This is a genomic window from Bibersteinia trehalosi (assembly GCF_004346205.1).
GTDB classification, from domain to species: domain Bacteria; phylum Pseudomonadota; class Gammaproteobacteria; order Enterobacterales; family Pasteurellaceae; genus Bibersteinia; species Bibersteinia trehalosi.
The window spans coordinates 56884-114554 of sequence record NZ_SMAM01000004.1 but is presented as its reverse complement, the minus strand read 5'-3'; the positions used below and the strand labels follow the sequence as shown (position 1 = coordinate 114554).

At 40.7% G+C, this 57671-nt stretch carries 60 protein-coding genes and 2 tRNA genes (2 of these 62 only partly in view); 27 read left to right on the top strand and 35 right to left on the bottom strand.

What is annotated here, in order from left to right:
• From rplJ to hslV, 14 genes are all read right to left on the bottom strand, one after another.
• A protein-coding gene (gene rplJ / locus EDC51_RS05300) for a 50S ribosomal protein L10 (protein ID WP_015433609.1) crosses the window boundary here: on the bottom strand, positions 1–86 show its beginning. Its footprint begins 406 nt before the window's first position; only the first 86 of its 492 coding nucleotides appear in the window; it begins with the start codon at positions 84–86; its stop codon lies off the left edge, out of view.
• A 271-nt stretch (positions 87–357) separates the two neighbouring features.
• A complete protein-coding gene (gene rplA / locus EDC51_RS05295; RefSeq protein ID WP_131928371.1) occupies positions 358–1047 on the bottom strand; it encodes a 50S ribosomal protein L1 in 690 nt (229 codons plus the stop codon).
• Between the two features lie 4 nt (positions 1048–1051).
• Positions 1052–1480, bottom strand: a complete 429-nt coding sequence (rplK, locus tag EDC51_RS05290; RefSeq protein WP_015433611.1) for a 50S ribosomal protein L11 — start codon at positions 1478–1480, stop codon at positions 1052–1054.
• A 208-nt stretch (positions 1481–1688) separates the two neighbouring features.
• Positions 1689–2258, bottom strand: a complete 570-nt coding sequence (gene nusG, locus EDC51_RS05285; protein WP_015433612.1) for a transcription termination/antitermination protein NusG — start codon at positions 2256–2258, stop codon at positions 1689–1691.
• A 2-nt stretch (positions 2259–2260) separates the two neighbouring features.
• On the bottom strand, positions 2261–2671 hold the full coding sequence (secE, locus tag EDC51_RS05280) for a preprotein translocase subunit SecE (protein WP_015433613.1): 411 nt from the start codon (positions 2669–2671) through the stop codon (positions 2261–2263).
• Between the two features lie 120 nt (positions 2672–2791).
• Positions 2792–4042: a diaminopimelate decarboxylase gene (lysA, locus tag EDC51_RS05275; protein WP_131928370.1), complete on the bottom strand. Its 1251-nt coding sequence runs from the start codon at positions 4040–4042 to the stop codon at positions 2792–2794.
• A gap of 93 nt (positions 4043–4135) precedes the next feature.
• On the bottom strand, positions 4136–4246 hold the full coding sequence (gene lptM, locus EDC51_RS05270; protein ID WP_081601349.1) for an LPS translocon maturation chaperone LptM: 111 nt from the start codon (positions 4244–4246) through the stop codon (positions 4136–4138).
• A gap of 116 nt (positions 4247–4362) precedes the next feature.
• Positions 4363–4566, bottom strand: a complete 204-nt coding sequence (locus tag EDC51_RS05265; protein ID WP_025266661.1) for a glycine zipper 2TM domain-containing protein — start codon at positions 4564–4566, stop codon at positions 4363–4365.
• A gap of 146 nt (positions 4567–4712) precedes the next feature.
• Positions 4713–6785: a UDP-glucose:protein N-beta-glucosyltransferase gene (locus EDC51_RS05260; protein ID WP_131928369.1), complete on the bottom strand. Its 2073-nt coding sequence runs from the start codon at positions 6783–6785 to the stop codon at positions 4713–4715.
• 23 nt (positions 6786–6808) lie between these two features.
• Complete coding sequence (rimO, locus tag EDC51_RS05255; RefSeq protein WP_015433618.1) at positions 6809–8140, bottom strand: 30S ribosomal protein S12 methylthiotransferase RimO; 1332 nt, start codon at positions 8138–8140, stop codon at positions 6809–6811.
• Between the two features lie 257 nt (positions 8141–8397).
• Entirely contained in the window at positions 8398–9090 is a 693-nt protein-coding gene (gene mtnN / locus EDC51_RS05250) for a 5'-methylthioadenosine/S-adenosylhomocysteine nucleosidase (RefSeq protein WP_125134427.1), read from the bottom strand.
• A complete protein-coding gene (locus EDC51_RS05245; protein ID WP_025290064.1) occupies positions 9087–9788 on the bottom strand; it encodes a thioredoxin domain-containing protein in 702 nt (233 codons plus the stop codon). Before EDC51_RS05245 ends, mtnN begins: the two co-directional genes overlap by 4 nt.
• Positions 9789–9854: 66 nt before the next feature.
• Positions 9855–11180: an HslU--HslV peptidase ATPase subunit gene (gene hslU / locus EDC51_RS05240; RefSeq protein WP_185735036.1), complete on the bottom strand. Its 1326-nt coding sequence runs from the start codon at positions 11178–11180 to the stop codon at positions 9855–9857.
• A 69-nt stretch (positions 11181–11249) separates the two neighbouring features.
• Positions 11250–11771: an ATP-dependent protease subunit HslV gene (gene hslV / locus EDC51_RS05235; RefSeq protein ID WP_015433623.1), complete on the bottom strand. Its 522-nt coding sequence runs from the start codon at positions 11769–11771 to the stop codon at positions 11250–11252.
• A gap of 224 nt (positions 11772–11995) precedes the next feature.
• Here hslV and EDC51_RS05230 point away from each other — a divergent pair, with 224 nt between their 5' ends.
• Complete coding sequence (locus EDC51_RS05230; RefSeq protein ID WP_025266658.1) at positions 11996–12583, top strand: YagU family protein; 588 nt, start codon at positions 11996–11998, stop codon at positions 12581–12583.
• Positions 12584–12629: 46 nt separating this feature from the next.
• Here the strand turns inward: EDC51_RS05230 and sfsA are convergent, their stop codons facing one another.
• Positions 12630–13343, bottom strand: a complete 714-nt coding sequence (sfsA, locus tag EDC51_RS05225; RefSeq protein WP_131928368.1) for a DNA/RNA nuclease SfsA — start codon at positions 13341–13343, stop codon at positions 12630–12632.
• A complete protein-coding gene (gloA2, locus tag EDC51_RS05220) occupies positions 13330–13722 on the bottom strand; it encodes an SMU1112c/YaeR family gloxylase I-like metalloprotein (protein WP_015433627.1) in 393 nt (130 codons plus the stop codon). The genes sfsA and gloA2 overlap by 14 nt, the downstream gene beginning before the upstream one ends.
• A gap of 143 nt (positions 13723–13865) precedes the next feature.
• Here gloA2 and mutY point away from each other — a divergent pair, with 143 nt between their 5' ends.
• The 5 genes from mutY (at position 13866) to EDC51_RS05195 (ending at position 16632) form a co-directional block, all read left to right on the top strand.
• On the top strand, positions 13866–14969 hold the full coding sequence (gene mutY, locus EDC51_RS05215; protein ID WP_131928367.1) for an A/G-specific adenine glycosylase: 1104 nt from the start codon (positions 13866–13868) through the stop codon (positions 14967–14969).
• Between the two features lie 3 nt (positions 14970–14972).
• The gene (locus tag EDC51_RS05210) at positions 14973–15245 is read left to right on the top strand and encodes an oxidative damage protection protein (RefSeq protein WP_015433629.1); all 273 of its coding nucleotides are present in this window, start codon (positions 14973–14975) and stop codon (positions 15243–15245) included.
• Position 15246: 1 nt separating this feature from the next.
• Positions 15247–16350: a membrane-bound lytic murein transglycosylase MltC gene (gene mltC / locus EDC51_RS05205; protein WP_025266657.1), complete on the top strand. Its 1104-nt coding sequence runs from the start codon at positions 15247–15249 to the stop codon at positions 16348–16350.
• Between the two features lie 125 nt (positions 16351–16475).
• Positions 16476–16551: transfer RNA gene (locus EDC51_RS05200), tRNA-Phe, on the top strand.
• Positions 16552–16556: 5 nt separating this feature from the next.
• A tRNA-Asn gene (locus EDC51_RS05195) sits at positions 16557–16632 on the top strand.
• A gap of 243 nt (positions 16633–16875) precedes the next feature.
• Here the strand turns inward: EDC51_RS05195 and EDC51_RS05190 are convergent.
• On the bottom strand, positions 16876–17658 hold the full coding sequence (locus EDC51_RS05190) for an IclR family transcriptional regulator (RefSeq protein ID WP_025266656.1): 783 nt from the start codon (positions 17656–17658) through the stop codon (positions 16876–16878).
• 240 nt (positions 17659–17898) lie between these two features.
• On the opposite strand from EDC51_RS05190, the gene yiaK reads away from it, so the two are divergent.
• From yiaK to EDC51_RS05165, 5 genes are all read left to right on the top strand, one after another.
• Entirely contained in the window at positions 17899–18897 is a 999-nt protein-coding gene (yiaK, locus tag EDC51_RS05185; protein ID WP_131928366.1) for a 3-dehydro-L-gulonate 2-dehydrogenase, read from the top strand.
• 66 nt (positions 18898–18963) lie between these two features.
• Positions 18964–19446: a TRAP transporter small permease gene (locus EDC51_RS05180; RefSeq protein WP_131928365.1), complete on the top strand. Its 483-nt coding sequence runs from the start codon at positions 18964–18966 to the stop codon at positions 19444–19446.
• Positions 19443–20723: a TRAP transporter large permease subunit gene (locus EDC51_RS05175; RefSeq protein WP_131928364.1), complete on the top strand. Its 1281-nt coding sequence runs from the start codon at positions 19443–19445 to the stop codon at positions 20721–20723. The genes EDC51_RS05180 and EDC51_RS05175 overlap by 4 nt, the downstream gene beginning before the upstream one ends.
• A 13-nt stretch (positions 20724–20736) precedes the next feature.
• On the top strand, positions 20737–21723 hold the full coding sequence (locus EDC51_RS05170) for a TRAP transporter substrate-binding protein (RefSeq protein ID WP_131928363.1): 987 nt from the start codon (positions 20737–20739) through the stop codon (positions 21721–21723).
• An 11-nt stretch (positions 21724–21734) separates the two neighbouring features.
• Entirely contained in the window at positions 21735–23183 is a 1449-nt protein-coding gene (locus tag EDC51_RS05165) for an FGGY-family carbohydrate kinase (protein WP_131928362.1), read from the top strand.
• Between the two features lie 39 nt (positions 23184–23222).
• On the opposite strand, the gene iolB is transcribed toward EDC51_RS05165, so the two are convergent.
• The gene (iolB, locus tag EDC51_RS05160; protein ID WP_025266653.1) at positions 23223–24038 is read right to left on the bottom strand and encodes a 5-deoxy-glucuronate isomerase; all 816 of its coding nucleotides are present in this window, start codon (positions 24036–24038) and stop codon (positions 23223–23225) included.
• A gap of 217 nt (positions 24039–24255) precedes the next feature.
• On the opposite strand from iolB, the gene EDC51_RS05155 reads away from it, so the two are divergent.
• The 7 genes from EDC51_RS05155 to EDC51_RS10955 all read left to right on the top strand — a co-directional run bounded on the left by EDC51_RS05155 (position 24256) and on the right by EDC51_RS10955 (position 31719).
• Entirely contained in the window at positions 24256–25770 is a 1515-nt protein-coding gene (locus tag EDC51_RS05155; RefSeq protein ID WP_131928361.1) for a CoA-acylating methylmalonate-semialdehyde dehydrogenase, read from the top strand.
• A 239-nt stretch (positions 25771–26009) separates the two neighbouring features.
• Positions 26010–26954: a sugar ABC transporter substrate-binding protein gene (locus EDC51_RS05150; RefSeq protein WP_015433640.1), complete on the top strand. Its 945-nt coding sequence runs from the start codon at positions 26010–26012 to the stop codon at positions 26952–26954.
• A 51-nt stretch (positions 26955–27005) separates the two neighbouring features.
• Positions 27006–28556, top strand: coding sequence for a sugar ABC transporter ATP-binding protein (locus tag EDC51_RS05145; protein WP_125134420.1), 1551 nt, complete (start codon positions 27006–27008; stop codon positions 28554–28556).
• 11 nt (positions 28557–28567) lie between these two features.
• Complete coding sequence (locus tag EDC51_RS05140; protein WP_015433642.1) at positions 28568–29596, top strand: ABC transporter permease; 1029 nt, start codon at positions 28568–28570, stop codon at positions 29594–29596.
• A 241-nt stretch (positions 29597–29837) separates the two neighbouring features.
• Positions 29838–30971 carry a Gfo/Idh/MocA family protein gene (locus tag EDC51_RS05135; protein WP_131928360.1) on the top strand — a complete coding sequence of 378 codons (1134 nt, stop codon included), beginning with the start codon at positions 29838–29840 and terminating at the stop codon, positions 30969–30971.
• 68 nt (positions 30972–31039) lie between these two features.
• Complete coding sequence (locus EDC51_RS05130; protein ID WP_249038475.1) at positions 31040–31327, top strand: hypothetical protein; 288 nt, start codon at positions 31040–31042, stop codon at positions 31325–31327.
• Positions 31315–31719, top strand: coding sequence for a hypothetical protein (locus tag EDC51_RS10955; protein ID WP_249038474.1), 405 nt, complete (start codon positions 31315–31317; stop codon positions 31717–31719). The genes EDC51_RS05130 and EDC51_RS10955 overlap by 13 nt, the downstream gene beginning before the upstream one ends.
• 62 nt (positions 31720–31781) lie before the next feature.
• Here EDC51_RS10955 and iolG read toward each other — a convergent pair whose 3' ends face one another.
• The 3 genes from iolG to iolD form a co-directional block, all read right to left on the bottom strand.
• Positions 31782–32792, bottom strand: coding sequence for an inositol 2-dehydrogenase (iolG, locus tag EDC51_RS05125; protein ID WP_006250055.1), 1011 nt, complete (start codon positions 32790–32792; stop codon positions 31782–31784).
• 1 nt (position 32793) lies between these two features.
• Positions 32794–33690 (bottom strand): myo-inosose-2 dehydratase, encoded by an 897-nt coding sequence (iolE, locus tag EDC51_RS05120; protein ID WP_006251495.1) that lies wholly within the window; start codon positions 33688–33690, stop codon positions 32794–32796.
• Between the two features lie 331 nt (positions 33691–34021).
• Positions 34022–35956, bottom strand: coding sequence for a 3D-(3,5/4)-trihydroxycyclohexane-1,2-dione acylhydrolase (decyclizing) (iolD, locus tag EDC51_RS05115; protein ID WP_131928359.1), 1935 nt, complete (start codon positions 35954–35956; stop codon positions 34022–34024).
• A gap of 256 nt (positions 35957–36212) precedes the next feature.
• Here iolD and EDC51_RS05110 point away from each other — a divergent pair, with 256 nt between their 5' ends.
• Both EDC51_RS05110 and EDC51_RS05105 read left to right on the top strand, forming a co-directional pair.
• A complete protein-coding gene (locus EDC51_RS05110; RefSeq protein ID WP_131928358.1) occupies positions 36213–38129 on the top strand; it encodes a bifunctional 5-dehydro-2-deoxygluconokinase/5-dehydro-2-deoxyphosphogluconate aldolase in 1917 nt (638 codons plus the stop codon).
• Positions 38130–38287: 158 nt separating this feature from the next.
• Positions 38288–39115, top strand: coding sequence for a MurR/RpiR family transcriptional regulator (locus tag EDC51_RS05105; protein ID WP_025266650.1), 828 nt, complete (start codon positions 38288–38290; stop codon positions 39113–39115).
• A 26-nt stretch (positions 39116–39141) separates the two neighbouring features.
• On the opposite strand, the gene EDC51_RS05100 is transcribed toward EDC51_RS05105, so the two are convergent.
• From EDC51_RS05100 to rsfS, 11 genes are all read right to left on the bottom strand, one after another.
• Entirely contained in the window at positions 39142–39381 is a 240-nt protein-coding gene (locus EDC51_RS05100; protein ID WP_015433650.1) for a PTS sugar transporter subunit IIB, read from the bottom strand.
• Positions 39382–39417: 36 nt separating this feature from the next.
• Positions 39418–40797 carry a signal recognition particle protein gene (gene ffh, locus EDC51_RS05095; RefSeq protein WP_131928357.1) on the bottom strand — a complete coding sequence of 460 codons (1380 nt, stop codon included), beginning with the start codon at positions 40795–40797 and terminating at the stop codon, positions 39418–39420.
• A gap of 116 nt (positions 40798–40913) precedes the next feature.
• On the bottom strand, positions 40914–41876 hold the full coding sequence (gene lipA / locus EDC51_RS05090) for a lipoyl synthase (protein ID WP_025266648.1): 963 nt from the start codon (positions 41874–41876) through the stop codon (positions 40914–40916).
• 8 nt (positions 41877–41884) lie between these two features.
• Positions 41885–42541, bottom strand: coding sequence for a lipoyl(octanoyl) transferase LipB (gene lipB, locus EDC51_RS05085; protein ID WP_015433653.1), 657 nt, complete (start codon positions 42539–42541; stop codon positions 41885–41887).
• Between the two features lie 62 nt (positions 42542–42603).
• Positions 42604–42906, bottom strand: coding sequence for a DUF493 family protein YbeD (gene ybeD, locus EDC51_RS05080; RefSeq protein ID WP_025290084.1), 303 nt, complete (start codon positions 42904–42906; stop codon positions 42604–42606).
• A 108-nt stretch (positions 42907–43014) separates the two neighbouring features.
• Positions 43015–44196, bottom strand: coding sequence for a serine hydrolase (locus EDC51_RS05075; protein WP_025266647.1), 1182 nt, complete (start codon positions 44194–44196; stop codon positions 43015–43017).
• An 18-nt stretch (positions 44197–44214) separates the two neighbouring features.
• Entirely contained in the window at positions 44215–45180 is a 966-nt protein-coding gene (locus EDC51_RS05070; protein WP_131928356.1) for a septal ring lytic transglycosylase RlpA family protein, read from the bottom strand.
• 28 nt (positions 45181–45208) lie between these two features.
• Positions 45209–46336: a rod shape-determining protein RodA gene (rodA, locus tag EDC51_RS05065; protein WP_015433657.1), complete on the bottom strand. Its 1128-nt coding sequence runs from the start codon at positions 46334–46336 to the stop codon at positions 45209–45211.
• The gene (gene mrdA, locus EDC51_RS05060) at positions 46329–48272 is read right to left on the bottom strand and encodes a penicillin-binding protein 2 (RefSeq protein ID WP_125134407.1); all 1944 of its coding nucleotides are present in this window, start codon (positions 48270–48272) and stop codon (positions 46329–46331) included. Before mrdA ends, rodA begins: the two co-directional genes overlap by 8 nt.
• Before the next feature lie 9 nt (positions 48273–48281).
• A complete protein-coding gene (rlmH, locus tag EDC51_RS05055; protein WP_131928355.1) occupies positions 48282–48749 on the bottom strand; it encodes a 23S rRNA (pseudouridine(1915)-N(3))-methyltransferase RlmH in 468 nt (155 codons plus the stop codon).
• A gap of 6 nt (positions 48750–48755) precedes the next feature.
• A complete protein-coding gene (gene rsfS / locus EDC51_RS05050) occupies positions 48756–49070 on the bottom strand; it encodes a ribosome silencing factor (RefSeq protein WP_025266645.1) in 315 nt (104 codons plus the stop codon).
• Positions 49071–49192: 122 nt separating this feature from the next.
• On the opposite strand from rsfS, the gene tldD reads away from it, so the two are divergent.
• From tldD to mnmG, 3 genes are all read left to right on the top strand, one after another.
• Positions 49193–50638, top strand: coding sequence for a metalloprotease TldD (gene tldD / locus EDC51_RS05045; RefSeq protein ID WP_131928354.1), 1446 nt, complete (start codon positions 49193–49195; stop codon positions 50636–50638).
• Between the two features lie 46 nt (positions 50639–50684).
• Positions 50685–51569: a 50S ribosomal protein L11 methyltransferase gene (gene prmA, locus EDC51_RS05040; RefSeq protein ID WP_131928353.1), complete on the top strand. Its 885-nt coding sequence runs from the start codon at positions 50685–50687 to the stop codon at positions 51567–51569.
• 460 nt (positions 51570–52029) lie between these two features.
• Positions 52030–53922 (top strand): tRNA uridine-5-carboxymethylaminomethyl(34) synthesis enzyme MnmG, encoded by a 1893-nt coding sequence (mnmG, locus tag EDC51_RS05035; RefSeq protein ID WP_131928352.1) that lies wholly within the window; start codon positions 52030–52032, stop codon positions 53920–53922.
• A gap of 139 nt (positions 53923–54061) precedes the next feature.
• Here mnmG and EDC51_RS05030 read toward each other — a convergent pair whose 3' ends face one another.
• Positions 54062–54349, bottom strand: coding sequence for a hypothetical protein (locus EDC51_RS05030; RefSeq protein WP_131928351.1), 288 nt, complete (start codon positions 54347–54349; stop codon positions 54062–54064).
• A gap of 314 nt (positions 54350–54663) precedes the next feature.
• Here EDC51_RS05030 and EDC51_RS05025 point away from each other — a divergent pair, with 314 nt between their 5' ends.
• The 3 genes from EDC51_RS05025 to EDC51_RS05015 are packed head-to-tail and all read left to right on the top strand — an operon-like array spanning position 54664 to position 56290.
• Positions 54664–54972 carry a helix-turn-helix domain-containing protein gene (locus EDC51_RS05025; protein ID WP_131928350.1) on the top strand — a complete coding sequence of 103 codons (309 nt, stop codon included), beginning with the start codon at positions 54664–54666 and terminating at the stop codon, positions 54970–54972.
• Positions 54960–55277 (top strand): HipA N-terminal domain-containing protein, encoded by a 318-nt coding sequence (locus EDC51_RS05020; RefSeq protein ID WP_131928349.1) that lies wholly within the window; start codon positions 54960–54962, stop codon positions 55275–55277. The genes EDC51_RS05025 and EDC51_RS05020 overlap by 13 nt, the downstream gene beginning before the upstream one ends.
• Positions 55274–56290: a type II toxin-antitoxin system HipA family toxin gene (locus EDC51_RS05015; protein WP_131928348.1), complete on the top strand. Its 1017-nt coding sequence runs from the start codon at positions 55274–55276 to the stop codon at positions 56288–56290. The genes EDC51_RS05020 and EDC51_RS05015 overlap by 4 nt, the downstream gene beginning before the upstream one ends.
• Before the next feature lie 49 nt (positions 56291–56339).
• Here the strand turns inward: EDC51_RS05015 and EDC51_RS05010 are convergent, their stop codons facing one another.
• Together EDC51_RS05010 and EDC51_RS10805 are read right to left on the bottom strand one after the other, a co-directional pair.
• Positions 56340–57275: a tetratricopeptide repeat protein gene (locus EDC51_RS05010; RefSeq protein ID WP_170169270.1), complete on the bottom strand. Its 936-nt coding sequence runs from the start codon at positions 57273–57275 to the stop codon at positions 56340–56342.
• A complete protein-coding gene (locus EDC51_RS10805; RefSeq protein ID WP_156055349.1) occupies positions 57259–57429 on the bottom strand; it encodes a hypothetical protein in 171 nt (56 codons plus the stop codon). Before EDC51_RS10805 ends, EDC51_RS05010 begins: the two co-directional genes overlap by 17 nt.
• 102 nt (positions 57430–57531) lie before the next feature.
• Here EDC51_RS10805 and rsmG point away from each other — a divergent pair, with 102 nt between their 5' ends.
• Positions 57532–57671: the 5' end (the start) of a 16S rRNA (guanine(527)-N(7))-methyltransferase RsmG gene (gene rsmG / locus EDC51_RS05005; protein WP_131928346.1), read on the top strand. It continues 475 nt past the right edge of the window; the window shows 140 of its 615 coding nt (coding positions 1–140); the start codon lies at positions 57532–57534; the stop codon falls past the right edge of the window.

Sequence of the window (57671 nt, the reverse complement as noted above, 5' to 3'; positions counted from 1 at the left end):
TCCGCAACTACCGCAGAAAGTGCACCTTTGGCAGCTTCATTTACTTCAGCAACAATCGCTTGTTTGTCTTGAAGATTTAATGCCATTGGTTTAGCTCCTGATACACTCCACTTGCGTGGAATTTACAAAAAACCCCAAAAATAGAACCGCTTACACGATAATTTTTGAGCCTAAGGTGTCCAGAAGCAGAAAATTCTGTCTGTTCACCATCTACGTAGGTTTAATTAAGAAATCTAGATATGATTTCGCCTACGGTCTTGGACGGGGCTTGAGAGGCAAGCACCATCATTGGCTTTTCAGCCAAAAAGAACTGCGGATTATATAGACAACCCACAGTCTTGTAAAGTTTTACATCAATTATAGTGTTGATTGATCAACCGCAACACCTGCACCCATAGTGGTAGAGATGCTTACTTTCTTGATGAAGATACCTTTTGCAGTAGTTGGTTTAGCTTTGTTTAATGCCGCTAATAACGCAACGAGGTTCTCTTTTAATTGCTCTGGTGCAAAGTCTGCTTTACCGATAGTGGTATGAATAATACCGTTTTTATCATTGCGGTAACGGATCTGACCAGATTTTGCATTTTTAACTGCTTCAGCAACATTTGGAGTAACGGTGCCTACTTTCGGGTTTGGCATTAAGCCACGTGGGCCTAATACTTGACCTAACTGACCAACCACACGCATTGCATCTGGAGAAGCGATAACAACGTCAAAGTTCATTTCGCCTTTTTTCACTAATTCAGCTAAGTCTTCCATACCAACTAAATCTGCACCCGCTGCTTTTGCTGCTTCTACGTTAGCACCTTGAGTGAAAACAGCAACACGAGCAGTACGACCAGTACCGTGTGGTAATACAGTTGCACCACGTACGTTTTGGTCAGATTTACGAGGGTCAATACCTAAGTTTACTGCTACATCTACGCTTTCAACGAATTTAGCGGTTGCAAATTGTTTTAATACTGCGATTGCTTCGTTGATCTCATAAGCTTTAGTAGAATCTACGCCAGCTTTAATTGCTTTCATTTTTTTAGTCAATTTAGCCATTGTATTATTCCTCTACGATTAAGCCCATTGAACGAGCAGTACCAGCGATTGATTTCATTTTGGTTTCAATAGTTGCACCAGTCATATCCGCTGCTTTAGTTTCAGCGATTTGACGGATTTGATCTAAAGTTACTTTACCAACTTTATCTTTGTTTGGCTTACCAGAACCTGATTTGATACCTGCAGCTTTTTTCAATAATACTGCTGCTGGTGGAGTTTTGGTCACGAAAGTGAAAGAACGGTCTGCGTAAACAGTGATAACAACAGGAATTGGTAAACCTTTTTCTAAGCTCTCAGTACGAGCGTTGAATGCTTTACAGAATTCCATAATGTTCACACCTTGTTGACCTAATGCAGGACCAACTGGTGGTGATGGGTTAGCCATACCCGCTGCTACTTGCAGTTTAACGTAGGCTTGTACTTTTTTTGCCATTTTAAAGTTTCCTTTGTTGTGGGTGATAACGCTAATTACTTAGCTCCCCTGTGGTTTTTACATAAAAATACGAGCCAATAGGCTCGTAAGGAACGCGATTATAGAGAGATTATGATCGTTTTTCAAGCACATTTTCGTTTTTGTAAGAAATTCCCCAAAACTTACCGCTTACTTAAAACAAAAGGCGGAAATACCCGCCTTTGAAATATTAAGACTGTTTTTCAACCTGATTAAATTCAAGCTCAACAGGGGTTGCACGGCCGAAAATAGAAACCGAGACTTTGAGTCTGCCTTTTTCGTAATCCACTTCCTCAACCGTACCAGTAAAGTCAGCAAACGGTCCCTCAGTAACACGTACAATTTCACCCGCTTGGAATTCTTTACGGTGACGTGGTTTATCTGCGGTTTCTTGCACGCGGTTTAAGATACGATCAGCCTCTTTCTGTGTAATTGGTGCAGGCTTATCTGCAGTACCACCGATAAAGCCCATTACACGTGGCACGCTTTTCACCAAATGCCAAGTTTCATCATTCATTTCCATTTGAACTAATACGTAACCAGGAAAGAATTTACGCTCAGTTTTACGGCGGCGACCAGCCACATTTTCTACCACTTCTTCCGTAGGAACAAGCACTTCACCAAATTGGTCTTCCATTTTATGCAATTTGATGTATTCACGCAGTGTCATCGCAACACGGGCTTCAAAGCCAGAAAACGCTTGTAACACATACCAACGCATTCTTGTTGGCTCTTTTACTTCTAGTTCTGTTTCGCTCATCTTTAGAATCTCAAATTAGTTAGGAAGTTGATTACTGCAACGATAATAGAATCGATACCCCAAAGTGCTAACGCCACAACAAGGCACATTGCACCAACAATCAATGTCGTTTGTGTCGCCTCTTGACGTTTCGGCCAAATGATTTTACGCAACTCTTGGCGTGAATCTTTCATAAAACCAATCGCTTTTTGCCCCTGATTGGTCAATGCTGCAAACACAACTGCACCAACAAGCAACACGACTAATAAGAGTACACGAACAATTAACGAAAAGTGTGTTGCAAAATATGCATTACCGATAGCTGCAACGGAAAATAGTACGATCGCAATCGCCCATAATACGCCATTTAGCCCTTTACTTTTTACGCCTTTCTCAACTGTTTCGGCGTTTTTATTTTGAATTTCTTTTGCCATAGCTAACCTAAAAAATATAAAAAATGAACGTTCGAATTTTTTAAAGCGTGGAATTCTAGCATTTGTAGGGATTTCTTTCTATGCTTTTCGAAAGTTTTTCAAGAATTTCCCATTTAGCATTTATGGCAATAATCTCTCTAAACGCCATAAATCGGCAAACTCTGCCCGCTGTTTAATTAAATGGGCATCTGCACCATCCACCATAACCTCCACGGCCTGTGGACGGCTGTTGTAAGTTGAAGACATTGTTGCGCCATAAGCACCAGCAGAACGCACGGCAATTAAATCGCCTTCAGCGATCATCAGTTCACGCTGTTTACCTAAGAAATCCGAGGTTTCACAGATTGGCCCAACGACATCGTACACCGCTTTTTCTCGGTTAAGTGATAAATCAACTTCAATAATTTGCATATAAGCTTCGTATAAAGCAGGGCGAATCATATCATTCATACCAGTATCGACAATGGCAAAATTACGATCTTCATTCTCTTTTAGGTATTCGACTTTAGTCACCAAAATCCCAGCATTTGCTGTAATCGCTCGCCCTGGTTCTAAAATGATTTCTAAATTTGGATAATCCTTTAATTTTGCCAGCAATGCTGTTGCATATTCGCTTGGATGCGGAGGAGTTTCATTGGTATAAGGCACACCTAATCCCCCTCCCAAGTCTAGGTGATGTAGCTCAATACCGTCCTCTTTTAATTGTTCCATTAATATGATTAAACGATCTGTCGCATCTAAAAACGGTTGTAACTCGGTTAATTGTGAACCAATATGGCAATCCATTCCTACGATTTGCACATTCGGCAAGGTTTTAGCTAAACGATAGACATCACGCGCAACATCAACACTTACGCCAAATTTATTCTCTTTTAAACCAGTGGAAATATAGGGGTGAGTATGCGCATCAACATCAGGATTCACACGCAAAGAGATTGGGGCTGTTTTTCCTATTTCACCGGCAACTTGGTTAATACGATGTAATTCAGCAATACTTTCCACATTAAAACAACGAATACCAACTTCTAACGCACGTTGTATTTCGCTATGCGATTTTGCTACGCCAGAAAACACTACTTTGCCGGCATCTCCACCTGCAGCAAGTACCCTTTCTAATTCACCTTGTGAAACAATATCAAAGCCTGAACCAAGCCTAGCCATCACATTTAATAACGCAATATTAGAGTTTGATTTCACCGCAAAGCAGATTAAGTGAGGATGATTGCCTAACGCGTTGTTAAAGGCATGCCAATGGCGCTCAAGGGTTGCACGAGAGTAAATATAGGCTGGCGAACCATATTGTTCAATAATGTCTGCCACAGCAACTTCTTCTGCAAAAAGTTGTTGGTTTTTGTAGTTAAAATAATCCATAAATGTTCCACGTTGTGTTTGTTAGCAAAAACAAGCGGTCGATTTTGCAAAAAATTTTGCAAAACTTTCCAAAAAATAAACCGCTTGTTAGGGTTAATGAATATGAGTTTGTTCACTTTCTGCAGGGAAATAGAGGGGCCCTTTTACGCCACATGCTGTTAATCCCAAGAGAGAAATGAGAGCTATCAGGAGAATTTTTTTCATTTTGTAGTCCTTGAACAAATAAGCGTAAATTCTACCGAAGAACAGCTCAGAATGCACGAGCAGAAAACAAAAAGCCGCTTGAATTTAGATTCAAGCGGCTAGACATTACATTGGATTTATTTACCAATTTGGCTACCAATTACGCCACCTAACGCGGCGCCACCTAAGGTTGCTCCCGTGGATTCACCAATCACATGCCCTGCTGCTGCACCAACGGCAACACCAATTGCGGTATTTTTTTGCGTCTCACTCATACCAGAACAAGCTGCTAGGGTGGCAGCTACAGATAATACAGCGATTGTTTTTACAAATTTTTGCATAAAAATTTCCTCAATATTTTTTTGTGAGTGCGTCAAAATGGATAACGCAGCAACTAAGAGCTAAAAAAACACAATAAGTTCGCCTCCAAAAACAGAGTGATTTATTTTTAAGCAAAAAGAGCCGCGTTATACGGCTCTTTCACGCCTTATGCTTTTTTCTTTGACGTCTTTGCTGCGTCTTTCGCTGAGCTTGTTTTTTTCTTCTCCGTTTTACTTTTAGTTTTTGTACTTTCTTTTGGCTGTGCTGATTTCTTTACTGTCACTTTTACTGTTTTCTTCGCAGCCGTTTTTGCACTTTTCGTTACTTTTTTACCCGATGACTGTGCAAAAGCAAAATCACTAACATCAATGTTATGCAATCCTGCCCACTCATTAAGTTTTTGTACAAAAACTTGTCCCATTGGTTTTGGATCCCCCGTAAACAGGGTTTGCAACCCATTATTTTCAATAATATGACGACGTAAAGCCAAACGCTCAGCATGATTTTCTGCTAAACGTACAGCTCGTTCAACATACTCATCAACCGTATTCGCAATCAACCACTCAGGCAAACCTAAACGCTTAAATAAACCTTCATCAATATGTTCATGCACTTCTGGCCCTGTTTTGCAGATACCGACTAAACCTAGAGTGACCATATCAATAATGCCGTTTGTATTCCCAAATGGGAATGGATTAACCAACATATCGCAGTTATGTAAAATCTGCATATATTGGTGATAAGGTGAGTGCGGATGTGCTGTTGCTGAATCGCCTAAATGACTCTTAATAAAGCGTTCAACGTAAGGATGAGTAATCCCACTAGACTGTCCCAAAGCAAAATGGAAATGTACTTTTACTTTAGCGCGATCTCGGATAGCTTTCAGCGCATCTAAGAAATATGGGTTTAATTTCATTGTCGTTGAGGCAATACCAATGTTCACAACCTCCGGATTCTCTCGTAAGCGATACTCAACAGAAGCAGGGGCTAAAGCAGATGGTACGTAAGGTAAAGCATCTTTTGGTAGGCGTAATAATTTCTCACTAAAACATGCTTCTGACCCCACATAATCATCTTCTACCACAACATATTCAATAAATTCTGAATGTGTTGTACCTGGGTGCCCTAATGCAATTGCTTGGATTGGCGCAAGGCGGGTATTGCTAGCAAAGATTGTAGTGAGATCCATACCAATACTTGGCATATAGAAAATAGCCGCACCATATTCTTCACATAAACGTTTAACAAAACTTAATTTTTCAAAGATTGTATTCCCTTCCACCAATCTAAAGTCGTCAAACACTTCTTGCCCCGCTTTATCTACAGCCGAACCACCAATACCAATTAAGTGGAAATGTTCACGTGCCGCTCGCATAGAAGTTGAGTGTGTACGGTAAATTGAATGCGCTGAATGGAAATGTTCTAACAGCACCACCATAACAGGTTTGCTGTTTGTTTTACCAATTTTGCTGATATCACGATCAACCCAGCCGCTTGTTACCAAATGACGACGCATTACTTGGTTCAAAGCGCGTTTAACATCATGTTTATTCGCAGCAACATCATAACTACAATGCATGTACACATCATGTGAAATGCTAGATGGTAAATTATCTAAATTTGGCAATTGTGCTAATTTTTCTGGGAACCACTGCAAAATCGCTCCCCGCTTACCAAACGCTTCTTTTGTCCCAATAAAGCGCGGAGACTGCAATGCAAAACACATTGAAGCACATAGGGTCGGATTTAATTGCCAAATCGCATCTAAATTTAATGAGATATTTGATTCTGGCAGATACATAATGCAGAATTTCACTAAGTCATTTGGATTAGCCGACAAATGTACGCTATTTGGATTACTCTTATCTGGGTTACGATTATATACCTGTAAGATATGATCGGAATTTATATATGGAGAGCAGGCAAACAATAACGCAATCCAACGTTGGTATGAAAAGAAGCGAACAGCTCCCCCTACAGTTAATGATAAGCTCTCATCACTAAATAACTCAGTGATTAAATCTGCCATTCTCGTTGAGAAATAGATTGTTTTTTCCTTTGATAAATTTGGATTATTTAATTGCTCTGGACAATTGAATTCAATACCATTGATACCACCAAAATTACTGTCAATTTGGGACAAGATATCTAATAACTCATTACATGCAGACTCATACTGCTTTGCTTTAACCGCTTGTTCAAAACGGATTACGCTTGGTGTTTTTTGCTCTTGCGACATATTTTTCCCCTTTACGTTAAAAATTAACAGGTTCCCCACAGATCATATTCATCTGCATTGGTAATTTTGACCGAAATAATCTGACCGACCGCAACATCTGTTCCTGAGAGATTATCTACATATACGACACCATCAATTTCTGGTGCATCAGCTTGTGAGCGCCCAATAATGCCTTCTTCATCAATTTCATCCACAATGACTTGCAAGGTTTTTCCCACTTTGGCTTGCAGGCGAGCAGCTGAAATCTCTTGTTGCAACGCCATAAAACGATGGAAACGAGCTTCCTTCACCTCTTCTGGCACTTGATCCGGCATATCCGTTGCCACTGCACCATCTACTGGACTAAATTTAAAACAGCCCACACGATCAAGCTGCGCTTCTTTTAAGAAATCCAACAACATTTGGAAATCTTCCTCTGTTTCCCCAGGAAAACCAACAATGAAAGTAGAACGCAACGTCAATTCAGGACAAATCTCACGCCACTTTTTAATACGTTCTAATGTACGCTCTATACTCCCTGGGCGTTTCATTGCTTTAAGAATTTTTGGACTAGCGTGTTGCAATGGAATATCTAAATACGGCAGAATTTTCCCTTCTGCCATAAGAGGAATTAAATCATCTACATGCGGATAAGGATAAACATAATGCAAACGTACCCAAACGCCAAGAGAGCCGAGCTTTTCACATAACGTCCCCAAATCGTTTTTAATTGGCATACCGTTCCAAAATACGGTTTTGGCAGAATTTTCTTTCTTCTTATCCAAGGCATAAGCTGATGTGTCTTGTGAAACCACCAAAATTTCTTTTACGCCTGCATCAACAAGGCGTTTCGCCTCATCTAACACTTGCACGATAGAACGACTATCTAAGTCGCCACGCATTGATGGGATAATACAGAAGGTACAACGATGATCACAGCCCTCTGAAATTTTCAGATAAGCATAGTGTTTCGGTGTGAGTTTAATGCCTTGTTTCGGCACAAGACTAGTGTAAGGGTTATATTCTGGTTTTGGCACATATTTATGTACGTGCTGCATGACAGCTTCGTAGCTGTGCGGGCCTGTGATTTCCAACACCTGTGGATGAACCTCACGAATTTGGTTCTCTTTTGCTCCCAAACAACCTGTTACAATAACTTTGCCGTTATTTTCTAAGGCTTCACCTATACTTTCCAGTGATTCTTGTACTGCGCTATCAATAAAACCACAAGTATTTACAATGACTAAATCCGCGCCTTCATAGGTGGGGATAATGTTATAACCATCCGAGCGCAATTCCGTTAAAATTCGTTCGGAGTCCACTAAATTTTTCGGGCAACCAAGGCTCACAAAGCCGATATTCGGTGCTGAACTCATAAAAATCCTAAAAAATAAAAATAGGTAATGACATAAAACACCCCATTCATAACAATGGGAAAAATAGAGGGGAATTGTACAGAATTTAAAGACAAAAAACGACCGACAAGCGGTTTATTTCAGCAAGAATTTTGCAAATTTTGTAAAGAAATAGACCGCTTGTCGTGAAAAGCGAGGGAATGAATGTAAAGAAACCTTTAACGATACCAATAAGGGACGTTTTTAATTTGTGATAAATCTCTCTCTTGCTCGCAAACTTATTGCAAATTTTTTAGCATAGAAAGCACAATTTGAGACGATTTCTCAGCCGCTAATGGTAAAAACTCATCAAAAGAAAGATGAGATTCTTTGTCGGCAACATCCGAAATTGCGCGTACTACCACAAATGGTAAATCAAAAGCGTGGCAAACTTGTGCAATAGCAGCTGCCTCCATTTCTACTGCAGCAACTTGCGGGAAATGTTGGCGAATTTGGGCGATACTTTCCGCACCATTAATAAATTGATCACCACTGCAAATTAAACCTAATACTGCATTTAAGCCTGCTTTCTCTGTCTCTGAAGCGGCCAAGTCAATAAGTTCACGATCAGCAATGAATGCCGCAGGGTTAGCAGGCAATTGTCCTTTTTCATAACCAAATGCCGTTACATCAACATCGTGATGGCGAACTTCACTTGAAATAACAATATCACCTACATTTAAGCGGCTATCCAAGCCACCTGCAGAACCCGTGTTGATCACCATTTCAGGCTTGGCAATTTGCAACAAAAGTGTGGTGCCTACCGCTGCCGCTACCTTACCAATTCCGGATTGCAATAGTGCCACATTAGCCCCATTGATTTTGCCTTCATAAATTTTACAACCTGCAATCTCAATTGTGCGAGGATCATCCATCTTACTTAATAAAATTTCAACTTCTTGTGCCATCGCACCGATAATGCCTATCTTCATTTATTGTCCTTTTGAGTCATTTGTTTATCTTGCTTAGGTGCCACATAGCCTAGCACCGCAGGGTTATTTTGGTTATCAAATAGATGATCAAGTACGGCATAAGTATAATCATCATTAAATAGTGTGCTATTTACTAGTACATATTTACCATTGATACTAACAAAAGGTGCTGTGATTGGTCTATACTTTCGATAATATTCTGTATATTCATCAAGTTTGGCTTTTACCTGTTCAGACCGAAGCAACTGCTTAAAACTAGCAATATCCACTTGATGTCGCTCAAGCCATTTTTCAATCGCTTTTTCACTTTCAACTAGGCTAGCTTCCCCTTTTTTACCTTCACTTTCAAAAAGATAAAGATCACTTAACTCCGGTCTTCCTAATACTTCAAAAGCCGCATGCAATCGAGCCACAAAAATTTTGCCATTTTTGAAATAAGGATAACGTACTAACTCGATCTTTTCAGGATGATACTTAGCATATTGCTTGAGATAATCATCTGCTATCACACAGCTGGCACAGTCATAATCAAAGAAAGAAACGACTTTAAGCTTGCCATTAGGCAATATTTCCTCATCAACAGCTTGGCGATAAGTAAAAAAACCTTTGCCATCGTAAAATAATGGTGCAGTTTCATTCGCCCAAAGCTTGCTATTTAAAGCGACAACAAGCAATAAAAAAAGTTGTTTAAATTTCATAAGCTACTAGACAAACAGTGCATCTTGCAAAATTTTCAGCAAAATGCACCGCTTGTTTAATTTAAATTACAAGATAAAACGGCTTAAATCTTCGTTTTCAACCACTTCACCTAAGGCTTCGTCCACATATTTTTCATCAATCGTGATTTTCTCGCCTTTACGTTCGCTAGCATCAAAGGAAATGCCGTCCATTAAGCGTTCAAGCACGGTGTGTAAACGTCTTGCCCCGATATTTTCGGTTTTTTCGTTCACACGGAATGCACTTTCAGCAATGCGGCTAATACCATCTTGGGTAAACTCAATCTCAACCCCTTCGGTTTTCATTAGCTCACGATATTGTAAGGTTAAAGAGGCATTAGGCTCGGTTAAAATACGCTCAAAGTCCTCTTTGGTGAGTGATTTGAGTTCCACACGAATCGGCAAACGCCCTTGTAATTCAGGCAGTAAATCCGATGGACGAGCCACTTGGAATGCCCCCGAGCAGATAAAGAGAATATGATCGGTTTTGACCATACCGTGCTTCGTGCTTACCGTAGAACCTTCAATAATTGGCAGTAAATCACGTTGCACCCCTTCACGAGACACATCGCCACCACTGTGTTCACCTTTTTTACAGATTTTATCAATCTCATCAATAAAGACGATACCATGTTGTTCTACGGCTTCAATCGCTTCTTGTTTGAGATCATCAGGATTAACCAATTTTGCTGCTTCTTCATCAATCAACACTTTCAACGCATCTTTGATTTTCATTTTGCGTTTTTTGGTTTTATTTGGCGACATTCCCTCAAAAATAGATTGCAACTGTGAAGTCATCTCTTCCATTCCTGGTGGGGTCATAATTTCTACCGAAACCTGCTGTGCCACATCAATTTCCACTTCTTTATCATCAAGCTGACCTTCACGCAATTTTTTGCGGAAAATTTGACGAGTAGAAGCGTTATCGCTTTCTTGCACATTGCCCCACTGATCTTTGGCAGGCGGCAATAAAATATCTAAAATGCGATCTTCGGCGGCTTCTTCGGCACGGAAACGATTTTTTTCAACCGCTTGGGCTTTAACTAATTTCACCGCTACATCGGTTAAATCACGGATAATCGAATCTACTTCTTTACCCACATAGCCCACTTCGGTAAATTTAGTGGCTTCTACTTTGATAAATGGCGCATTCGCCAATTTTGCCAAACGGCGAGCGATTTCGGTTTTACCCACACCTGTCGGGCCAATCATTAAAATGTTTTTTGGCGTAACTTCTTGACGTAGATCTTCGGGTAACTGCATTCTTCTCCAACGATTACGCAGGGCAATTGCCACTGCACGTTTTGCATCTTTTTGTCCAATAATATGGGCGTCTAATTCTGAGACGATTTCACGAGGGGTCATTGACATAATTATTCCTAAAATTCTTTTATTTTTAATTCATTGTTACCCCTTCCCCATCGGAGAGAAGGGAAAATATCACTACACTTCTTCAATCACATGATTATGATTGCTGTAAATATCAATATCGCCCGCAATTTTTAACGCTTCAGCGACGATTTCTTTGGCGGATAAATTATTTTCGGTGCGAAGCAGGGCAAGTGCTGCCGCTTTGGCATAATTACCGCCCGAGCCAATGGCTAATACATCTTGCTCAGGCTCAATCACATCGCCCGAACCTGACACGAGCAAAAATTCACTCTCATTTGCCACAATCATCATTGCCTCAAGTCGTCTAAGCGAGCGTTCGGTACGCCACTCTTTGGCAAGCTCTACGGCAGCACGCACTAAGTGCCCTTGATGCAGTTCTAATTTTTTCTCAAATAGATCACGTAAAATAAACGCATCGGCGGTTGAGCCCGCAAAACCTGTTACCACTTTGTCTTTATATAAACGGCGAACTTTACGCACGGTGCCTTTCTCAATGCAATTACCAAGCGTTGCCTGACCATCACCACCGATAGCGACTTTACCATCTTTACGCACACAAACTATCGTTGTCATTTTTAATCCTTAATTTTGTGAAAAATTGAGGCATTATTTGGGGGCAAAAATCCACAATTCAAGCGAAACAATAGAAATTAAGAGCCTTTTGTTTTTTGATTTAAATCAAATTAAACGACTTTATACATATCCTATCAGGCAGATATTTTGCTAAGATTTCATCAATTTTGATAATTATTTCAAAATAAAAAATAATTCTTTTCACTTTTACTTGGAGTATTTATATGGGACTTTTTGAGCAAACCAATCCAGCACGTCGTCGCTATGGCGTAGCTATTTTTGTCGGTATCATTGCAGGGATTATTTCTGCATTCGTAAAATGGGGGGCAGAACATCCCTTCCCACCACGTAGTCCAATCGATCTTTTCACTAGCGCCTGTAAAGATCCATCACAGGCATTAGAAGTCTGTTCTCGAGCGTTCTTAAACCCACCACACGTTTTCTTGCGTGATTATATCGGCATTGATCCAACTGAAGCCGTATTCACCTTTGCCGATCATGCGTTTAATTGGATTGGTGTTACCCATATGCTATTTTCATTAGTCTTTGCTATTGGTTACTGCGTTGTCGCAGAGCGTTTTCCGAAAATCAAATTTTGGCAAGGAATTGGAGCGGGTATCATCGCAAATATCTGTGTTCACTACATCACGTTCCCATTATTAGGCTTAACCCCGCCTGTTGCAGAATGGCCGTTCTATGAGCATGTTTCAGAAATGGTTGGACACATTTTCTGGTTTTGGACAATTGAAGTAATCCGCCGTGATTTACGTAACCGCATTACAAATGAGCCAGATCCTGAAGTTGCTCAATAAACCTATTCTTTATTGATTACCCCACAAAATCCGCTCTTGCAATTTCTTACGCTTGGGCGGATTTTTTTAATGCTATTCCTACAGGTTTACCATTTTCCATGTCTACTTGAGCGTAATAGCACAGCGCTTCTACCCCACAAGCGGTCGCTTTTTCTAATAAATCTGCATAATTTGGGTCAATCTGGCGAGCTACTTCAAAGCGTTCAATTCCCGTATGCAAAATAGCAAAAAAGATTACAGCTCGCTTACCTTGTTCTCTTACTACGATTAATTCTCGCAAATGTTTTTGTCCCCGCTCGGTTTTAGCATCAGGGAACATTCCAACACCATTTTCAGTTAAAAGTGTGGTCGATTTCACTTCCACAAAGCAGTCAGGTAATCTCTTATTTTTTAAGAGAAAATCAATGCGGCTATTCTCTTCACCATATTTTTGTTCAGGCAAAATTTCAACATAATCAGCAAGCTCAATAATCGCCTTATTTTGCAAGGCTTCTTGCACTAGCTGATTCGCTCTATTGGTATTCACACAGATAAAATGCCCTGCTTGTGTTTGGGTTAGCTCCCAAGTATGGGCATATTTGCGTTTAGGGTTATTCGATGTGGAAAACCACACTGTATCACCGACATTGGCACAGCCCGTCATCGCACCAGTATTCGGGCAATGAATGGTAATTTGAGTACCATCAGCAAGCTGAATGTCAGCAAGAAAACGTTTATAACGGCGTAGCAAAATGCCACTGTGTAGTTCAGGAAATTTCATACAACTCCAACGGTAAATCATCAGGATCACGGAAAAACGTAAATTTTTTGCCAGTCAGTTCATCAATGCGGATTGGTTCGCAGGGAATGGCAAATTTTTGCAGATATGCTACCGCTTGTTCTACGCTTTTTACTCGAAAAGCTAAATGGCGTAAGCCACAGGTTTCTGGCGTAGTAAAGCGTGGTGGAGTAATTGGAAAACTAAATAGTTCAATCTGAGAACCATCTTGAAAACGTAAATCAAGCTTATAACTTTGACGCGCTTGGCGATAAGTCTCCGCAATAATCTCTGCGCCTAAAATTTCTGTATAAAAGTGTTTCGATTTTGCATAATCGGAGCAAATAATTGCAATATGATGAAAACCTTGAATGGGAGACACTGTTATTTCCTACGATAGATAAATTTTTTCCATCTTATCAAACCATTTTTCAAACGGTACTTTTTTTGAAAAATTTTGCAAAAAATTCCCCAAAATTAATCGCTTGCGGTAGTATGCCTGTTTTTGTATTTGATTAAATTTATATGAAGAAATCCGAATTTCCTCTTGCTCAATCTCGTCCAGATGCTCCCTTTGCTCACTCTGTATTAGCATGGTTTGAACAATATGGACGAAAACATCTCCCTTGGCAGCAAGACAAGACTCTATATAAGGTTTGGCTGTCAGAAGTGATGCTACAACAAACACAGGTTGCGACGGTTATTCCCTATTTTGAACGATTTGTCGCACGTTTCCCGACCATTATTGATTTGGCAAATGCCGAGATTGATGAGGTTTTACATCTTTGGACAGGGTTAGGTTATTACGCTCGAGCAAGAAATTTGCACAAAGCCGCAATGCAAGTACGAGATCAGTTTAATGGAGAATTTCCCACACATTTTGATGATGTTTTAGCACTATCTGGTGTGGGGCGTAGTACAGCTGGTGCAGTGCTATCTTCAGTATTAAATGCTCCACATCCCATTTTAGATGGCAATGTGAAGCGAGTACTTTCTCGCTATTTTGCTGTTGAGGGCTGGGCTGGCGAGAAAGCAGTAGAAAATCGACTGTGGACATTATCAGAAAGTGTTACACCAACCGAACAAGTAGCGGATTTTAATCAAGCAATGATGGATTTAGGTGCGATGATTTGCACTCGCACTAAGCCTAAATGTTCACTTTGCCCATTAGAAAATAGTTGTAAAGCAAATCAACTGAAAGCGTGGGCAGATTACCCTGCCCAAAAACCGAAAAAGACATTGCCTGAAAAAGTAGGCTATTTTGCAGTATTAAAACAGGGAAATAACGTTCTATTACAAAAACGCCCCTCTGCAGGCATCTGGGGCGGATTATTTTCATTCCCACAATTTGAAAGTTTTGCTGAATGCAAGCGCTTTATTTCGGCAAAAAATTTGCAAATTTCGCAACAATTAACCGCTTTTCGCCATACTTTCTCACATTTTCATCTGGATATTGTGCCAATTCTGGTGGAAATCCCAACAAATTCTGTGCAAGAAAAATCAGGAAATTATCAGGCGAACGTATCATCAACGGGCGATTATTGGTATGATCTACATCAGTTAAACCAAGTCGGGTTACCAACACCGATTAAACGAATTTTAGACGAACTCTCACACCACAAGGGGTAAATTATGGCAAGAACCGTATTTTGTGAATATTTAAAGCAGGATGCTGAAGGTTTGGATTTTCAACTCTATCCTGGCGAACTTGGTAAACGAATTTTTGATTCCATCAGCAAACAAGCATGGGCAGAATGGATGAAAAAGCAGACAATGCTGATGAATGAGAAAAAACTAAATACGATGAATCCAGAACACCGTAAATTATTAGAAACCGAGATGGTAAATTTCTTATTTGAAGGCAAAGACGTTCATATTGAAGGCTATGTTCCAGTTGAGAAATAAAATGAAAAATTTTAAAAAATTCGGCAAATTTATGCCTCTTCTACTCATTGTGCCATTTTTGGCATCATGTTCTAGTTCGCCTAAAAAGAAAAGCAAAGGGACTAAAGTCCGTCCTGATTATACGAAAGACACTCGTGGTTTAGATATTCTAACCGGACAATTTTCGCATAGCATTGATGAAATTTGGGGAGTAAACGAACTACTCAAAGCCAGCGAAAAAGACTACGTAAAATACACCGATAAATACTACACCCGTAGCCATATCAGTTTTGATGATGGTCAGATCATTATCGAAACACTTGGTGATCAAAACCGTCTACGTAATTCTATTATTCATACCTTGTTGATGGGTTCAGATGCTTCAGGCATTGATTTATTTGCCTCAGGCGATGTGCCAATCAGCAATAACCCATTCTTAGCGGGGCAGGTCGTTGATCATTTCGGACGCTCTGTAACCAACATTGCCATTGCAAATGATTTTGCAACCTATCTGATTCAGCACAAATTACAAACTCGCAAACTCAAAAATGGCCATCGAGTGAGCTATGTCACCATTCCAATGATTGCAAACCACGTTGAAGTGCGTGCAAGACGCTATCTCCCAATGGTTCGTCAAGCCTCTCGTCAATATGGTATCGATATCAGCTTAATTTTAGGTATTATGGAAGTGGAATCTTCCTTCAACCCTTATGCGGTAAGTTATGCCAATGCGATTGGTTTAATGCAAGTTGTGCCAAAAACAGCTGGGCGAGATATTTTCGTCCGTAAAGGCTATAGTGGTCAGCCTGATCGTGCCTATCTCTATGATCCAAAGAAAAATATTGATGCAGGAACCATGTATCTCACCATTTTGCGTGACGAATATTTGGAAGGAATCACTAATCCAACCTCAAAACGTTATGCAATGATTTCAGCGTATAACAGTGGTGCCGGTGCAGTATTAAGAGTGTTTGATCGCGATAAATGGGATGCGATTGAACGTATTAATAATCTAACACCTGATGCGGTTTATCGAATTTTAACCACAGCTCACCCTTCTTCTCAGGCAAGAAATTATCTTGTTAAGGTAAATAAAGCACAGCAGAAATATTTAAAAGTTCGTTAATTTGTTGCTTTTTAATCCGATACGTATAAAAAGCGATCTATTGAACGCATTTTTTTAAATTTCTGAAAAAAAGATTTGACGAGCACGACTGAAATCAGCATAATGCACCCCGTCAGCAAGACGCTGCCTCGATAGCTCAGTCGGTAGAGCAGGGGATTGAAAATCCCCGTGTCGGTGGTTCGATTCCGCCTCGAGGCACCATCAATTCCTCCTTAGTTCAGTCGGTAGAACGGTGGACTGTTAATCCATATGTCGCAGGTTCGAGTCCCGCAGGAGGAGCCATATTCAGAAGCCCTGATGAGAAATCATCAGGGTTTTCGCTTTTCTGTCCTATCAAAAATAAAAATTTCAAAAATGTGATCTTGCTCCAATTTTTTAAATTTTGTTGAAATTTTCCTTCGACTATTTGTAACAAACAGCGTATTATATTTTGCAACATAATAACAACAAAAATGATTCCTCAATATCGTCAAATTTTGCGACATTACCCCAACCCGTAATGTCGCATTTTTTATTTGCTTAACCTTAGCAGTTATATCCCAACTCTTTTGAAATTCCTTGTGCCGCAATTTGTAGCTCTTTCAAAAAGTTTTCCTGCGTGTCTTTATTCAGACGATGAGTAGATGCGGAAACTGACAGGGCATATTCAATCTGCCCTAAATGGTTAAAAACAGGTACAGCAATACAACATACACCTAATTCATTCTCTTCACGATCCATCGCAAAGCCAAGTTGCCGAATTTCTTCAAGTTCTATCGCCATCTTAGACTTCTCAGTAATAGTATAACAAGTCAGCTGCTGAATATTTGCCTCATTGATATGCCAATAATGTTGTAAAGCGGTTTCATCAGCATCATACGCCAAATAAAGTTTCCCCATCGCTGAACAATAAAGTTGCTGATGTTGCCCAATATAAGCTCGCGTACGCATCATACCAACTGTTGGTTCAAGCTTATAAATCAAAATAGAATGCCAACCTTCTCGCTTAGAGAAATTCACCGTTTCACCTAAATTTAAATTTACCTGTTCCAAATAAGGCGCAGCAATATTAATAATATTCATTGAAGCCAGTGTTTTTTGTCCTAAGCTTAAGCATTTAGTACTCAATCGATAACTTCCTGCTGTTGCTGCCGGTCGTACAAATCCTTCGCTTTGTAACCCCTGTAATAAGCGATGTACCGTACTTTTATTTAACTCCGATAATTCAGCCAATTTTGCCAGCGGGCAACCATTCGGGAAATTTCCTAATAAAGTTAGCAACTTCAACCCCCGAATAAGACTCTGATTACCACTCTGTTTTTCTTCCATTCTTGCTCCTATTTTGTAAATTTTGTGAATTTTTATACCGCTTGTATTTTTCACGTTATGTTTCAGATAGTGAAATTATATTCCTAAAAATGAGACATTGATCACAAATCCAGAAATAAAAAAATAACCATTTGATTTATAAAGACTTTTATTTTAAGCAACGCATTGACATTTTTTCGCCATAACATTAATTTATGAAACATAATTTTACTATATGAAATACAAATAAAAAGGAATCAAATGAAAGTCTCTTATGCGGAATTGAAAGCGGAATTTAAACGCGTACTTTTAGCTCGCCATGTTCGCGAAGAACTTGCCGAAGAGTGTGCCACAATGTTTGCCGACACCACGGAAAGCGGGGTCTATTCTCATGGCGTAAACCGTTTCCCACGTTTTATTCAACAATTGGAAAAAGGCGATATTGTGCCTGACGCAATACCAAGCAAAGTGCTTTCTTTAGGTGCTATTGAACAATGGGATGCTCACCAAGCCATCGGTAATCTCACCGCAAAAAAAATGATGGATAGAGCAATGCAAATTGCCGATCAATTTGGTATTGGTGTTGTAGCGCTTAAGAATGCTAATCACTGGATGCGAGGCGGTGGCTACGGTTGGCAAGCGGCAGAGAAAGGCTATATTGGAATCTGCTGGACAAATTCCATTGCAGTAATGCCACCTTGGGGGGCCAAAGAGTGCCGCATTGGAACTAATCCACTTATTATTGCCATTCCTTCAAGCCCAATCACGATGGTAGACATGTCCTGCTCAATGTATTCCTACGGAATGCTTGAGGTCAATCGTCTTGCGGGTCGCCAAACTGCGGTAGATGCAGGTTTTGATGATGACGGCAATCCAACTCGAGATCCTGCAATTGTAGAGAAAAATCGCCGCCTAATGCCAATGGGGTTCTGGAAAGGTTCTGGCTTATCCATTGTACTGGATATGATTGCCACCTTACTTTCCAATGGGTTATCTGTGGCTGAAGTGACAGAAGAAAAAGATGATGAGTATTGCGTTTCTCAGGTTTTTATTGCCATTGAGGTAGAGAGATTAATTGACGGCAAAAGCAAAGACGAAAAACTCAATCGTATTATGGAATATGTGAAAACCGCAGAACGAGCCGATCCAAATATTGCAGTAAGACTCCCAGGACACGAATTCGAACGAATTCGTGCCGAAAACCGAACCAATGGCATTCCCGTAGACGATACCGTTTGGGCGAAATTAAAAGCACTTTAGTTATCTTTCGTTCAACAAATACAAGCGGTAAAAATTTAGCAAAATTTTACAAAACGGAAAATCAAAATGGACAAAGTTATTCACTACACTAGCAAGACACTCGAGTTTTTCGTGGTTGCTATTCTTGCCACAATGTCTTGTTTAGTTTTCCTTAATGTTGTTCTACGTTATGGTTTTAATAGCAGCATCAACATCACCGAAGAAGTCTCGCGCTATCTGTTTGTATGGCTCACATTCCTTGGTGCAGTGCTTGCTTTTAATGCTAATCAGCATGTTAAAGTGACCATTCTGACCGCGCGCCTTTCTCCTAAAAAACAACGTGTGCTACAACTGCTCACAGACACCTTAATGCTATTTTGTTGCTATTTAATGGTACAAGGTAGCTTTGTGCAATTTCAGTTAAATTTAGACAATATTGCACCTATTTCTGGTATCCCTACCGGTATTACCTATCTTGCAGGCTTGATCGCTGGTGCTTTTATCGCGTTGCTGTTAATAATACGCTTGGGCTCAACGATGCGCCAAATCATGCAAGGAGAAATATTATGACTGTGATTATTTTCCTTTTTGCACTATTAGGCGCAATTATTCTTGGAGTTCCGGTTGCCTTTTCTCTCTTACTCTGTGGCGTAGCACTGATGCTTCACCTAGATTTGTTTGATGCTCAAATCCTTGCCCAACAGCTAATTAGCGGAGCGGATAGTTTTTCGCTAATGGCTATCCCATTTTTTATTCTAGCTGGCGAAATTATGAATGAGGGTGGATTATCCAAACGAATTATTGATTTACCGATGAAATTAGTCGGACACAAACGGGGTGGACTAGGTTTTGTGGCAATTATTGCCGCGATGATCATGGCAAGTCTTTCCGGCTCTGCCGTTGCTGATACTGCAGCCGTTGCCGCAATGCTATTACCAATGATGAAAACAACCGGTTATCCGCTTGATCGCTCCGCTGGATTAATTGGCACAGCTGGCATTATTGCTCCAATTATTCCACCTAGTATTCCGTTTATTGTATTTGGCGTAGCAAGTGGCGTATCGATCACAAAATTATTCCTTGCTGGTATCGCCCCAGGAATTTTAATGGGGATGTGTTTAGGGCTACTTTGGTGGTGGCAAGCGAAACGCCTCAATTTGATGACATTCTCGAAAGCAACCAAACAAGAACTCTGCATCTCGTTTAAAAACAGTATCTGGGCGTTATTACTGCCTGTAATCATTATCGGCGGTTTCCGCTCTGGTATGTTTACCCCAACAGAAGCAGGAGCCGTTGCCGCATTCTATGCATTAATTATTTCGCTTTTTGTTTATCGTGAACTGAAATTCCGTGATTTATATAAAGTTATCTTAAATGCAGGAAAAACCACAGCGGTAGTGATGTTGCTGGTAGCCGCAGCGAATGTGACAGGTTGGTTAATTACCATTGCGGAACTGCCACAAATGATGACAGAGCTATTAGAGCCACTAATTGATAGTCCAACCGTTCTGCTTATCATGATCATGCTTGCTGTCTTTATCATTGGTATGGTGATGGATTTAACCCCGACCGTGCTGATTTTAACCCCTGTGCTCATGCCATTAATTGAAGAGGCAGGAATTGATCCTGTTTACTTTGGCGTACTATTTATTCTGAATACTTCCATCGGCTTAATTACTCCACCTGTAGGCAATGTGCTGAATGTTATTACTGGTGTATCTAAGCTGCCTTTTGACCAAGCTGCAAAAGGTATTCTGCCCTATCTATTTATGATGATCGCTCTGCTTTTTGCGTTCGTCTTTTTCCCACAACTTATTCTCACACCACTTGCGTGGATGCAACCTTAACCAAGGAGAAACTATGAAATTATTCAATTTAAAAACCTTAGCCGCATTAATCGCTGGTAGCGCTATTTTTGCGACATCCGTACAGGCGGCAACAACATTGCGCTTTGGCTATGAGGCTCCTCGTTCAGATACGCAGCATATCGCAGCCAAAAAGTTCAACGACCTGTTAAAAGAAAAAACCAAAGGTGAAATCAAACTTAGCCTTTTCCCAGACAGTACTCTGGGTAATGCCCAAACAATGATCAGCGCAGTCCGTGGTGGAACAATTGATTTAGAAATGTCTGGTTCACCAAATTTCTCTGGACTTGAGCAAAAACTCAACGTGATTGATATTCCGTTCATTTTTAAAAATCGTGAACATGTTTATAAAGTGCTGGACGGTGAAATTGGACAAAGCCTACTCTCTGCATTAGAGGATAAGGGCTTAAAGGGCTTAGCATTTTGGGATGTGGGGTTCCGTGCATTTTCTAACTCGAAAAATCCAGTGAACAGCCCTGATGATATTAAAGGATTAAAAGTCCGTACCAATCAAAACCCAATGTATATTCAGGCATTTAGCCTATTGGATAGCAATCCTGTGCCAATGCCATTGGCTGAACTTTATACTGCTTTGGAAACCCGTGCGGTGGATGCCCAAGAGCACCCGATAGGCATTTTTTGGTCATCAAAACTCTATGAAGTGCAAAAATATCTGAGCTTAACGAATCATGGCTATACCCCATTAATAGTGGTGATGAATAAAGCAAAATTTGATGCTCTTGCTCCTGAATTACAAACCGCATTGATAAGTGCTGCACAAGAAGCTGGAAAATATCAACGCGAATTAAATGTACAAAACGAACAAGAGATTATTGCTAATCTACGCAAAGCTGGGATTGAAGTTATCGAAGAGGTTGATAACACACCGTTTAAAGCAAAAATTGAAGCAGATGTCCGTAAAGCGTTTATTGATCAAAATGGCGATGAATTGATTAAAGCAATTGATGCCTTAGCTGAATAGGAAAATTAAGTATGAACTACACTCTCGGCATAGACTGCGGTGGCACTTTTATCAAAGCAGCTCTTTTTGATAATCAAGGTAATTTACACAGCTTACACCGTGAAAATCTGGCAGTAATCAGTGAACAAGCGGGCTATGCCGAGCGTGATATGGCTCAACTTTGGCAGACTTGCGCCAAGGTAATCAAACAAGCGGTCGAAAAAAGCGGAATTTCTGCAAAAAATATCAAAGCTGTTGGCATTTCAGCACAGGGCAAAGGCGCATTTTTACTAGATAAAAATAATCAGCCTCTGGGGCGGGCAATTTTATCCTCTGATCAACGTTCGCTAGATATTGTAAAAAAATGGCAAACGGAGGGTATTCCCGAAAAACTCTATCCTATTACCCGCCAAACGCTCTGGACTGGCCACCCTGTCTCTATTCTACGTTGGATTAAAGAACATGAACCCGAACGTTATGCTCAAATTGGCTCAGTGCTAATGTCCCACGACTATTTGCGTTTTTGCTTAACGGGTCAGCGACATTGCGAAGAGACCAACATATCGGAAAGCAATCTCTATAATATGGAAACGGGGCAATATGATCCTCAACTTGCAGAACTACTGGGTTTGCAAGAAATTATTGAAAAACTCCCGCTTGTCATTAAACCAAATGAAATTGCAGGCTATGTGAGTGAACAAGCCGCTGCTGCATGTGGCTTAGCAGTGGGAACACCTGTAGTTGGAGGCTTATTTGATGTGGTTTCTACCGCTCTCTGTGCTAATTTAGAAGATGAAACAACCTTAAATGTTGTACTCGGTACTTGGTCGGTCGTCAGCGGTATTACGCCACAAATAGTGCAAAATTCAGCTATTCCTTTTGTGTATGGAAAATATGCTGAAACGGATAAATTTATTGTCCACGAAGCTAGCCCTACTTCAGCAGGTAATTTAGAATGGTTTGTGAAACAGTGGAAATTGAATTATGCTGAAATTAATCAAGCAATATCCCTTCTAGCACCTGCATCAAGTTCCGTACTATTCGTGCCGTTTTTATATGGTTCAAACGCGGGCTTAGGAATGCAAGCGGGGTTCTACGGCATTCAAGCCCACCATACCCAAGCACATTTATTGCAAGCGATTTATGAGGGGGTGCTGTTTAGCCTGATGCACCACCTCAACCGTATGCGAAAACGATTTCCTCACGTAAATACACTAAGAGTAACGGGAGGCCCTGTAAAATCTTCTGTTTGGATGCAAATGCTTGCCGATCTAACCGGCATGAGGCTCGAAATCCCACAAATTGAAGAAACGGGTTGCTTTGGTGCAGCAATGATGGCGTGGCAAGGCATTGGCGAGCCAATGGTACGGCAACATATAAATATAAACGTTATCCAACCCATCGCTGAAAATTTTGCCCTTTATCAAGCCAAATACCAGCAATACACCCATCTTATTCGCGCCTTTCAAACCTTAATTTAGAGATAAAATGCCACCGAAACAGTATCGGTGGCATCATTGTTATTTATGACCATATTTTTCCGTGTTTACCCATTGATGATCTTTTTCCCAAGTAAATTGCCATTTACGCACAGGTCCTGCCATCACATTTAAATAATAGTTATCATAGCCTGCGATTGTTGCAACAGGGTGATAACCACGAGGTACTTTAACCACATTTTTATCATATACAGCCATACATTCATCAAGGCTACGATCATCTGTATATACTCGCTGCATTGCAAATCCTTGAGGAGGATTAAAGCGATGATAGTAGGTTTCTTCTAGATAAGTTTCATGTTCTGAATGTTTATCATCGTGTTTATGACTTGGGTAAGAACTTGTATTTCCTTCATCAGTAAATACCTCAACGACAAGTAAACTATCCGCTGGCTCAGTCTCTGGCAAAATATTATGAACAAGCCGTTTATTATTACCGAATCCTCGTTTTTCTACACCAACATTCTCTGGTGAAATGAGTCTCACTGGGTAATTCCCTTTCCCTGGAGCGCTACATACTGCTAATTCTAGCGATTCTGTCGTTTTCACTTTAAGTGTTTTATGAGGAGGAATATACACAGAATAAGGTGGGACTTTTTCAAAAGGCGACATCCTATTACCAAGATTCTCAAATGCGATTTGATCCACATAGACAGAACCTTTTCCTGCAACAAATACTAAACAAAGCTCATTTTCACCACTTTGTAATTCAAGCTCTTGGTTATCTAATAAATAAACCTCAAATCCAACATATTCCCACTTCGCATTCTCTGGCGTAATCTGCTGGATTTGCCCATTTTCATTAGACACATTAGGTTGGGATAACAATGGACTCATATGGAACTCCTATCTGCATGCAACTAACTGTTTTAATGTACTATACAAAATATAACCAATATTTTGTATCTCCAAAAATAAAACTTTCTAAGTAGATCACAAAAATGAAATAAAATTTCTATTTTTACATTTATTGCATTGCAGTTTTTCATTTTTAGGCGTAGCTTATCACAAGATTATTGTTTTTCTATACCTAGTCTGAATAAGGAGCCTCTCAATGAGTCAATTTATCAAAAACTTCATTAATGGTGTGGCCGTTGAAAGCCAAAGCCAACGGATAACTTCTGTCTTCAATCCGGCAACAGGTGAGGAGATCAAAAAAGTGAAATTAAGCACAGCAAACGAAGTCGAGGCGGCCATCACCGCAGCAGATGAAGCTTTTAAAAGTTGGTCACAGCAATCTCCGCTACGCCGTGCTCGTATCTTATTCAAATTTAAAGAATTACTCGAAACCCATTTTGATGAGCTCGCTCGTTTAATCAGCACAGAACACGGGAAGATTTACTCTGATGCGATTGGTGAATTGACTCGCGGTTTAGAAGTAGTTGAGTTTGCAACCGGTATCCCACACTTACAAAAAGGCGAATTTTCAGCAAATGTAGGCCGTGGGATTGACAGTTATTCCGTACAACAACCATTAGGTGTTGTTGCCGGTATAACACCATTTAATTTCCCTGCAATGGTGCCAATGTGGATGTTCCCAGTCGCTCTGGCTTGCGGTAATACCTTTGTGTTAAAACCATCAGAAAAAGACCCATCGGCATCTATTCGTATTGCCGAATTGTTGAAAGAAGCCGGCTTACCTGATGGTGTATTCAATGTAGTTCAAGGAGATAAAGAAGCGGTTGATATTCTATTAAAAGACCCTCGCATTCAAGCAGTTAGCTTTGTAGGTTCAACACCTATTGCACAATATATTTATGAAATAGGCTGTGCACACGGCAAACGAATTCAAGCCTTAGGTGGTGCCAAAAACCATGCACTGATTATGCCAGATGCAGATATTCCTAGCACAGTAAATGCTCTTTTAGGGGCGGCATTTGGCGCTGCTGGTGAGCGTTGCATGGCATTATCAGTTGCAGTTGTTGTGGGCGATGAGCTTGCCGATAAAATCGTTGAAGAACTCACACCAAAAGTGAAAGCATTGAAAATTGGTGCAGGTATATTACCGGAAGGACAACCTGAAAACGATATGGGACCTGTAATATCCAAAGAACATAAAGCGAAAATTGAAGGCTATATCGATCAGGGTGTAGCACAAGGTGCAAAACTGGTAGTTGATGGTCGCGGATATAAAGTAGCAGGTAATGAAAACGGCTATTTCGTAGGTGGTACGCTATTCGATAATGTGACTCCTGAAATGACTATTTGGCAAGATGAAATTTTCGGACCAGTGCTTTCTGTCGTGCGAGTAAACAGCTATGAGGAAGGCTTAGCGCTAATCAACCGCCACCAATATGGTAACGGTAGTGCCATCTTTACTCGTGATGGTGATGCAGCACGTCAATTCACGCAAGAAGTGAAAGCGGGTATGGTAGGTGTGAACATTCCAATCCCAATCCCAATGGCATTCCACTGTTTCGGTGGTTGGAAAGCCTCTATTTTTGGACCCCTAAATGTTCACGGACCAGATGGTGTGCGTTTCTATACTCGAATGAAAACAATCACTACTCGTTGGCCAGATAATTCTGTTCGCTGTAGCCAAGTAGCGTTTAATTTTCCAACAATGTAATCTGTTAATTTCCTTTTTTGAGTATTTTGCGGTGATAAATTCACCGCTTTTTTATGCCCTAAAATGTGATCTGTATAACAAATTTGAAACAAACAAGTTGAGCAAAAATCTCATAATGCTATATTCATAATTGAAAAATTTATTTCATAATTAAATATAATGAAATAAATAATATTCTTCGCTGTTTGAAGGTTCATCGGCAATCTTGCCATATTTCCATCTAACCCGAGGATTCTACGATGAAGATGAAAAAGCATATCAAATTTGTATTAAGTACTTTAGCACTAGGTTTAATGGCTAATAGTTTTGCAAAAGATGAATTAGTGGTTTTCAGCTTGCCAAATTTATCTAGCCCATTTGAAGTTCAACTTCAAAAAGTTGCTGTAGAAACAGGTAAAAAATTAGAAGTTAAATTGCAGGTACTTGATGGACAAAGTTCATCAACGAAACAAGCATCAGATTTGGAAAATGCAATTACACGTGGGGCTAAAGGAATAATTATTTCTCCAAATGATGTAAATGCAATTTCAGCAGCCGTTGAAGAAATCATCCACGAAAAAATTCCTGCGGCCACTCTCGATCGTAAAGTCGAGAGTAGTAAGCCTGTGCCGCATTTTGGTGCAAATAACTATACAGGTGGTCAAGAAGTAGCAAAAGCTGTAAAAAATAAATATCCAAATGGCGCAAAAATCATTTTATTAACAGGTCAGCCTGGCTCTACCTCAAATATTGAAAGAACTAAAGGTATCCGTGACGAACTAGCTGTTGGCGGCGATACATACAAAATCGTAATCGATCAAACAGGTAACTGGCTGCGCTCTGAAGGTCTACGTATTATTGAAAGCATACTACCTACATTAAAAGAAAAACCTGATGTTATTATTTCGGCCAATGATGACATGGCACTTGGTGCAATCGAGGCTTTACGTAGCCAAGGCTTAAAAGCAGGAGATATTCTTGTAACAGGTTTTGATGCCACACCTGAAGCATTGGCGCGCGTAAAAGATGGCTGGTTATTTTTAACCGCAGATCAACGCCCAGGTTTTGCAGTTAGCACAGCTTTAGAACAAATTGTTGGGAACATTCGCAATAATCAAGAAGTGAGAGGTGCCGACTACCCACCAAAAATTATTTTACAAGAGAATTTATCGGAAGCTGAACGTTTTGCTGAAGTTAGCGAATAATCTTGTATGCCTTCTGGCTAAAGCTGGAAGGCTTTTTATTACGGAGGTTGTATGTCCACTACTCCCTTACTTGAAGTAAAAGCATTAACCAAAAGTTTCTCTGGAGTGTTAGCTCTCAATAACGTAAAACTCACCGTAAATAAAGGTGAAGTTCATGCATTATTGGGAGAAAATGGCGCCGGAAAATCGACTTTATTAAAGGCTCTTTCTGGTGCACAACCACAAACCAGTGGTGAAATTATTTTTAATGGTGAAAGCTTAAATCCAAATGATTCACCATTTGACCGCCAATTAAAAGGCATAGTGACCATTTATCAAGAATTTAATCTGTTACCTAATATGACCGTGGCAGAAAACTTCTTTTTAGGTAGAGAGCCCACGAAAGGCTTATTTGTCAATGAAAAAGCCGTCAACGATGAAGCACAACTAGTGTTGGATAATCTCGGCTTAAATATCAAACCCGATACCCAAGTTTCCCGCCTGAGCGTTGCCCAGCAACAGATGGTCGAAATTGCCCGAGCAATGACATTAAACGCTAAGCTGATCGTTATGGACGAACCGTCCGCTGCATTGAGCGATAAAGAGGTGGAAACACTGCACCAAATCGTTCGAGATTTAAAAAGCCGTGGTATCAGCGTGATTTATGTGACCCACCGTTTAAACGAAGTGTTTGCCTTGTGCGACCGCTTTACCGTTTTCCAAGATGGTTGTTATTCTGGAGAAGGTGAAGTGAAAAATGTGAATGTCGATCAAATCATAAAAATGATGGTAGGACGTGAAGTTGCCTTTACTCGTCGTCCATCGGAAGAAACCCATCATACTCACCGCCCAGTTCGCCTTGCTGTAAAAAATCTGCACCGAGAAAAACCAGCACTTGATCCGCATGGTATTGCTCTGCACGGTGTCTCTTTTAACATTCACGAAGGCGAAGTATTAGGGATTGCAGGCTTAGTCGGTGCAGGACGAACAGAAATTGCCCGCTGCCTGTTTGGTGTGGAAAATTACACTGCTGATGAAATCATCTTAGATGGCAAACCATACTCCGCAACATCACCATTAGATGCTCTAGAAAAAGGTGTAGCGCTCGTGCCAGAAGATCGTAAAAAAGAGGGGTTAGTACTCGGCTTGCCGATTAAAACCAATATGACCCTGCCGATTTTAAGCAAATTGCTCAAAGGCAATCTGTTTGTGGATCAACATAAAGAAGACAATCTAATCGAAACCTACCGCCAAGCGTTACGTATCAAAATGGTAAGTAGCGAACTGGAAGCTCGCAAATTATCCGGTGGTAATCAGCAAAAAGTGATTTTAGCTCGCTGTATGGCGTTAAATCCAAAAGTACTAATTGTTGATGAGCCGACACGAGGTATTGATGTAGGGGCAAAATCTGAGGTTCACCAAGTGTTATTTGATATGGCAAAACAAGGGGTCGCAGTATTGGTGATTTCTTCTGATTTACCGGAAATTATGGCGATTTCTGACCGCATTATCACCCTTTCCGAAGGTCGGGTAACTGGCGAAATTCATGGCGATGATGCCACCGAAGAAAAATTAATGTCAATGATGGCTGTTGGCGTCCAACGTGAACAACAGGCTGCGTAAGAGAGGTTTGTATGGCAACGCAATTTTTAAAAAATTTGGGTATGATCGATGATAAAGGAAAAATCGATTTTATCGCCTTTTTTGAACGCTTCGGCGTACTAATTTTCTTAATTTTATTAGTAATTTTCTTCACTTCACAAAACGGGGCATTTTTATCGCAACGCAATATCTATAACGTTTTAACCGAAGTGTCGATTTTTGGCATTATGGCGGTAGGAATGACTTTTGTGATCCTCACCGCAGGGATCGATCTCTCTGTCGGCTCAATCCTTGCTGTGACCGCAATGTTCGCTGCTTACATTATTAAAGGTGATAATACTGTTACCGTTGAGCATGGAGCGTGGGGCGGCATGAGCTGGTTAATAGGCCTGAGTATTTGTCTGGCGATGGGAACCGTTATCGGTTGGTTACACGGCTTGGGTGTTACTAAATTAAAATTGCCACCGTTTATCGTTACCCTAGGTGGTATGACAATTTGGCGTGGTCTAACACTCGTGTTAAATAACGGCTCGCCAATTGCCGGATTTGACGAAGGTTACCGCTGGTGGGGACGTGGCGATATTTTAGGTGTACCGGTGCCGGTAGTGATTTTTGCCGTAGTCGCCATTATCGGTTACTTCGCATTGCATAAAACCCGCTGGGGACGCTATGTATACTCCGTAGGTGGTAACCCAGAAGCAGCACGCTTAGCGGGTGTGAATATCAACCGCACCTTAGTCAGTGTTTATGTGGTGATTGGTGCATTGGCAGGCTTAGCAGGCTTTATTCTCTCCGCCCGTTTAGGCAGTGCCGAATCCGTTGCCGGTGTTTCTTTTGAGTTACGTGTAATTGCCTCAGTGGTTATTGGTGGAACGTCCTTAATGGGCGGTTACGGACGAGTCACAGGTACCATCATCGGCTCCATTATTATGGGTGTATTGATTAACGGTTTAGTACTAATGGACGTTTCCGCTTACTACCAACAAATCATTATGGGCTTAATCATCATCCTTGCTGTTGCCTTCGACACTTATGCGAAGAGCAGACGAGGAGCGTTATAGATAGCTAACACAAGCGGTCTAATTTTGTAAAAATTTTGCAAAACCAGACCGCTTGTTTATTACTCCCCTCTTTAGAAAAGAGGGGGTTGGGGAGATTTGACAGGAGAGATTAGCGTAGAAAATAATCCAAAAATTCAATGTATTATCCTCTTTCACTATCCGTCACTACTGCCAAATTTCTCTTACCCTCGAGCCGTTCAAAGAAAGGATATTACATATTCTTAAAGATTAAGGATACTTTATGAAAACCATCAAAATCGGCTTAGTTGGCACTGGCTATATCGGTCGTTGCCACGCCATTGCCTACGCTCAAGCCCCTACCCTCTTTCCACTTAAAGGAAAAATCCAACTGGAATACCTTGCCGAAATCAACCAAGCATTAGCCGATCAAAAAGCCCGAGAATTCGGCTTTCAGCGTGCCACAGACGATTGGCGAAAATTGGTTGCTGATCCGAATGTCGATGTGGTGGACATTTGCACGCCAAATTTTCTGCACAAAGAAATTGCCTTAGAAGCGATTAAACACGGCAAACACGTCTATTCAGAAAAACCGCTTGCACTCACCGCCCAAGATGCCAAAGAAATGGTGATTGCCGCTCAACAAGCAGGAGTTAAAACCTTGGTCGGTTTCAACTATATCAAAAATCCAACCACCCAACTGGCTCGCCAAATTATTCAAAATGGCGAAATCGGCGAGGTGGTGCATTTCTACGGCACGCATAACGAAGATTATCTCGCCAATCCTAATACCCCGATTGATTGGCACTGCTATAAAGCCAAAGCCGGACTTGGTACCTTGGGGGATTTAGCCGCACATATTGTCAGTATCGCACACTATTTGGTTGGTTCAGACATTGAGCGTGTTATCGGCGATATGCAAACAGTGATTGAAGAACGCCCTAGTCCGCAAAATCCGGCAGAAAAAATCAGAGTAGAAAACGAAGATCAGGCAAGTAGTCTTGTGCGATTTGCTAATGGGGTAATGGGCACGCTCGAAAGCTCCCGCATTGCCTGTGGGCGTAAAATGGGGCTGACCTATGTCGTAACCGGCACCAAAGGCACGCTCAGCTACACCCAAGAACGAATGGCAGAACTCAAACTCTACCTGCACGATGACGACAAATCCCGCCAAGGTTTCAAAACCATTTTAGTCGGCCCGGAGCACCCCGACTACGCTGCTTTTTGCGTGAGTGCCGGCCACGGCATCGGTTTTAACGACCAAAAAGCGGTGGAAATCCGTGATCTCATCAACGGCATCGTCGCCGATGACCCAATGTATCCCGATTTTGAAGAGGGCTATAAAATCTCCAAAGTATTGGAAGCGATAGCAAAATCGGCGGAGGAGAAAAGGTGGGTGGATGTGAGTGAGATTTAATAATTACATTAAAATCGAAACGTATCTCAAATTGATTGAGATACGTTTTTTACATTTAAGGAAAAATTATGAGTTCAATTAAAGAAATTTTTAGCACAAAAAACAGCCCTATCAATGTTCTTATGCAAACAGAATGGTTTTTAGGCTTCATATTGATGGTTGTTTATCTGGATGCTTACTTCCAACTTGTTCATCAAGTGCCTATCTATATTGCAATACAGCAAAGGGAAATATATCTCACAAATGCCATTGATTATATTGCAACAATTTCTTTCTTCTCAATCACATTTACGGCGTTGTTTACACTAATGCGTTTCTTGCATATTTTTTACTTTCAAATTTATTGGATAAAATAGGCTGCAAAACCTATGAATTACCTAAATCGGAGGAAGCTAAAGATTTTAAGAGAATCTCAGACTTAAAAATACAAGCTGCTAGAGAGAATAATAAAGAACTCAGATACTATTGTGAAAAAGCAGAAGAAAAAATTAGAATGAGAACATCAATATCTCGCCGTTTTTTAGGTATTATTTTTTTCACAATTATTCATATATACTTTGCAAAAGAGTGGGAAAATTATCCTCTTATGTTCAGATTTATTTTTGAATATCTAGAAACTCAACCAGAGGATTTTAGATCTTTTGTTCATTTTGTATTAATTCTTTTAATGATTCCTGTTTTTTATTTGCTTGAACAATCAATCAAAATTGAAAACGATTATATTTATTTCTCAAGTGATAATAAATAAAAAATCAAGCGGTCAGTTTTGCAAAATATTCTGCAAAACCGACCGCTTGTATTTATGATCAATTACGCCACTTCGCTCAACTTAACCGGTCGGTTTTCTTCCAGTGATTTTTTCGCAGCTAAGGCAATAAGTACCGGTTGTAAGCCGTCATTGCCGTTTACTAGCGTTGGTTTGTCGTTTACCACAGAATCTACGAAACAGCTGATTTCATCGGCGAAAGATTGCATATAACGTTCTAAGAAGAAGTATTTTGGTTTTTCCGCCACTACGCCGTTTTCACCTGAGAATACAGCAGTTGATCCAGTATCGTTAGTGATATGGATTGCCCCTTTCGAGCCGAACACCTCCGCACGTTGGTCGTAGCCGTAGGCAGCTTTGCGACTGTTGTCGATCACGCCGATTGCTCCGTTTTTCAGTTTCAATGTGATCACGGCAGTATCAATATCGCCCGCTTTGCCGATTTCAGGGTTTACTAACACGGTGCCGACTGCAAACACTTCTTCCACTTCGCTGCCTGATAAATAACGAATCATATCGAAGTCGTGAATGGTCATATCAAAGAACATTCCGCCGGAGACTTTCACATATTCGATTGGCGGGGCTTCCGGGTCACGGGAAGTGACTCGGATAACGTGCGGTTCGCCGATGTCGCCTGCCGCCACACGGTCTTTAATCGCCTTGAAGTTATGGTCGAAGCGGCGGTTAAAGCCTACTTGGAATTTCACACCGGCTTTTTCGACTGCACTCAATACTTCACGGATTTTAGCTGGGTCTGCATCTACCGGTTTTTCACAGAAAACGTGTTTGCCAGCCTGTGCTGCCTCAATCGAAATCGGAGCGTGAGTGTTGGTGGAGGAGCAGACCAATACCGCATCAATTTCCGGATCTTGCAGGATTTTTTTATAGTCATCATAAACTTCCGGAATGCCCATCGATTTTGCCCAAGCGGTCAATTCTTCGGTAATTTTTACATCAGAGATTGCTTTGATTTCAGCACCTTTGACATATTTGCTAATACTTTCAGAATGCACACGTCCAATACGACCTGCACCAATAATACCTACTTTTAACATATTAAACTCCTGCGGTTTCACGGATATATTTTCTGCCTTTGAGGGCGTATTCAAACGGGTTGGCAAGTGCCGGATCTTGTTCAGCTTCTACAACCATCCAGCCTTTGTAGTCGTGTTTTTCTAAAATATCGAAAATTGGACGGAAATCAATGACACCATCGCCCGGTACGGTAAAGGTGCCTTTTTTCACGCCTTCTAAGAAACTTAAATCTTTTGCTTTTACTTCCGCCACGACTTCATCACGCACATCTTTTAAGTGAACGTGGATAATACGGTCGATATATTTTTCCAGCACGCCGAGCATCGCTTTTTGACAGCCTTCGGAATAGTACAAATGCCCTGAATCAAACAACAGATAGACATCATCATTCACTTCCGCCATATAGCGATCGACCTCTTCGGGCGTTTGAATGCCGGTTCCCATATGGTGATGTAGGCAGACTTTCATTCCTTTTTCGGCGGCAAGTTTCGCTAATTCGTTATAGCCTTCCGCCATACGTTTCCAATCTTCATCGTTGAAAATCGGTTTTTCTTTGAACACAGATTTGGTTGTGCCTTGAATACTACGACTCTGTTCGGAACAGCCGATCACTTTTGCACCCATTGCGTGCAGGAAATCACGGTGTTTGATGAACTCGGCAATGGTCTCTTCCCGTTTACCGTCCACAAAGAAGGTGCTGAACCACGCATTGCAGATTTGAATGCCACGCACGTCCAGTTTGTGTTTTAACACGGCAACATCACGCGGATATTTATTACCCACTTCGCAGCCCGTGTAGCCGGCAAGAGCCATCTCACTCACACACTGCTCAAAAGTGTTTTCCGCACCCAGTTCCGGCAGGTCATCGTTCGTCCAACCAATTGGGGCAATACCTAATTGAATGTTTTCAGCTTTCATAGAGAAACCTCGTTTGATTTGTAGAGATAAATTTGGATACAAGCGGTTATTTTTACTCGCTACACTCGCACTTCGTGCCATCGGCATAGCCGATGTTCAAACGCAAGCGTTTGTGTAAAAAATTTTGCAAATTTGACCGCTTGATATTCCCCCCTGTTTGAGCTACGAGTGGCAGGGGGAGATTTGGCAGCAGTAATTGACGAAGTGAGAGAAAGAATAAAGTGTAAAATCATCATTCGAACCATTACTTTTTATCTTATTTTCTTCGTTTATTTCTTCTGCCAAATCTCCCCCAACCCCTCTTTGCTAAAGAGGGGAATTGTTTTTTTAACTAATACTTCCGAGCCTTAGCTAACTGCTCTTCGGAGCGTTGGCGGGCTTGTTGAATACGCTTGCTCTCTGACACTTCCGCTACACCAACGTGCCACCAGCAGCCGTAGCCGTGAGCCATCGTTTTCGGCAACACTTTAATATCGATTAAGGTAGAAACGGTCTGCTTTTTCGCATCGTCAAGGGCAGCACGCAATTCGGCTTCGTTGGTTACCTGATAGGTTTTACAGCCGTATGCTTCAGCGTTTTTGGCAAAATCAATCGGTACTAAACCACCGTTGAGTTGGTTAGTTTCGCCATTGCGGAAGCGGAATTCCGTACCGAAACTATCCATACCGTTGCCAATTTGTAGATTGTTGATACAGCCGTTTGCCATATTATCGAACAGTACCACATTGATTTTTTTGCCCTCTTGAATTGAGGTGACTAATTCGGTGTGTGCCATTAAGTAAGAGCCGTCACCGAGCAGGGCATAAACCTCTTGTTCAGGGCGGGCAATTTTCACGCCGACCGCCGCACTCACTTCATAGCCCATACAGGAGTAGCCATATTCAAGGTGGTAAGTCTCTTCACCTTTACTTAACCACGTGCGTTGTAAATCACCCGGCAAACTTCCAGCTGCGGCAACAATAATCGCATTGTTATCAATGGTTTCATTCACAATACCCAGCACTTGGGTTTGGGTGAGCTGGGAACCGGTGAGCTGAATAAATTCATTGTGAACCGCTTTATGATCAAGGTTATCGTTAATTTCAGGGGTGAAATCAGGGTGATATTGCACCGCACGCAGACGTTGAATTTCATCAGCAAAATCCGCTTTCGCCTGTGAAATTTCATTCCCCCATTGAGCTTGATAATCAGCAGGAATGGCTTGGCTTAACGCCTCTAATGCGGTTTTTGCATCGGCAACCAGTTGCACGCCGTCTAATTTATACGCATCAAAACGTGCAATATTAATGTTCAAAAACTGCACGTTCGGGTTTTGGAAAATCCATTTGGAAGAAGTCGTGAAGTCGGTGTAGCGTGTACCGATGCCAATCACTAAATCCGCTTCTTTTGCCAGACGGTTTGCCGCTAAACAACCGGTTTCTCCCACTCCGCCTACATTCAATGCGTGCTCGGACACCACCGCACTTTTACCCGCTTGGGTTTCAGCAAACGGAATGCCGAACTGTTTAGCAAATTTTTGCAGAATTTGACCCGCTTGCGAGTAGCGAACACCTCCGCCACAGACAATCAACGGTTTTTTCTTGGTTTGAATTAATTTTACCGCTTGCTCAATCATCGCATTTGTCGGCGGTGTACGCTCCAAGCGATGCACTCGTTTTTGCAGGAAACTGTTCGGGAAATCAAAACTCTCCGCTTGTACATCTTGTGGCAGAGCAATAGTGACAGCACCGGTTTCGGCAGGGTCAGTCAGCACACGAAACGCATTGATACAAGCACTCATTAACTGCTCAGGGCGTTGCACTCTATCCCAATATTTACTGACAGCACGGAATGCATCGTTAGTGCTGATGCTTAAATCGTAAGGCTGTTCGATTTGTTGCAGTACCGGATCCGGCTGGCGAGTCGCAAACACATCGCCCGGTAATAAAAGAAGAGGAATACGGTTCGCTGTTGCTGTTGCCGCAGCTGTAATCATATTTGCCGCCCCCGGTCCGACCGAGGAAGTACAGGCAATAATTTTTTGACGCAAATTTTGCTTAGCAAAGCCCGTTGCTAAATGCGCCATACCTTGCTCATTTCTACCTTGGTAGAGCGTTAAACCACCGGCATTTTGGGCAAGTGCCTGACCGATCCCCAGCACATTGCCGTGCCCGAAAATAGCAGCAACACCGTGAACGAATTTAATCTCTTTGCCGTCCACTTCTAAATATTGATTGTCCAAAAATTGCACTAACGCTTGTGCAACCGTTAAACGAGTAGTCTGCATAAAGCCTCCTATATAGTGCTGTTAATTTTTAAATCAAATCAACTAAAAGCATAAATGAAAAATTCATTTCATTTATTCTAGCAATAAAAAGTAAATAAAGATGTGATCTAGGTCGCATTTCTTCTAAGTCTTATAAAGCATTAAAATGAGATACATATCACATAAATCACAATTCAGAATAGAACATATTTGAAATAAATATTTCACTTTGTATAATGTACTGAGTTAATTTATTTCACCAAAGTAAGGAGCAGTTATGGCAACTGTAAATCATCAACATCGTCCTCTAGATCTCATCTGTTTAGGGCGAGTGGCGGTGGACTTTTACGGGCAACAAATCGGTTCCCGTTTAGAAGAAATGACCACATTTTCAAAATACCTCGGCGGATCATCAGGCAATGTGGCTTACGGTACGGCGGTGCAAGGTTTACGTTCTTCAATGCTGGCAAGGGTCGGTGATGAACATATGGGGCGTTTTCTGCGTGAGGAGCTACAAAGCGTGGGCGTGGACACCAGCCATTTAATTACGGATAAAGAACGTTTAACCGCACTGGTTATTCTTGGTATTAAAGATAAAGAGACTTTTCCGCTGATTTTCTATCGTGATAACTGTGCGGATATGGCAATCACTAAAGAAGATTTCAGCGAATCCTATATTGCTTCCAGCCGTTGCTTGGCAATTACCGGCACGCACTTGTCAAACCCCAAAACCCGTGAAGCGGTGCTGACCGCACTCGAATATGCGGGAAAAAATGAGGTAAAACGGGCGTTAGATATTGATTATCGCCCCGTATTATGGGGATTAACCTCACTCGGTGATGGCGAGACCCGTTATATCGACAGTGCCGAAGTCACCAAATCGCTACAAGAGGTGTTGCACCATTTTGATCTGATTGTCGGTACAGAGGAAGAATTTCATATCGCAGGCGGTTCGACCGATACACTCACGGCACTCAAAAATGTGCGTAAAGTCTCCAATGCCGTATTAGTGTGTAAACGTGGTGCATTAGGCTGTTCGGTGTTTGAAGGCGAGCTGCCGAACGATTTAGACGGCGGTTTAAATGTGTATGGTGTGCGGGTTGAAGTGCTGAATGTGCTGGGTGCAGGCGATGCGTTTATGTCGGGCTTACTGCGTGGCTACTTAAATAACGAAGGTTGGGAACAAGCGTGCCGCTATGCCAATGCGTGTGGAGCGTTAGTAGTGTCTCGTCACGGCTGTTCGCCGGCAATGCCGACCAAACGTGAACTTGACGATTATTTAACCCGTGCAGAGAGTGTACCACGTCCGGATTTAGATGAGCGTTTAAACCACTTACACCGTGTCACCACCCGCAAAAAACAGTGGGAAAATCTCTGTATTTTCGCCTTCGATCACCGCAAACAGTTGGTGGATATGGCAAATAAAGTCGGTGCAGATCTTGCTCGCATACCGAAACTAAAACAGCTGCTATTAAAAGCGATGGAACAAACCGCAACTCAATCCGGCTTACCACAAAATCAAGCAGGGATCTTAGCTGATACTACTTTCGGGCAAGATGCACTTAATGAGATTACCGGCAAAGATTACTGGATTGCCCGCCCGATTGAAGAGCCATCTTCCCGTCCGCTGGAATTAGAGTATGGCGATTTAGGTTCTCAACTGGCATCATTCCCCCGCGATCACGTCATCAAATGCTTGGCGTTTTACCACCCGAACGATGAAAGCGGTTTAAAAGCCCGCCAAGATCGCAAACTAAAAGAAGTGTATCAAGCCTGTTGCCGTACCGGTCACGAGCTATTGTTGGAAATTATTCTGCCTGCTGATATGCCGCAGGACGAAGCATTCTATAACCAAGCGATAGCACATTTCTATCAGCTTGGCATTAAGCCGGAATGGTGGAAATTGCCGGGTGTTTCTCACGCACAATGGCAAGCGATTTCCGCTACCATTGAGGCAAATGATCCGGACTGTCGTGGTATTTTAATTTTAGGTTTAGATGCCCCGTTAGAGGTGTTTAAAGCCACCTTTGAACAGGCAAAAGGCTGTGAGAAAGTGAAAGGCTTTGCAGTCGGTCGCACCATTTTCGGTGAACCGTCCGAAAAATGGCTTGCCGGTGAATTGGACGACAACGCCTTAATTTCAGCGGTGTCGGAAAAATATCGCACGTTAATTGAGCTCTGGCAGCAGCGTTAATCATCTAACCCCTTGTAAGTACAAGGGGTTTTTATTTTGCAAAAAATTTACAAAATCCGACCGCTTGTCTTGGGTAGGTTGATTCGTCAAATTAAATTATCAACATACCACACAAAAAGAGGCGTATAATGCTTTCAAAATTTAGCAAAAAATTAACTATGAACACCTCAACTCAATTAGCCAATTTCCAAGAAGAAATCCGTAAACAATATGATGGACTCAGCAAACGTTTAAAACAAGTTGCTCAATATGTTTTGGATAATAGTAATAGTGTTGTCTTTGATACTGTATCAACCATTGCCGAAAAAGCTAATGTTCCTCCATCAACACTCATACGCTTTGCAAACGCATTCGGTTTCAGCGGTTTTAATGAAATCAAACAGCTATTTCGTCAGGATATGATGCAAAGCACCTCACGTTATACAGAGCGGGTTCAGCTTTTTCGTCAAATTGAGCCAGATATAGATGAACAAAATAATACCTTAGATAATATTTTGAGAATTTTCATCCAAGGTAACACGCAAGCTCTCCAACAGCTTGCTAATCAAGTAACAGAAGAAAAATTAGAACTAACGAGTAAACTCTTACATGAATCTAACCGAATTTTCATTGTCGGTTTAAAGCGTTCATTTAGTATTGCCTGTTATTTAAACTACGCATTACACCATCTAGATTATGACGTGTTTTTAATTGATGGCACAGGGGGTATGTTTGAAGAGCAACTTAGCCGTATTCGAGAAGGAGATGTCGTTATCGCCATTAGTTTTTCTCCCTATGCGAATGAAACAATAAACGTGATTCAAGCTACTGCAAGATCTGGTGTTAAACATATCGCAATTACAGATAGCCAACTTAGCCCATTACTTTCATTTAGCGATGTTTCATTTATCATCAAAGAAGCACAGGTAAGCGGCTTTAGATCTCAATGTGCAACAATGACTTTAGCCCAAACAATAGCAGTATCATTGGCTTTGAAAAAAGCATAAAAAATAGACCCTTTCGGGTCTATTTTTTATTGGGTAAGAATTAAGTTAATTGCATCTCGGTATTTTGCTGATTCTACGCCGAAAATAATCTGAAAAGTATCCCCTACTTTTACCACATCAACCGCCCCTAATTTTTTCAAGGTCGATTTATTTAAAGCATGGTTATCATTCAATTTTACGCGCAGACGAGTTAAACATGCATCTACCTGTTTAATGTTGTTTACGCCACCAAGTGCATAAATAATTTCTTGTACATTTACAGACATTGTCTACTCCTATTCATTATATAATAATTCTACTCATTAACGCCCAAACATGTTACCTAAACCACCTAATCCGCCGCCCATTAAGCCTTTCATGCCACGCATCATTTTTGCCATACCACCTTTACGCATTTTTTTCATCATACGCTGCATATCATCAAACTGTTTAAGGAGTTTATTGACATCTTGCACCTGTGTGCCAGAACCAAGTGCAATACGGCGACGGCGTGAGCCTTTGATAATGTCAGGGTTAGCACGTTCTTTTAGGGTCATGGAATTGATGATCGCTTCCATTTTAATGAACATTTTGTCATCTACTTGATTTTTCACGTGATCAGGCAGATTTTTCGCACCGGGGAGTTTTTCCAGCATAGACATCATTCCGCCCATTTTTTTCATTTCAACAAGCTGTTCACGGAAATCATCAAGAGTAAAGTTGTCGCCTTTTTTGAATTTTGCAGCCATCTTTTCGGCTTTTTCTTGATCAACATTGCGTTGCAAATCTTCAATCAGCGACATGACATCGCCCATTCCCAAAATACGGGAAGCAACACGCTCTGGGTGGAATGGCTCTAATGCGTCCGTTTTCTCCCCCACGCCTAAGAATTTGATCGGTTTGCCAGTGATTTGACGAATAGAAAGTGCCGCACCACCACGTGCATCACCGTCCACTTTGGTTAAGATAACCCCCGTCAGCGGTAATGCTTCATTGAATGCTTTTGCCGTGTTTGCCGCATCTTGACCGGTCATCGCATCTACGGTAAAGAGGGTTTCAATCGGGTTTAAAACAGCGTGAATTTGTTGGATTTCGTCCATCATTTCACCGTCCACGTGCAAGCGACCTGCGGTATCCACAATCAACACATCAAAGAAATTGAGTTTAGCGTGTTTTAGGGCAAGCTCTGCAATCTCCACAGGTTTCTGAGTGGTTTCTGTTGGGAAGAAATCTACTTTAAGTTGATCAGCAAGGGTTTGAAGCTGTTTAATCGCCGCAGGGCGGTAAACGTCAGCAGACACCACCAACACCTTTTTCTTATGGCGTTCTTTTAAGAACTTTGCCAATTTCCCGACAGAGGTTGTTTTACCCGCCCCTTGTAAACCTGCCATTAAAATGACTGCTGGTGGTTGGCTGGCAAGATTGAGTTCTTCATTGGATTCCCCCATTGCGGTTTCCAACTCTTTTTGCACGATTTTTAAGAACTCTTGCCCAGGGGTTAGGCTTTTATTCACCTCTTCGCCAATTGCTCGCTCTTTGACTTTATTGATAAATTCACGCACCACAGGTAAAGCAACATCGGCTTCCAGTAAAGCCATACGCACTTCACGCAGGGTATCTTTGATATTGTCTTCGGTTAAACGTCCCTTGCCTGTAATGTTACGCAAGGTTTTGGAAAGTCTATCGGAAAGGTTTTCAAACATTGTTTTATCTCAATTTTGCAAAATTTTCTAGAAATTTAACCGCTTGTTTACGGTAAATAATGGCTATTATACAGAAAACTAAAAGAAAGAGCCGCCTATCTTGGCAGCTCTTTGAATTATTTCACTAATTCGCCTTTTGCTTGTAAATCGGCGTGGTAAGAAGAACGGACAAATGGCCCACAAGCAGCGTGTTCAAATCCCATGGCCTGAGCTTCCTCGCGGAACATATCAAACTCACTTGGATGCACATAACGTTCCACTTTTAAGTGGTGGCGACTTGGCTGTAAATACTGGCCAAGTGTAAGCATAGTCACACCATTTGCACGCAGGTCACGCATTACTTGTAAAATTTCTTCGTTAGTTTCACCCAAACCAACCATAATCCCAGATTTAGTCGGAATATCTGGGAACTCCTCTTTGAAGGTTTTCAGTAATTTGAGCGACCATTCGTAATCTGCTCCAGGGCGAATTTCGCGGTAGAGACGAGGCACGTTTTCCATGTTATGGTTAAATACATCTGGAGGATTTTGTTTAAGAATTGCTACCGCCTGCTCAATACGTCCACGGAAATCTGGCACTAAAATCTCAATTTTAATTCCTGGATTAAGCGCGCGGATCTCTTTGACACATTCAGCAAAGTGCGCTGCACCACGATCAGGTAAATCATCACGATCCACAGATGTTATCACTACATATTTGAGTTTCATATCTTGGATTGTTTCCGCCAATTTTTTGGGCTCATCTTTATCAAGCGGAAGCGGCTTACCGTGCGCCACATCACAGAATGGACAACGACGAGTACAAATTGCCCCCATAATCATGAAGGTTGCTGTCCCATGATTGAAACATTCATGTAAGTTTGGGCAACTTGCTTCTTCACACACCGAATGTAAACCATGACGACGCATACCATTTTTGATGGAATCTATTTTTGCTGAGTTGGCTGGCAACTTAATTTTCATCCATTCTGGTTTTTTGAGTAATTCTTGATCTGGGTCGATGGTTCTAGTTGGAATAATGGACGTTTTTGCGGCATCACGATACTTTACACCGCGCTCCATTTTAAAAGGTGTTGTCATTATTTTTCCTATTGTTCACAAATTTGATCGGCATTATATCCGACAATTTCAGTAAAGTATTTGACTAATTGTGGTGAAACTAAAGCACACTGTGCTTGCTCCTCGCCAATAAAATCTTTGAGCTGACACATTTCTAACCCCGCATAACCGCATGGATTAATATAGAAAAAAGGTGTTAAATCCATATTAATATTCAGCGCCAAACCATGAAATGAGCAACCTTTACGAATACGTAATCCAAGTGAGCAGATTTTTTTGCCATCCACATAAACCCCTGGCGCATCTGGCTTAGCATAACTATCAATACCATAATCAGCTAACGTTTTTACCACACTTAGTTCTAATGCCGTAACAAGTTCTCGTACGCTGATCTCTTTGCCAGCAGCTTTTAGGCGTTTGATATCCAGTAAGACATACATAATCTGCTGCCCTTCACCGTGGTAGGTAATTTGCCCTCCTCGATCCGATTGTACAACTGGAATATTGTGCGGATTAAGCAGATGTTCTGGCTTGCCAGCTGAACCTTGCGTAAACACTGACGGATGTTGTACTAGCCAAATTTCATCGGCGCTATTCTCATCCCGAGTGTCAGTAAAGGTTTGCATTTTGTGCCAAATATCTTCATAAGGCTGAATGCCGAGATTTTTGATAATAAGTTTAGGCATAGACTTTCTCATTTATCTTTTCGAAGGGCGAGTCCCTACATTCATTTTGTAAAAATGAAAAACTATAACACCATTCTCACCCCTTGAATTTTCGCTAATTCCACATAGAGCGTCTCAATCTGATCAATATGCTCAGCGAAAATATCAATAGATACAGAATGGTATGTTCCTTTACTACTTACCGCATGGCGTGGGTTGTAATCACCTTTTGCATACTGTTGTACTACCATAACTACATCATCAATTAAATCATGACGAGCGGCGCCAACAACTTTAAAAGTAAAATCACACGGAAATTCTAAAAGATCTTTAAGTTTTTTATCTTGGCTTAAATCTGCAAGATTTACGGTTCTTTGAGTGGTCATTACTATTCCTTTCAAATGCAAGCGGTAAGATTTTGCAAAAAAGTTGCGAAATCCTACCGCTTAAAAATCAATCCCCCAAAGATGGGGATAGTTCGTTTAAATTACAAGTTAATCAAATAAGCTTTTAATTGTTAGCATTAGCCAGTCCCAGCCTTTGCCAATAAAGCCTGCCTCTTGTACATCCTGCATTACTTGTAAATCAATGCTCGCAATGTCTTTATCATTGAGTTGATAAATCACTTTACCAACTACTTGTCCTTTGCTCAGTGGTGCTTCTAGATTTTTACTATCAAGGGTGTAACGCGCCTTCAGCTCGCCTGATTTACCCTTTGGCACAGTGATAAAACTATCTTGTAATACGCCAACTTGTACTTTATTTAAGTCACCGTAGTACACACTTTTTTCAATCACACTTTGTCCAGCAGAGAGTGGTTTCAACGTTTCAAAGTTCGCAAAGCCCCATTGCAATAATTTTTTACTTTCAACTTCACGCCCTTTGTATGTTGGTACACCCATTACCACGGAAATTAAGCGAGTATTGGTATTATATGCAGAGGCAACAAGGTTATAACCCGCTTTATTTGTATGTCCGGTTTTTAAACCATCTACATTCATTGATTTATCCCACAATAAACCATTACGATTTGGTTGTGGTTTTTTAATGTTATATTGGAACTCCTTTTCTGCGTAGAGTTTATACTCTTCTGGCTGATCGCGGATAATGTGTGAACCAATAATTGCCATATCACGCGCAGATGAATATTGATTAGGATCATCTAATCCATGTACTGTTGTAAAATGCGTATTTTTCAATCCAAACTGTTGTACATATTTATTCATTGTTTCAATGAAGTTTTGCTGCGTGCCAGAAACATGTTCTGCAAGAGCGATTGAAGCATCGTTTCCTGAAACAATGACTAATCCCTTTTTCAGATCTTCAACTGAGACTTGAGTATTGATTTCTAAGAACATCAGTGAAGAACCTTTTAGGTTTTTATTACCAGCCCATGCATCTTCAGAAACGACGACTACATCACTATTTTTGATTTTTCCTTGTTTTAGTGCATCCCCGACTACATAGCCAGTCATCATTTTGGTCAGGCTAGCTGGGTATTGGCGTTGATCCGGATTAAGAGCCGCCAGCACTGCACCGGAGTTATAATCCATAAGGATATAGGTCTGGGCATTCAGCTGAGGAGCCGTAATACCGTAATCAAAATCTTGCGCGTAGCTTATATTTGATACAGCTAAAGCACATAAACTAAGAGATTTTAAGATCTGTTTTTTCAACTTCATTTTATTGTTCCGTTATTTTGATGAATAGTGAATAGATTGATAGTGAGCCAATTTTTTAACCTGCTTTTGCACTTTATCGCATTCAACTTTATTAGCCACTTTAATTAAGACACGATAGTTACTACCAGACGGCTCTACCACTGCTTTTTGTTTAACTTGCAGAGCTATTTTTTTTGCCTCTTTAAGCGTTTTAGTTGTCACAATAACTTTGCTTCCTGATAATTTTTCTACCGGAGCAGAATGGTTTTTCCCTTTTTTTAAGTTACTGTCTGCTTTTTTACTCTTTACGCCTTCATCCGCTTTAAAAGCAAGTGTTGAACTCCCCTCTTTTAGTTTCAGAGGTAGCCCTTCTTTTTTAGCTAAACGATACAGTGACTCTGCGCCTTTACCAGAAATATAGCCTCGACTATCAACATGTAACGCTTCAACTCTTACTTGCGCCACACCAGAATGAATCATTCCTATTTCTCGAGCAGCACCTTTAGATAAATCGATAATTCGAGCTTTACTAAAAGGCCCTCTATCATTAATTTTTACGATAACTTTTTTGTTATTGCGTAGATTTGTCACTAAAGCGTAGGAACCTAATGCTAGTGTCTTATGTGCTGCGGTGTAAAGGTTTTCATTAAAAATCTCGCCATTTGCGGTTTTACGCCCATTAAACATACCGCCATAATAGCTGGCTATCCCTGTCTGACTATAATTACGAGAAGCTTCTTTGCTAATGGTTTTGTGAGTTTTGCCTTTTTCACGGTACGAATAAGTCGTACTACTCACTTTGGTTGGTTGTAATTTGTGCCCTTTCACGCCATAGTGAGTTTTACTGTGATTCGTACTCGTTTTAGTGGTACTTTTCTTTGTCGTTTTTGCAGCTGCAGGCTTGGATGCCGTCTGTTTTTTTACTATCGCCATGCTATTTACCGAGCTTAATGCAAAAATACTGGCAAATAACAGTACGACAAGTCTATTCAATTTCATGCTTAATCTCCTTTTTCAGGACAGAAATTTATTTTCTGTTATAAGGATTATTACGATCTTTTCGCTCACGATATACATAAGACGACATCACTAATCCGAATGCAGCCATGAGCGTAACATATGATGTTCCACCATAGCTGAATAACGGTAACGGCACTCCTACCACGGGTAAAATACCACTTACCATACCAATGTTCACAAAAACGTAAACGAAAAATAGCAATGCAGTACCACCAGACAAAATACGTCCAAAAGCATTACTCGCCTTTGCGCCCACAATTAAAGTGCGAGCAATAATAAAAAGGTATATTGCAAGTAAAATTAACACGCCAATCATGCCATGCTCTTCGCTCAATACCGCAAAAATAAAATCTGTATGAGGTTCTGGTAAAAATTCCAGCTGCGATTGCGTGCCTTCCATCCATCCTTTACCGTCAATACCGCCAGAACCAATCGCAATCTTAGATTGGATAATATGATAACCTGCACCAAGCGGATCTTTCTCTGGGTCAAGCAGTGTCATTACGCGAGTTTTCTGATAATCTTTCATTAGATAAAGCCACATAATAGGAATAAAGCCCGCAAGAAAAATTATCCCAGCGCTAATTAATTTCCAGCTTAACCCAGCTAAAAACAGCACAAAAATACCAGAGGCACAAACTAGAATAGAAGTGCCTAAATCAGGCTGAATAACGACTAATAGAGTAGGTACAATAATGATAACTAAAGTAATAAATGTATCTCGAAAATCTGGTGGTAAAGGGCGATTTCCAAGATAAGTAGCGACCATCAATGGTACTGCAAGTTTAGCAATTTCTGAGGGTTGAAAACGCACAAAACCAAGATTTAACCAACGTTGAGCACCTTTACTGGTTTCCCCCATCACATCCACTAATATTAGTAACACAATACAGCCTAAATAAAGATATGGTGCAACTCGCTGATAAAAACGAGGTGGAATGTAAGCCATCACCAACATAACACTCATACCTAGAGCAACTTGAACGACCTTATTAGTAAACATCCGCTCGCTACCACCGCTGGCACTATATAATACCAGCATGCCATAGGCGCTAATAATCAATAGTCCAGTTAATAAGACAAAATCAATCGCAAATAGCCGCTCAAAACGAGTCCAAAAAGATTTTTTACTCACTATCACTCTCCGTTGCAAGCGGTTGATTTTCGCTATTATTTTGCAAATTTGGTTGGTCGTTTAAATGTCTTAAGGTGTAATCCATTACTTTTCTTGCCATCGGGGCTGCGGTGCTCCCGCCCCCACCAGCATTTTCTAAAATAACTGAGATAACCATTTTAGGGTTCTCATAAGGGGCATAACCAATAAACCAGCCGTGGTCATGTAGCTTTTTCGCAATCGTATTTTTGTTGTAATCTTTCCCTTTTAAACTGAAAACCTGTGCTGTACCTGTTTTGCCTGCAGATTTGTAAAATGCACCAGCAAAAGCTTTTCTCCCTGTACCATTACTTGCATGATTTACGTTATACATACCCAATTTTGAAATCTGCCAAAAACGTTGGGGGACACCTTGAATATCATCGTACAGTTTTGGATCTTGGTAAGGCATTATCTCTCCCGACAACACCTCTTTCATTAAATGTGGCGTATTTACCTTACCATCGTTAATTAATACTGCCGTTGCTTTTGCCAACTGTAATGGTGTAGCAATCCAGAATCCTTGCCCAATCCCTGTATTAACAGTATCACCTTGTAACCACGGTTTTTTATGACGTTTTTGTTTCCATTCACGGCTAGGCATGATTCCAACAGATTCTTCATGCAAATCAATACCAGTTGGCATGCCAAAACCAAACATCTTCATCCACGCCGACATTTTATCAATGCCCATATCGTAGGCGAGCTGATAAAAATAAGTATCTGCCGATTCGACAATCGCCTTATTCACATTGGTATGCCCATGTCCACTTTTTTTCCAATCGCGGAAACGCTGGGTTGTCCCTGGTACAATCCAATAACCAGGATCAAATACACTAGACGTTGGTGTAATTTTACCTTCGGTTAGCCCTGCTACAGCCATAAAGGGTTTAATCGTAGAAGCTGGCGGATAAGTTCCTTGCGTTGCTCGGCTCAACAATGGGCGATCTTCATCTTCAAGTAAGAGTTTATAATCTTTGCCAGAAATTCCCCCTACAAATAAATTGTTATCGTAGGTAGGGTTGGTTACCATTGCGAGAATACTGCTATCATTAGGATCCAATACCACAATGGCCCCTTTCTGTCTGCCGAGCAAATTTGTAATATAGCGTTGCAGTTCTATATCAATCGTCAATTTGACACTACTACCATCCACCGCAGGTTGATCGCGCAATTTACGAATAACCTTGCCTCGGTTATTAATTTCTACTTCTTCAAAGCCCGTGATACCATGCAGTTGTTCTTCATAATATTTTTCAATACCTAGCTTTCCAATATCGTGCGAACCTGCATAATTACCAAATTTACCCTCTTCAATTAATCGCTTTTTATCCTTGTCATTAATCTTTGCGACATAGCCGATAATGTGCGTCATCATCTCGCCATAAGGGTAATTTCGCTTAAAATAAGGATGAACATCCATACTTGGAAAACGATGCTGATTTACCGAAAAACGTGCAATTTGTTCCTCATTTAAATCAGGTTTAAGCAAAATTGGCGTATAGCGAGAGGCTCTTTTCTTCTCTTTATAAAAATGTTCAATATCCTCATCGCTCAATCCAATCAAAGCCTTGAGCTCATCTAGAGTTTGCTCTAAGTTATCCACTTTTTCGGGAATAATATAGAGCCCGAAATAGGTGATATTTTCCGCTAAAACCTTACCATTACGATCATAAATTAAGCCTCGAGTAGGTGGTACGGGCAATAATTTAATACGGTTTCCGTTTGAACGAGTTTCATAGGATTCATAATTGACCACCTGTAAGTTATACAGGTTAGTTAGCAAAATCCCAGTTAATCCAAGCACCCCTAAAAAAGCGACCAACGCACGACGGATAAACAGGTTTTTCTCTGCTTGGCCGTTGCGAACTTTTTCATATTTTTTCGGTTTAACCCATTTGGAGAGCAAACTAAACATATAGAAGCACTATTCCCGATGATAAGGATGATTCGCGGTCAAAGACCAAGCACGATAAAGGCTTTCAGCCACAACAACACGAACCAAAGGATGCGGTAACGTTAAAGGTGATAATGACCAACTCTGCTCCGCAGCAGCTTTACATACTGGCGATAGACCTTCTGGCCCCCCAATAAGTAAACTGACATCACGTCCATCATTTTTCCAAGCCTCAAGTTGTTTAGCAAGTTGCTCAGTAGTCCAAGGCTTCCCTGGAATATCCAATGTGACTATTTTACCTTTCCCTGCCGCGGTCAACATTGCTTTGCCTTCTTGTTCTAAAATACGTTTAATATCCGCATTTTTTCCCCGCTTACCCGCAGGGATTTCAATAAGTTCAAATGGCATATCTTTAGGAAAACGGCGTTGGTACTCCTCAAAGCCTTTTTGAACCCAATCAGGCATTTTGGTTCCAACTGCTATGAGTTGAATTTTCATCGAAAATTACACCCAAAGTTTCTCAAGTTGATACATTTCACGGCTATCTTGTTGCAAGATATGTACAATTGCTTGCCCAAAATCAACCACAATCCAATCTGCTACAGATTTACCTTCTTCAGCAAAAACTTCAATACCTGCTTTTTTGCTCTCATCCATCAAATTTTGTGCGGTTGAAGCTGCATGGCGACTTGAGGTTGCAGTACAAACAATCATGGTATCAGTAATGCTTGATTTACCTTTTACATCAATAGCTTGAATATCTTGCGCTTTTAATCCATCTAAGGTTTCGGTTAAAAAAGTAACTAAATTTTGACTCATTTTTGCTTTAAAAATCTATAAAAGGGGCGAATTATAGCACAATTTTGCTTAGCTGATGGACTTTGCCGTAAAAACAAAAATTCGTTAAAATTCGATTTTATTTTATTCAGACCATTTAAATCATGTTAAACCAAGTTTCCCAAAGCTTGCTTGCCCCAAGTGGCTTGCAGCTTTCTGATTTAGCCAATGTACTAAACCATTTTTCCTCTCGTCAAATTGACTATGCCGATCTCTATTTCCAATTCAGCCAAGATGAGAGCTGGTCGCTAGAAGATAGCATTATTAAAGAGGGCGGATTTCATATTGATCGTGGCGTTGGTGTGCGTGCTGTTTCAGGCGAAAAAACAGGATTTGCCTATGCAGATCAAATCTCTCTTGCTCAATTGGAACAGTGTGCAATAGCCGCTCGCAGTATCACCCAAGAGAGTGGTTCATTAATTATCCAGCCGTTTAAGCAGAGCCAAGCCATTGCTCGTTATCCGGCAATTAATCCGCTTGATACGTTAAGCCGTGAACAAAAAGTGGAATTACTCCATTTGGTGGATAAAGTAGCGAGAAGCGAAGATCCTCGTGTAATTCAAGTAAACGCAGGACTATCTGCCGTGTATGAAGAGATGCTGATTTCAGCAACCGATGGTACTTTAGCAACGGATATTCGCCCAGTGGTGCGCCTTTCTATTTCCGTTTTGGTTGAACAAAATGGTAAACGTGAGCGTGGTAGCTGTGGTGCAGGCGGACGAGTGAGTCTTGAATGGTTTTTTGAGTCTCATTCATCTGGTGAGCAACGTGTGGTTTGGATGGCAAAAGAAGCAGTTCGCCAAGCGATTGTAAATTTAGGTGCAGTGGCAGCACCTGCAGGTTCTATGCCGATTGTACTTGGTGCCGGCTGGCCAGGTATTTTATTGCACGAAGCTGTTGGACATGGTTTAGAAGGCGATTTTAACCGTAAAGAAAGTTCACTTTTTACTGGACGAATTGGTGAACAAGTTACTTCAGAACTTTGCACTATTGTTGATGACGGAACAGTAGCAAATATGCGAGGCTCAATCACAGTAGATGATGAAGGTGTGCCAAGCCAGCGTAATGTATTGATCGAAAATGGTATTTTAAAAGGCTATATGCAAGATAAACTTAATGCCCGCTTAATGGGTGTTACGCCAACAGGTAATGGCAGACGAGAGTCCTACGCTCATTTGCCAATGCCTAGAATGACCAACACTTATATGACCGCCGGCAATCATGAATTTGATGAAATGATTGAAAGTGTCGATTTTGGTATTTACGCGCCGCATTTTAGTGGCGGGCAGGTAGATATTACCTCAGGTAAATTCGTGTTCTCAACCGCCGAAGCATACTTGATTGAAAAAGGCAAAGTAACTAAACCAGTTACAGGGGCAACCTTAATCGGTTCAGGTATTGAGGCAATGCAGCAGGTATCAATGGTCGGCAAAAAAATGGAACTGGATTTAGGAATTGGCACTTGTGGTAAAGAGGGACAATCTGTACCAGTAGGTGTTGGACAACCTTGTGTGAAGCTAGATAAGATTACAGTTGGTGGTAGAGGCTAACAAGCGGTCTCTTTTAACAAAAATAGTTCAAAATTAAGGAAACATTATGGCGTGGGTACAAATTCGTTTAAATAGTACAGACAAACAAGCAGAACAAATTAGTGAATTTCTAGAAGAGATTGGGGCGGTTTCCGTGACATTTATGGATAGCCAAGATACCCCTATTTTTGAGCCTTTACCGGGGGAAACTCGGCTTTGGGGCAATACTGATGTCGTTGCACTTTTTGATGCAGAAACAGATATGAATATCATCGTAGAAGCCCTAAAAATCAGCAAATTAGTGAGTGAAGATTTTGCCCATAAAATTGAGCAGATTGAAGATAAAGATTGGGAACGAGAATGGATGGACAATTTTCACCCTATGCAATTCGGCAAACGTTTATGGATCTGTCCAAGCTGGCGTGAAGTCCCCGATCCAAATGCAGTTAATGTTATGCTCGATCCGGGCTTGGCATTTGGTACGGGTACGCATCCAACAACAGCCCTCTGTTTACAATGGCTGGATAGCTTAGATCTTAAAGGTAAAACTGTGATCGACTTTGGCTGTGGCTCAGGCATATTAGCTATTGCAGCACTCAAGCTGGGGGCAAAATCCGCGATTGGGATAGACATTGATCCACAAGCAATTCTAGCAAGTAAAAGCAATGCTGAAGCTAATGGTGTTGCCGAACGACTACAACTATTTCTAGCCAAAGATCAGCCAGAAAACTTACAAGCCGATGTTGTGGTTGCGAACATTCTTGCTGGCCCACTCAAAGAGCTTGCTCCAAATATCATTACGCTAGTAAAACCGCAAGGTAGCCTAGGGCTATCAGGCATTCTTGCAACTCAAGCAGAAAGTGTTTGCGAGGCTTATCATACAGATTTTACTCTCGATCCAGTCATTGAAAAAGAAGAATGGTGCCGAATTACAGGTATCAAAAAGGCGTAATAGAATTAAGTTATCCTCTTCTTTGATTTTATCTAACCCATCATAATAAGATCCTCTTTTTAGGGGATCTCTCTTAATTTATCCTGTGGATAACATTGTGAATGATCTGTTTTTTCATCGGTAGTGAGATCAGCATAACTTTTTAAGAGACAGAGCCTGTGGATAAGTTACTTTTTTATTCACAATTTAGATCCCGCTTAAAATCACGATCTATACACTTTTTTAAATATTTAACATACTGTTTTCATTAGCCTTTTTTAGGTTATCCACAAAGAAGCTTGAATTAATAATAACAATAATAATGATCTATTTATATAAAGATCTTTAATATTACTTAGCGATCCAATTCTCCCTCGATCCCTTTAAATTTCTTTAGTGCGATCAGCTTTTAAGGTAAAATAACTCTTTTCTTAAAAATGAAGATCTTTATTTGAACTGAATTCTCACTTAGGTTATCAATATGATTTATAACGAAATATATGATGTCATTGTAGTTGGTGGTGGTCATGCTGGCACAGAAGCAGCACTTGCTCCCGCTCGAATGGGCTTAAAAACCCTACTTTTAACCCATAATGTGGATACATTAGGGCAAATGTCTTGTAACCCTGCCATCGGTGGGATCGGCAAAGGCCATTTAGTCAAAGAGATCGATGCCATGGGCGGTTTAATGGCAAAAGCGACTGACGTTGCCGGGATCCAATTCCGTACTCTAAACAGCTCGAAAGGGCCGGCGGTGCGTGCTACTCGTGCGCAGGCTGACCGTGTGCTTTACCGCAATGCAGTGCGTACAGCATTAGAAAATCAACCGAATTTAGATATTTTCCAGCAAGAAGTAGTCGATATTTTGGTGGAAAACAACCGTGCAGTGGGTGCAGTCACCAAAATGGGCTTAACCTTTAAAGCGCGTGCGGTAGTTTTAACCGCTGGTACGTTCTTAGCAGGTAAGATCCATATTGGTTTAGATAACTATGCAGGCGGTCGAGCTGGCGATCCTGCGGCAACAATGCTTGCTGATCGCTTGCGTGATCTTAATTTGCGTGTTGATCGCCTTAAAACCGGCACTCCACCTCGCCTCGATGCCCGTACCATCAACTTTGACGTACTTGCCAAACAGCACGGTGATGAGGTATTACCAGTATTCTCTTTTATGGGCGATGTGTCACAGCACCCACGCCAAATTCCGTGCTACATCACCCACACTAACGATCAAACTCACGATTTAATTCGCAACAGTCTTGATCGCAGCCCGATGTACACCGGCATTATCGAAGGGGTTGGCCCACGTTACTGCCCGTCTATTGAAGATAAAGTAATGCGTTTTGCCGATCGTAACAGCCACCAAATCTATCTTGAACCGGAAGGCTTGAATACTATTGAGGTTTACCCGAACGGGATTTCCACCAGCTTACCGTTTGATGTGCAAATGGGAATCGTAAACTCAATGAAAGGCTTGGAAAACACCCGTATCATCAAACCGGGTTACGCGATTGAGTACGACTACTTCGACCCGCGTGATTTAAAACCAACCCTTGAAACCAAAGCGATTGACGGCTTATTCTTTGCCGGACAAATTAATGGTACGACCGGCTATGAAGAGGCTGGCGCACAAGGCTTGCTGGCTGGGATTAACGCCGGTTTACAGGTTCAAGGCAAAGAGAGTTGGTATCCAACCCGTGATCAAGCCTATACTGGCGTATTGGTTGATGACCTCTGCACACTAGGCACTAAGGAACCATACCGTGTGTTCACCTCTCGTGCTGAATACCGCCTGCTACTGCGTGAAGACAATGCTGATATCCGCTTAACGCCAAAAGCCCACGAACTTGGTTTGATTGATGAAGCCCGCTGGGCAAGATTTAATCAAAAAATGGAAGCGATTGAGCAAGAAAGAGCGAGATTAAAAGCGACTTGGGCGCATTTACAAATGCCAAATCTGGACGAACTGAATGCGTTACTCAATACTCCGCTGGCTCGTGAGGCAAGCGGTGAAGACTTAATCCGCCGTCCGGAAATGAGTTATGAAAAACTGACCCAAATTGCCTCGTTTGCCCCAGCGATTGAAGACAAAGAAGCGGCAGAACAGGTGGAAATTGCGATTAAATATCAAGGCTACATTGAGCATCAATACAACGAAATTGAACGCCATAAACGCCACGAAAACACGCTCATTCCAGCCGAGTTTGACTACGACAAAGTGGAAAGCCTTTCTAACGAAGTGCGTGCGAAGTTAATGCAACATCGCCCAGTTTCAATCGGGCAGGCAAGCCGTATTTCCGGCATCACACCGGCAGCTATTTCTATTCTGCTGGTGAATTTGAAAAAACAGGGAATGTTAAAGCGTGGGGAACTTTAAATAGTAGGGGCGAGCATCGCACGCTCTACCCCGATATAAAATAAAAGGGCGTATGACATACGCCTCTACAGCAAGCGGCTGATTTTACAAATTTTTCTGCAAAATCAGCCGCTTGTTATTGAACTAGAACGGTATATCGTTATTCTACAATAAGAGTGTTATTACGATATGGATGTAATCCCATAATTCGTGATTTAGCAATGAATGATAACTCCCTCTCTTTTGGAAGATTGCGAACAAGATAATAATAGGTATTGCAAATATCATCATTGAGAGCAAGTTCTTCCAACGATACGAAATCATCATCTAATGTAATAATATCAAAGTCATAAATATCATTACGATGAAGTGATGTTCGCTCTTCTTCCATTAGATTGTAACTTGCATTAAGTACAAGTCTTCTTTTTCTTTCTACTCTCATTGTCATATAGACTCCATTAGTTTGTTAAAAAAGTTTTAAAAACAAAAGGATTATTTACACATAAGAGACAAATTATGTCGCATTTAAAATCTTTTATGTTTGTTTGAATGTTTTTTAAACGAATAGGCGTTTTTGATTGTTTTTTGTTCTACTGGAGTCGTTGAATAAGAAGAATAACTTACTTGTTATACTTTCTTTTTTTTCAAAAATGATATTTCTAATAGATTTTTTTCATAAAAATATATCAAATATAATATAAATTTTGCTTTATGTTTTATTTATGATATTTTTATAAAAAATTTTTCCTAGATTAATCAGATATGAAAGATACTATTCACTACTTGGAAGAACAGATCCAACTACTCAAAGCACTACAACAGCAACTTATGCTCGCGGAAAAAGCCCAAAATGAGCAGAAGTTGCAAGGGAGAATTGATGATCTGTCGGTATTTGGAAAATTGCTGAACGATAAGCGTAAGGCATTGGGTATAGATCTTCACACTCTTGAATTACAAACAGGCATTTCAGTCTCTACTCTGAACCGTTTGTTTAGCGATCCCAGCCAAGTACGATTTAACACTGTGCTAAAAGTGGCGAATGAGCTGGGGATTACGCTATGTACGTTATGAGAAAAGCGGACGTGCTGCTTTATGGCGATAAAATTGGGGAATTATCACAGGATCATCGTGGCTTTTGCTTTGCCTATTTGCCTGAATATCAGGGCATTCCGCTTTCAATCAGTTTCCCTATTGCTCAAAAAGCATTTTATGCAGAACAGTTATTTCCCTATTTTGCATCGCTTGTGCCAGAGGGTTGGTTAAAACAGAAATATGTCGATCTGCAAAAAATTGATGAGCAGGATCTTTTCGGCTTATTGCTGAATAATGGCGAAAATTTACTGGGGGCCGTGCAAATTGTGCGGAAAGATGTATGAGATTTTGTCGAATTTTATTAGAACCGCTAGCAAATCACTCAAGTGAATACAGTAAAAAAGGAATTCGTTATTTAACTGGCTTGAATGACTTTTTGCCCGTTTTACCCTTTGCTCGCCAAGATTTTGTATCTGAATTACCTCTCACGCAGCAGGGAATGAGTATTTCAGGTTATCAGCCAAAATTGCAGTTGGTGATTGAAAACGGGCAGTTTGAAACTATCGGCAACCAAGGGGAATTTATTCTTAAACCATCGCCTGAAGATTATTCTTTTTTAGCCGAAAATGAACACGCTACAATGAGCGTAATGCAAGCGTTGGGCTTTAATGTGCCACCCAATGGGCTTTTTGCTTTTCAATCTGAAAACGTCGAATTTGCTTTCGTGATTAAACGTTTTGATCGTCAAAATGGCGTACCGATTCATCAAGAGCAGTTGGACGGTGCGATGAATATCTCGGAAAAATACGGAAAAATCGGCAGTGATAATGAGCAATATGTGAGCTATGAACGGGTTGCGAAATTTATTCTCGCTTACACCGAGGATAATCTTGTGCAACGACAAGAACTCTTTAGACGTGTAGTTTACGCCTATTTGCTCGGCAATAACGACCTACACTTACGCAACTTTTCACTGATTTATCATAAAAATGGCAAAATAGAACTCGCTCCTGTTTATGATTTTGTTTCCGTTGTGCCGTATAAAGCCATTTTTAACAGTGCGTTACTCGCCTTGCCGTTATTGGAAAGAGAAGAAGGCGGGGTGGAATTAGCTCACGGATTTCAAACTCAATATGGCGAATATATCGGGCAAGATTTTGTGGAATTTGGCGAAAAGATAGGTTTAAATCGAAAATTGATTGAACAGCGTCTATTACCACAATTATGGAAAGAACAAACGATAGTAGAAAGTGTTTATCAACGCTCATTTATGCCAAGCGATCACAAAAACAGCGTGCTGGATAACTATCGCAGACGGTTGAAGTTGATGAATGTGATTGATGAGCCTGTGATTTAGATTGCAAGCGGTGAATTTTGCAAAGTTTTCTGCAAAATTCACCGCTTTATTATTGTTTATACCACTTGTCTAAATCATCGTGATTTCTAAATTCTTGGTAATTTTGACAAGCTTTTTTACTTCCTTTTTCACAACCAAGCTTAAAGTAGTCAAGGGCTATATTTAGATGCTGAGTAACCCCATTTCCAGAAAAATATAATCTACCTATCTGATTATAGGCATCTGCAATACCTTGATTTGCTGCTTTTTTATACCAGTAAAAGGCTTGTTTATAATCTTGCTTAATTCCTTTTCCAAATTCATATCTTAACACTAAATTATATTGAGCATCAGCAAAGCCTTGTGATGCTGATTTTTTAAACCAATAAACTGCTTGTTTATTACTATAAAATTTACTTTTCCCTTCAATACACATTAAACCTAGATTATATTGAGATATTGAATGTCCTTGTTCTGCAGCTTGTTTCCACCAATAAATTGCCATTGCATTGTTTTTAGGAACTGATTTACCTTCGTAATAAAAACTAGCGAGCATATGTTGAGCATTTATATGTAGGTGAGCTGTGTTGTAGAACCAATAGAACGCTTTTTCATATTCTTTCATCTCATTATATATACAACCAAGATTAACTTGTGATTGTGTTATACCGTGATCTATTGCTTTTGTATGCCAAAAGATCGCTTGTTGGAGATCTTTCTGTATACCAACGCCATATTCGTACATCTGACCTAATTGATGATAAGCATCATCTAAACCTAGATCAGCAGCTTGTTTATACCAAGAAAATGCCCGCTGAATATCTTTTTTTACACCTTTGCCTTGTTCATACATAGATCCAATAAAAAAGTAAGCTAATGGTTCTTGTTGCTTAGCTGATTTTTTTAAGTAATACATTGCTTTTTTATTACTTTTAAAAACACCTTCGCCATTAACATACATTACCCCTAGTATTAGTTGAGCTTTTGAGTTATTTTTTTTCAGCAAGCTCTTTAAGGATAGGAAAAACATCAATAAAATTATGTTCATTGTAGAGAAAACTTGCTTGCTCAAACTTTTCGCTATCTGTTTCGTTACTTTGTTTAACGCAATGAATACCTAAATAGTTTAATGTTTTTAAAAATAGTTCTTTAAGGCTCATTTATAGTATCCTTAGTGAAATACTGAAATAGCAAGATTTGTATAAATAATATCCAAATTAAATCTATTTTAGCATAAATTATTAAAACAAGGATTTTGCAAAATGTTAGAAAAACTGAACCGCTTGTTAGCCCAAGCAGAAATAAATTTGACCGATCAACAAAAAGAGCAGTTAGTTGGTTTTGTGCGACTATTGGATAAATGGAATAAAGCCTATAACCTCACTTCTGTTCGCAATCCTGA

What these genes read in the sequence shown, in the direction of transcription:
- rplA (WP_131928371.1), bottom strand. Translation starts at nt 1,047, where the DNA reads ATGGCTAAATTGACTAAAAAAATGAAAGCAATTAAAGCTGGCGTAGAT.
- rplK (WP_015433611.1), bottom strand. Translation starts at nt 1,480, where the DNA reads ATGGCAAAAAAAGTACAAGCCTACGTTAAACTGCAAGTAGCAGCGGGT.
- nusG (WP_015433612.1), bottom strand. Translation starts at nt 2,258, where the DNA reads ATGAGCGAAACAGAACTAGAAGTAAAAGAGCCAACAAGAATGCGTTGG.
- secE (WP_015433613.1), bottom strand. Translation starts at nt 2,671, where the DNA reads ATGGCAAAAGAAATTCAAAATAAAAACGCCGAAACAGTTGAGAAAGGC.
- lysA (WP_131928370.1), bottom strand. Translation starts at nt 4,042, where the DNA reads ATGGATTATTTTAACTACAAAAACCAACAACTTTTTGCAGAAGAAGTT.
- lptM (WP_081601349.1), bottom strand. Translation starts at nt 4,246, where the DNA reads ATGAAAAAAATTCTCCTGATAGCTCTCATTTCTCTCTTGGGATTAACA.
- EDC51_RS05265 (WP_025266661.1), bottom strand. Translation starts at nt 4,566, where the DNA reads ATGCAAAAATTTGTAAAAACAATCGCTGTATTATCTGTAGCTGCCACC.
- EDC51_RS05260 (WP_131928369.1), bottom strand. Translation starts at nt 6,785, where the DNA reads ATGTCGCAAGAGCAAAAAACACCAAGCGTAATCCGTTTTGAACAAGCG.
- rimO (WP_015433618.1), bottom strand. Translation starts at nt 8,140, where the DNA reads ATGAGTTCAGCACCGAATATCGGCTTTGTGAGCCTTGGTTGCCCGAAA.
- mtnN (WP_125134427.1), bottom strand. Translation starts at nt 9,090, where the DNA reads ATGAAGATAGGCATTATCGGTGCGATGGCACAAGAAGTTGAAATTTTA.
- EDC51_RS05245 (WP_025290064.1), bottom strand. Translation starts at nt 9,788, where the DNA reads ATGAAATTTAAACAACTTTTTTTATTGCTTGTTGTCGCTTTAAATAGC.
- hslV (WP_015433623.1), bottom strand. Translation starts at nt 11,771, where the DNA reads ATGACAACGATAGTTTGTGTGCGTAAAGATGGTAAAGTCGCTATCGGT.
- EDC51_RS05230 (WP_025266658.1), top strand. Translation starts at nt 11,996, where the DNA reads ATGGGACTTTTTGAGCAAACCAATCCAGCACGTCGTCGCTATGGCGTA.
- sfsA (WP_131928368.1), bottom strand. Translation starts at nt 13,343, where the DNA reads ATGAAATTTCCTGAACTACACAGTGGCATTTTGCTACGCCGTTATAAA.
- mutY (WP_131928367.1), top strand. Translation starts at nt 13,866, where the DNA reads ATGAAGAAATCCGAATTTCCTCTTGCTCAATCTCGTCCAGATGCTCCC.
- EDC51_RS05210 (WP_015433629.1), top strand. Translation starts at nt 14,973, where the DNA reads ATGGCAAGAACCGTATTTTGTGAATATTTAAAGCAGGATGCTGAAGGT.
- mltC (WP_025266657.1), top strand. Translation starts at nt 15,247, where the DNA reads ATGAAAAATTTTAAAAAATTCGGCAAATTTATGCCTCTTCTACTCATT.
- EDC51_RS05190 (WP_025266656.1), bottom strand. Translation starts at nt 17,658, where the DNA reads ATGGAAGAAAAACAGAGTGGTAATCAGAGTCTTATTCGGGGGTTGAAG.
- yiaK (WP_131928366.1), top strand. Translation starts at nt 17,899, where the DNA reads ATGAAAGTCTCTTATGCGGAATTGAAAGCGGAATTTAAACGCGTACTT.
- EDC51_RS05180 (WP_131928365.1), top strand. Translation starts at nt 18,964, where the DNA reads ATGGACAAAGTTATTCACTACACTAGCAAGACACTCGAGTTTTTCGTG.
- EDC51_RS05175 (WP_131928364.1), top strand. Translation starts at nt 19,443, where the DNA reads ATGACTGTGATTATTTTCCTTTTTGCACTATTAGGCGCAATTATTCTT.
- EDC51_RS05170 (WP_131928363.1), top strand. Translation starts at nt 20,737, where the DNA reads ATGAAATTATTCAATTTAAAAACCTTAGCCGCATTAATCGCTGGTAGC.
- EDC51_RS05165 (WP_131928362.1), top strand. Translation starts at nt 21,735, where the DNA reads ATGAACTACACTCTCGGCATAGACTGCGGTGGCACTTTTATCAAAGCA.
- iolB (WP_025266653.1), bottom strand. Translation starts at nt 24,038, where the DNA reads ATGAGTCCATTGTTATCCCAACCTAATGTGTCTAATGAAAATGGGCAA.
- EDC51_RS05155 (WP_131928361.1), top strand. Translation starts at nt 24,256, where the DNA reads ATGAGTCAATTTATCAAAAACTTCATTAATGGTGTGGCCGTTGAAAGC.
- EDC51_RS05150 (WP_015433640.1), top strand. Translation starts at nt 26,010, where the DNA reads ATGAAGATGAAAAAGCATATCAAATTTGTATTAAGTACTTTAGCACTA.
- EDC51_RS05145 (WP_125134420.1), top strand. Translation starts at nt 27,006, where the DNA reads ATGTCCACTACTCCCTTACTTGAAGTAAAAGCATTAACCAAAAGTTTC.
- EDC51_RS05140 (WP_015433642.1), top strand. Translation starts at nt 28,568, where the DNA reads ATGGCAACGCAATTTTTAAAAAATTTGGGTATGATCGATGATAAAGGA.
- EDC51_RS05135 (WP_131928360.1), top strand. Translation starts at nt 29,838, where the DNA reads ATGAAAACCATCAAAATCGGCTTAGTTGGCACTGGCTATATCGGTCGT.
- EDC51_RS05130 (WP_249038475.1), top strand. Translation starts at nt 31,040, where the DNA reads ATGAGTTCAATTAAAGAAATTTTTAGCACAAAAAACAGCCCTATCAAT.
- iolG (WP_006250055.1), bottom strand. Translation starts at nt 32,792, where the DNA reads ATGTTAAAAGTAGGTATTATTGGTGCAGGTCGTATTGGACGTGTGCAT.
- iolE (WP_006251495.1), bottom strand. Translation starts at nt 33,690, where the DNA reads ATGAAAGCTGAAAACATTCAATTAGGTATTGCCCCAATTGGTTGGACG.
- iolD (WP_131928359.1), bottom strand. Translation starts at nt 35,956, where the DNA reads ATGCAGACTACTCGTTTAACGGTTGCACAAGCGTTAGTGCAATTTTTG.
- EDC51_RS05110 (WP_131928358.1), top strand. Translation starts at nt 36,213, where the DNA reads ATGGCAACTGTAAATCATCAACATCGTCCTCTAGATCTCATCTGTTTA.
- EDC51_RS05105 (WP_025266650.1), top strand. Translation starts at nt 38,288, where the DNA reads ATGAACACCTCAACTCAATTAGCCAATTTCCAAGAAGAAATCCGTAAA.
- EDC51_RS05100 (WP_015433650.1), bottom strand. Translation starts at nt 39,381, where the DNA reads ATGTCTGTAAATGTACAAGAAATTATTTATGCACTTGGTGGCGTAAAC.
- ffh (WP_131928357.1), bottom strand. Translation starts at nt 40,797, where the DNA reads ATGTTTGAAAACCTTTCCGATAGACTTTCCAAAACCTTGCGTAACATT.
- lipA (WP_025266648.1), bottom strand. Translation starts at nt 41,876, where the DNA reads ATGACAACACCTTTTAAAATGGAGCGCGGTGTAAAGTATCGTGATGCC.
- lipB (WP_015433653.1), bottom strand. Translation starts at nt 42,541, where the DNA reads ATGCCTAAACTTATTATCAAAAATCTCGGCATTCAGCCTTATGAAGAT.
- ybeD (WP_025290084.1), bottom strand. Translation starts at nt 42,906, where the DNA reads ATGACCACTCAAAGAACCGTAAATCTTGCAGATTTAAGCCAAGATAAA.
- EDC51_RS05070 (WP_131928356.1), bottom strand. Translation starts at nt 45,180, where the DNA reads ATGAAATTGAATAGACTTGTCGTACTGTTATTTGCCAGTATTTTTGCA.
- mrdA (WP_125134407.1), bottom strand. Translation starts at nt 48,272, where the DNA reads ATGTTTAGTTTGCTCTCCAAATGGGTTAAACCGAAAAAATATGAAAAA.
- rlmH (WP_131928355.1), bottom strand. Translation starts at nt 48,749, where the DNA reads ATGAAAATTCAACTCATAGCAGTTGGAACCAAAATGCCTGATTGGGTT.
- rsfS (WP_025266645.1), bottom strand. Translation starts at nt 49,070, where the DNA reads ATGAGTCAAAATTTAGTTACTTTTTTAACCGAAACCTTAGATGGATTA.
- tldD (WP_131928354.1), top strand. Translation starts at nt 49,193, where the DNA reads ATGTTAAACCAAGTTTCCCAAAGCTTGCTTGCCCCAAGTGGCTTGCAG.
- prmA (WP_131928353.1), top strand. Translation starts at nt 50,685, where the DNA reads ATGGCGTGGGTACAAATTCGTTTAAATAGTACAGACAAACAAGCAGAA.
- mnmG (WP_131928352.1), top strand. Translation starts at nt 52,030, where the DNA reads ATGATTTATAACGAAATATATGATGTCATTGTAGTTGGTGGTGGTCAT.
- EDC51_RS05030 (WP_131928351.1), bottom strand. Translation starts at nt 54,349, where the DNA reads ATGACAATGAGAGTAGAAAGAAAAAGAAGACTTGTACTTAATGCAAGT.
- EDC51_RS05025 (WP_131928350.1), top strand. Translation starts at nt 54,664, where the DNA reads ATGAAAGATACTATTCACTACTTGGAAGAACAGATCCAACTACTCAAA.
- EDC51_RS05020 (WP_131928349.1), top strand. Translation starts at nt 54,960, where the DNA reads ATGTACGTTATGAGAAAAGCGGACGTGCTGCTTTATGGCGATAAAATT.
- EDC51_RS05015 (WP_131928348.1), top strand. Translation starts at nt 55,274, where the DNA reads ATGAGATTTTGTCGAATTTTATTAGAACCGCTAGCAAATCACTCAAGT.
- EDC51_RS10805 (WP_156055349.1), bottom strand. Translation starts at nt 57,429, where the DNA reads ATGAGCCTTAAAGAACTATTTTTAAAAACATTAAACTATTTAGGTATT.